Source organism: Collinsella sp. LCP19S3_B6, from assembly GCF_052121815.1.
GTDB lineage: Bacteria > Actinomycetota > Coriobacteriia > Coriobacteriales > Coriobacteriaceae > Collinsella.
The window spans coordinates 1-57,671 of sequence record NZ_JBQKDN010000001.1 but is presented as its reverse complement, the minus strand read 5'-3'; the positions used below and the strand labels follow the sequence as shown (position 1 = coordinate 57,671).

Below are 57,671 nucleotides of genomic sequence, written 5' to 3'. Positions count from 1 at the left end.
GGTCGTGACAATCGACGTTAAAAAGCGAATGCGCCCGGCCTTAAAGCCCGTCTCCTCATGCAGCTCGCGCCTGGCACAATCGAGCGGGTCCTCGCCTGGGTCGAGCTTGCCGGCGGGAATCTCAACCGTCACGCGGTCGATGGCGGTGCGGTACTGACGCACCAGTACGATCTTGCCGCTCTCGGTCAGCGCCACAACGGCCGCCGCACCCGGATGGCGAACGATATCGCGGGCACTGCGGTGACCGTTGGGCAGCTCAACCTCAAGACGGTGGACGTCGAGGATCTTGCCCTTCCAGGCGCACTCCTCCGAAAGAATCTTCTCGTGCAGCTCGGCATCGTGCGGGTCGTCGTCGCCCAGCACCAGCGCCGGCTCGTCAGCGACCTCGCCACCAGGCTCGCCCTCGGCGTGCCCATACATGCGGCTGTCCTCTTCGACGATCTGCGCGTCCACGAGCTCTTCGTTCTTCTCGTCCATCCGTCTCATTCCTCTCGGATTTTAAGCATCCCAGGCGTCGCGGCCGCGCAGCGCGCGCAGGCCAATGTCGTGACGCAGGGTCTTGCCCTCAAAATCGATCTTCTCGCAAGCCTCGTAGGCAAGGTTGCGAGCGTTCTCGAACGTGTCGCCCAGCGCGGTCACGGCGAGCACGCGGCCGCCGTTGGTCACGAGCTGGCCGTCCACCACGGCGGTGCCGGCGTGATACACGGTCACGTTCTCCATGGCCTCGGCATCCTCGATGCCGGTGATGACCTTGCCCTTCTCGTAGCTGCCGGGATAACCCGCGCTCGTCAGGACAACGGCCACCGCCCACTCGTCACGCCAATCGAGCTCAATCTGGTCGAGCTCGCAGTTAGCGCAGGCAAGCATGACCTCGACCAGGTCGTTCTTAAGGCGCGGCAGCACGACCTGCGTCTCGGGGTCGCCAAAGCGGGCGTTAAACTCCAGCACCTTGGGGCCGGCGGGGGTAAGCATAAAGCCGCCGTACAGGCAGCCACGGTAATCGATGCCCTCGGCGGCGAGCTCGGCCACGGTCTGCTCCATGACCTTCACCATGGTGGCGTGCTCCTCGTCGGTCACGATGGGCACCGGGCTGTAGACGCCCATGCCGCCCGTGTTGGGACCAAGGTCGCCCTCAAGCGCGCGCTTGTGGTCCTGCGAGGTGGCCATGGGGCGCACGGTCTTGCCGTCGGTAAAGGCCAGCAGCGAGCACTCGGGGCCAACGAGCATCTCCTCGATAACCACGGTGTTGCCGGCGTCGCCAAAGGTGCCGCCAAAGCACTCGCGCACGGCCTCTTCGGCCTGCGAAAGCTCGGTTGCCACAATAACGCCCTTGCCCGCGGCAAGACCGTCGGCCTTCACGACCAGCGGAGCGCCCTGCTCGCGCACATAGGCGAGAGCCGAGGCCTCGTCGGTAAACGAGCCGTAGGCGGCCGTCGGAATGCCCGCGCGCTCCATGAGCTGCTTGGAAAACAGCTTAGAGCCCTCCATCTGGGCGCCCTCGGCACCCGGGCCAAAGCAGGGAATACCCGCCGCGCGCACGGCGTCGGCCACGCCCGCCACGAGCGGAGCCTCGGGGCCAATTACCACGAGTCCGCATCCGTGGCTCTGCGCAAACGCCGCCACGGCAGCAGGATCGCAATCGTCGAGAACCACGTTCTCGCCGCAGCTCGCGGTGCCGCCGTTGCCCGGGGCGATGTAGAGCTTGCCGGCGCGCGGTGATGCCGCGAGCTTGGCTGCCAAAGCATGCTCGCGGCCGCCGCTGCCCAACAACAGGATGTCGATGGTTTGAGTGTCCGCCTTCAAGGGTGCCTCCTCTATGGATTAACGGCCCGTCAACCATGCGGGCCCATTACAAGCAAATATACCCCTCGGCCGCCCGTCCGGGCTGCGAAGGGGTATATCGCAATAACCAAATAACGCCGATTACTTCCAGAATCGGTTGATGATCTGCTCGCGACCGGCGCCAACACCGACAAACGTCACGCGCGTGTGCGCCAGATCCTCGACAAATGCCACGTAGTCCTGAGCCTCTTGCGGCAGCTCCTCAAAGCTGCGGCAGCCGGTGATATCGCACTTCCAGCCAGGAAGCTCCTCGTAGATGGGCTTGGCATGCTCAAAGCGCACCTGGTGCTCGGGCACGCTGGTGTAGCGCTCGCCATCGACGTCATAGGCCACGCACACCTTAATGGTGTCGAAGACCGAAAGCACGTCGAGCTTGGTCAGGGCGATGTCGGTAAGACCGTTGACGCGCGAGGCGTAGTTGGCGATGGGACCGTCAAACCAGCCGCAGCGACGACGGCGACCGGTGGTCACGCCGTACTCATAGCCCTCCTCGGTCAGCGTATGGCCGGCCTCGGACTCGTAGGAAAGCTCGGTGGGCATGGGGCCTGCACCGACGCGGGTGATGTAGGCCTTCATGACGCCCAGCACGCGGTCGACGTTTTTCATGCCAACACCAGAACCGGTGATCGCGCCGCCGGCGGTGCAGTTAGAAGATGTGACAAACGGATAGGTGCCGTGGTCGATATCGAGCAATGTTGCCTGGGCGCCCTCAAAGAGCAGGGTCTTGCCCTCATCGATCATGTTGTTGAGCAGCAGGCTCGTCTCGGTGATGTACGGGCGCAGGCGCTCGGCCATGGGCAGGTACTCTTCACAGATCTGGTCCACGGTGTAGGTGGGCAGGCCGTAAAGCAGCTCGAGCTCGGGATTCACGCGGGCAAGAGCGGTTTCCAGCTTGTCGCGGAAGAGCCCCTCATCCAGCATGTCCTGCATACGAAGGCCAATACGGGCCATCTTGTCCTGATAGCACGGGCCAATGCCGCGCTTGGTGGTACCGATACTCTTCTTGCCGAGCCTCTGCTCAAAGGCGCCGTCCAGGTCGACGTGATACGGCATGATCACGTGTGCGTTGCCGCTGATCTTGAGGTTCTTGGTGGTGATGCCATCGGCCTCGAACATGTCGATCTCCTCAAGGACAACCTTGGGGTTGACGACGCAGCCGTTGCCAATCACCGACACGTGGTCGGCGTACATGATGCCGGAGGGCACCTGGTGCAGGCCGTACTTCTTGCCGTTGACAACGATGGTGTGCCCGGCGTTGTTGCCGCCCGAATAGCGCACGACGGCATCGAAGTCGCCGGCGATCAGGTCGCAGATCTTACCCTTGCCCTCATCGCCCCACTGGGCACCGACCAAAACGGTTGACGGCATGTTTACTCCTTACATACATGGACTGTCTGCGCGCCACACGGCGGGCAGAAGCACAAAACATTCCCAGTATACCCGTGCAACGGGCGCCTGTCCTACTCCTCGGTATGCACCCCATCAAGCTCATAGAACTTGGTGGATGCCGGCAGGAACATCAGGTCGACGTCGCCGATCGGGCCCGAACGGTTCTTGGCCACGACAATACGCGTGACGCCCTCGTCGGGTCGGTCGTCGCGCGAGGCCTCAGCCTCGTCGGCGGAACGGTCCAAGAACATGACGATATCGGCGTCCTGCTCGATGGAGCCCGATTCGCGCAGGTCGGAAAGCTGCGGGCGCTTGCCGGTACGGGATTCGACCTGACGCGACAGCTGAGACAGCGCGATCAGCGGAATCTTGAGTTCCTTGGCCATAATCTTTAAGCCACGCGACATCTCGGAGACCTCGACGGTGCGGCTCTCGGAACGGCGTCCCGGCGGAGGACTCACCAGCTGCAGGTAGTCCAAGATAATGATGGCCTTCTCCTTGTTGTGGAGCATGCGGCGGCTCTTGGCGCGAATCTCGGTCACCGTGGTGCCGGGCGTATCGTCAATCAGAATATCGAGCTTGGACAAGGTCTGCGTGGCCTCGTTGATATTGGCCCACTGCTCGGGGCTAATGCGACCCATGCGAAAATCACTGATCGAAATCATGGCGTAGGCGCAAATCAGGCGCTGGGCAATTTCCTTGCCCGACATCTCCAGCGAGAAAAAGCCGACGGTGTAGCCCGCAGCGGCGGCATTGAGCGCCAGGTTTAGAGCGAACGAGGTCTTACCCACGGCGGGGCGGGCGCCGATAATGATGAGCTGGCCCTCGCGGAAGCCCATAAGCATGCGGTCGAGTGACGGGAATCCCGTGGGAACGCCCGCTGCCTGGCCACCGGCCTGGCACACTTCCTCGGCCTCGTTATAGGCCTCGACCATAAACTCGGTCAGTGTCTTGTAGCTCGACTTAACCTCACGCGCCGTAACCTTGAGCAGCTTGCTCTCGGCCAGCTCAACGACCTCTTTGGTATCGGTGGGGGCGTTGTAGGCCAGCGCGTTAATCTCGTTGGTGGCGCCAATCAGCTCACGCAGCATCGAGTCGCGACGAACGATGGCGGCATGGTGCTGCCAGTTGACGAGCGACAGGGTCTGACCCATCAGCTCCAAAATGTACGCCTCGCCGCCCACGGCATCGAGCTTGTTGATGCTTCGCAGGTAATCGATCAGCGAGATGGAGTCGATGGGGATGCGGCTGTTGTACATATCGACCATCGCGGTATAGATGGTCTTATGAATAGGCCGGTAGAAATCATCGGGCTGCAGCTCGACCTGGGCTTCTTCGACCACTTCGGGCGATAGCAGCATGGCGGCCAGTACGTTGGCCTCTGCATCTTGGTTTTGGGGGAGACCCAACTTGGAGCCGCGGTCCTCGACCGTCAGCCATGTCTCCCTATCGTCATATGCCATGAGCATCCTCATTCATATCGCTTGCGAGCATCCATAGTATCAGCCACAGCTTTAAATCGAGGCGCGCCTTAACAATCATCACCGAACCAAACGGATGAACGGTCCCTTATGTGCGTTGTGTTAGACCACTTTGGATACTGGGATTTTTCCTATAATCTTTCTTGCTTAAATAGCAGGCGAAAGCGAAGGAGCTCCTATGGTCACCAAGGATGATGCGTGTTGGATAATCGGCCTTTCCGCAGGTGCGGGCATTGGCGTATATCTTGATGGCGGCTGGGGCGTCGATGCGCTTGTCGGGCGTGAGACCAGGGCTCATAACGACATCGACCTGTTCGTTCAGCGCGGGGATTACCAAAGGTTCGTGGATCTAATTGCTGATGAGGGGTTTTCCGAGGTGGCTGCATCTTTCACCACCGAAGATCACACGGTGTGGCAAGACGAGGCGGGGCGCATCGTCGACCTGCATTGCTTCGATTTCGCCGAGAATGGCGATATTCTGTATCAGGGAGATCGTTTTCCCGGGGAGGTCTTTTCGGGGAGGGGGCGCATCGGCGAGGTGGAGGTGTCGTGCATCGACCCCGAAAGCCAGCTGTTGTTTCACTTGGGCTATCAGCATGACGAGCACGACGCCCACGATGTCATGCTCCTATGCCGTGAGTACGGTTTCGACGTTCCCGAAGAATATCGCTAGCTGTTGCTATTTGCATCGGGGCACGACTTCAGCGCTTGCCGCAGATGCGCTGCGCCAGACCGCCCTGGACATCACGCCACGCCGTATATGGCCCTCCGCGCACGCGAGTCCCATTTCGCCTGCTTGATCCAGTACTCGTAGAACGGATAGGGGGTCACCTTGTACTGGCGCCAGGTCTTCTCGTACGTGCCGCGGGCTGCCTGCCTCACTATGAGCTCGGCGAGCTCGTCCGCGCTCCTGCGGACCTTGAAGCACCATGTCCACTTGAACCAGGCGAGGTAGTTCTCGGGGCGTCTCGTGGAGACGCCCCGGAACCTGCCGATGAAGTGCCTCATCTGGGAGTGGAGGCTGTTCACCCTGTTGATGGCGTGCTCCTCCCTCTTGCTGGCGATGTGCGCGCCGACGCCGAGGGCGGGCAGGACGCGGCGGTACACGTGCGCACGGTCCGTCGAGATTATCGCGCCGACCGCGAGCTTGTCGGCGAGCAGCTCCCTGGCTGCCGCCTCGTCGAGGCCGCCCCTCCCCGCGATCTCGTAGAAGATGTCGCCGGCGTCGTTGATGCCGGTGAGCACGCATATCTTCTCGTGCCCGTCGGTTCCCTGCGACCTTGTGCGGGGCTTCCTGGGCATGCCGGACTCCGACCTGGAGCGGTTCCCCTTGAAGCTCTCCCTGAAGAAGCACTCGTCGAGCTCGGCCCCGCCGCCGGCCTCCACGCGGAAGGCGGGCATGCGCTTGGCCATGGCCTCGAGCAGCCTGTGGCGCATGAAGAACGCCGTCTTGAGGCACACGCCGCACTTTTCCGCCGACTCGCGCAGCGGGAGCATGTCCACGTGGCACACCGCGAACCTCATCCAGGCCGACCTGTCGAGCTTGGTGGTGGAGAAGATGCGCATGGTGGCGTCGGTGAAGGTCCTGGCGCACCCTCGGCAGAGGAACCGCTGACGGCCGCGCCCGTCTCGCCCCCTCTTCACGTAATGCGGGGAGCCGCACCAGGGGCAGGCTCTGTCGGGATCGTCTTCCGCCCCCTCGCTTGCCGCGAGTTCGAAAAGCTCCGCGTCTATCAGCGCCTTGAGCGATCTCAGGGCCCTGCTCTTCTCGGCAGCCGTCATCTGCGGGAGGAACTGCCTCGTCAGCTGGGTGAGCACGTCTTCCATTGCAACCTCCATCTTTCCTGATGATGGAATTGTCGCAATTGGGGGTCCTGCTGCGTGTACTGTGCATAGGACACTTATCCAAAGCGGTCTAACACAACGCTTATGTGGGACTACATCTCCATGTATGACGTGACACCCACTCAGCGCAAAAAATAAAAGGGCGCCCCGGTCTCCCAGAGCGCCCTTCTTAGAACAAGATTGTTGCGTTGCAGCAAATGCTACTCGGCAGCAGCCTCGGTCTCGGCCTCGGCGGTCTCGGCCTCGGCGACCTCAGCGGCCTCCTCGACCTCAGCCTCGGCAGCGAGCTCCTCGGCGGTAACGCCGACGAGAACGACAACCTCGGCCTTGATCTCGCGGTACAGCGAGATGGCAACGGTGTGGGCACCGGCAACCTTGATGGGCTTACCGAGCTCGACGCGCTTGCGGTCGATGTCCATACCGAGCTGATCCTTGATGGCGTCAGCGATCATAGCGGCGGTGACGGAGCCAAAGAGGATGCCCTCGTCGCCGACCTTGACGTCAACGGTGACCTGCTTGCCCTCGAGGGCAGCCTTGGTCTCGTTGGCGGTAGCCAGACGGACGGCCTCGCGCTTGGCGATGTTGTTGCGACGCTCGTCAAGTTGCTTGAGGTTGCCCTTGGTGGCGGCAACAGCGAGCTTCTTGGGGAACAGGAAGTTCTCAGCGTAACCCTGAGCGACCTCTACGACGTCACCCTCGCCGCCCTTGCCCTTGATCTCATCGAGAAGAATAACCTTCATGATGCGTCTCCCTTCTTAGCCGCGGTCGCGGTTGCCACGAGAGGAAACCACGGGGACGGTGTACGGCAGGAGAGCCATCTCGCGGGCACGCTTGATGGCGTTGGCGATGTCATGCTGATGCTGCGTGCAAGCGCCAGTGACGCGACGGGGCTTGATCTTGCCACGGTCGGTCATGTACTTACGGAGAAGCTGAGTGTCCTTATAGTCGATGAACTCAGTGTTCTCCTTGCAGAACTGGCAGTACTTACGACGCGGCTGACGTGCAGAAAAATCATTAGCCATGTCAAAATACCTTTCATTTGGCAACTTCGGCGAACCGAAGCCGCCTCTCACTCAAAAATAGGTGAACAACCCTTAAAACGGGATGTCCTCATCGTAGACGTCGACCGCGGGCGGCGTAGCCACCGGTGCGGCAGGACGCGCTGCGGGCGCGGGAGCTGCGGGGGCGTAACCGCCCTGATCGTAGCCACCCTGGCCACCACGGGAGCTCATAAACTCGATCTCATCGACGATGACCTCAAGCTTGCTCCTGCGCTGACCGTCGCGCTCCCAAGAGCTGTAGCGCAGCTTGCCCTCGATCGCGACCTTGTTTCCCTTTGCCAGGAAACGGCTCACGGCCTCGGCGCGGGTGCCGAACATAGTGCAGTCGACAAAGTTGGGATAGTCCTCCCACTCGCCAGTCTGCGCATTGCGGCGGCGATCGTTCACGGCGACGCCAAAGGACAGAACCTGGGTTCCGCCGGCAGTGGCGCGCAGCTCGGGATCGCGGGTGAGGTTACCGGTGATGTTCACTCGATTGATGCTCATTACTCACTACTTCCTCTTGGGGCACAAGCCCAGTCCAAAACGACAGTCTTACTCCTGGTCGTCGCGACGGACGATCATGTGGCGGACCACAGCGTCGGTGATGCGCAGGACGCGATCAAGCTCGGCGATCTGGGTAGGATCTGCATGGAAGTTGATGAGGGTGTAGTCACCATCGGTGAGGTCGTTGATCTCGTAGGCGAGCTTGCGCTTGCCCCACTCGTCAACGGAGTCGACCTTGCCAGCGCCCTCAGCGATCGTGGTATCGATACGCTTCATAACAGCGAGACGAGTCTCGGGGTCGAGCGACGGGTCAACAAAGAACAGCAGTTCATAAGCCTTCATATTGTCACCTCCTCTGGACAAATGTGGCTTCAGGTCGTGAAGGTGCGCCTGAAGCAGGAAAAGACTTGGTAATAGTATCTTTCAACCTCCCAGGCTGCAAGAATATGCAGCTACAACCTCATGACCTCCACATATGCCCATACTCGCACGGCCTTTCTTGCGTATTCCAACCAAATGCTGTCCAAGAGCTTGACGGATTTGAGGACAAGGGCGGGTACATACCGACTTTCTGCCAGATAACCGCAAGTCGCTCGCAGCATGGCTGCGGTCGCAAAATGCATACCAGCGGTACAACGCGACATTTTGAATTATTAAACTTGATTCCCGACCGTCCGTAACTACCTCATTTGAACAGTTCGCCTGGTCAGATTACGCAGATCATCGATTGGTTTCGGCACGGTTGGGCAAACGACGGAGCGATGCAATTTAAAAAATGCCAAGTTTTTGGTTTGCACTTTGCGATTCCTCGTGTATACTGACTTTCGCATTTAACGGAGAGTTGTCCGAGTGGCCGAAGGAGCACGATTGGAAATCGTGTAGGCGTCAAAAGCGTCTCCAGGGTTCAAATCCCTGACTCTCCGCCAGTTAATTCCAAAGCAGGCCTTTGTGCCTGCTTTGTTTTTACCCCACGCGGAGGGGTGGCAGAGTGGTTGAATGCGGCGGTCTCGAAAACCGTTTGGCCTGTATAAGGTCACGAGGGTTCGAATCCCTCCTCCTCCGCCATTTTGGTTGAGAAAGCTCCCAACAAAGGGAGCTTTTTTGTTTTGATTCCCTTACAAACAAATACGGCGACGGAGGAGGGGTTCGAACCCGCCAGGGCGTTCAACACCAACCCAGATCTCCAAACATGTACATCACCCTCCAAAGATGTCAAAAAAATGTCGTTTTTGGATGCTGATGTACATGTTTGGAACCTGTGACCGCGCCCAGTTCCGACCGTTTACCGAGCAATGGGGTCACGACCTCCCACAACCATGTACTATGTACGGGCATTTTCCAATCCAACTACCCAAAGGAACCCACCTTGCCCGTCATCGCCACTGTAATCGTTACCGCACACGCCTCGGATGCCATGGTTGCCATCCCGTTTTGGCTCGAGATGTTCGCTGTCGTCGCGGCGTCGATTTCGGGTGTACTGGTTGCGCGCGAGCACAAACTCGATCTGGTGGGCGCCGTCGCGCTCGCCGTGGTCTGCGGTCTGGGCGGCGGTCTTTTGCGCGATATGACGCTCCAGGTGGGCAACGTCTACATCCTTAACCAGCCCATGGCGCTTCCGCTGTCCATCGCCACGGCGGCCATCATCTACATCTTCCCTGCCATCGTCGACAAGCCCGACAAGCTCATCCCCCTGCTCGACATCATCTCGGTGGGTATTTATGCGGCAACCGGCGCAGATAAGGCGCTCGTGTACGGATTTGCACCGGTCGTGTGCATCATGATGGGCTTTTTTACCGCGGTAGGCGGCGGCATGCTGCGCGATGGTTTTATGGGCGTGGTGCCGGGTATTTTCCAGCGCACCAACTTCTATGCCATCGCGGCTATCGCTGGATCGGCAAGCTATGTTTGCCTTGTCATGAGCGGCTTGGTCAGCAATGTCGTCGCGCTGGTCGTTTGCGTCGCAGTGACCATGGGCCTGCGCTGGCTCTCGCTGCGCTTTGACATCAAAAGCCCCACCGAGGACGATATCGCGCGTTTCCTACATCGTAAAAAATAGATAGCACGGCCCGGCCCATCGCAAGGTGACAGCCTATCTACAACCGGCCGCAGGCCCGATATCCCACGACGCCTTACGTAGGCAATTGCCCATGCAGAATACTGCAACCGCGAGTTTCTTTTAGAGCGAAGGCGCAATGGGTACCATATTGGGCGTATGCAAATCACCAAGCAAAGGATTCACCATGCCTCACAACCAACCCGCGGCGGCACAACGTCACAACATGCGCGGACACCTCATTATGGCCTTCGCGCTTATCGCGCTGGCGTTTACCGCGCTGCCTTCCATGGCATTCGCCGGCACCGACACCGCGGGCAATGTTTTCGTGTCCGACGGGGATTCCAGTCCATCCGGCGTCGGGGGCGATCTGTACTGGGCCGGTCAAAGCCTTAGCCTGGATGACGCGTCCATCGACCGCGATATCATCGCCGCCGGCGAAAGCCTGTCGATTCGCGACTGCACCGTAGGCGGCGCCGTTCGCCTGGCGGCGCGCACCATCGATATCGCCAAGACCACCATTGATGGAAGCGTGACAGTTGCCGCTCAGCACGTCGTACTTAACTCCGGCAGTACCGCCAATTGCTTCTATGCCGCAGGTGAGACGGTTGCCCTGCGCGGCTCCGCCAAGTCGGCAGCGCTCGCGGGCAGTACGGTAACCATCGACGGCACTGTCGATGGCGATGTTGAGGTCTGGGCCGACAAGCTGGTGCTCGGCAAAAACGCCAACATCACCGGTACCGTAAACGCTCATGTCTCACAGGACCCCGAACGCGCCGACGGCGCCAAAGTGGGGGCCCTCAAGATCGACCGCACCGAGAACGAGGATACCTCCACCATCAACGACGTCATCGGCGGCATCGTTGCCGCAGCTCTTTCCACCTGCTTTGTCGCGATTCTCCTTGAGCTCGTCTTTCCGCGTGCAACAGCCAGCGCGGCCGGCATGCTTCACCAGCACCCCGCCCCGCTGTGGGTGAGCGGTCTTTTGGGCACGGTAGCCGCCGTTCCCGCCATCTTGCTGCTCATCATCTCTATTGCCGGCCTGTCGCTCGCCGGAGCCCTGATGTGCGGCGTCATCGGCATCGCCCTGGTCTCTGCGGCCTTTGCGGGCACCGCGGTCGCACGCATGGTCGGGCACAGCCAGAACCGCTACGCCATGGCCGCCGTGGGCGGCGCCATCGCCGGCGCCCTTACAGCACTTCCCCTTATGGGCAACTTTATCAGCGGCGTAGCCTTCGTCTTTATGCTGGGCTATCTCATTCAGATCATCTGGCGCAGCGCCCACGTCAAACCGCAACAGGCCCCCAACACCCCGGGCCTTCCCTCCGCCTAACCGCCAACCACCGCAAAGGTGCCCTTCCTCTTTGTGGTGGTACAAAAAGGGCGCCGGCCGCGATGGTCGACGCCCTTTCTTGTGAATGCTACAGAGCTCAGCGCTTATTTGTTGACCTGACCGGCGCGAACGGCAGCCTTCTTGCGATCGGTGGCGTTGAGCAGACGCTTGCGCAGACGGATGTTCTTGGGGGTGATCTCCACCAGTTCGTCATCGGCGATGTACTCCAGCGCCTCCTCCAGCGAGAAGGTGCGAGGCGGCACCAGCTGCACGGAGATATCGGAGGTCGAGGAACGCTGGTTGCCCAGGTTCTTGGTACGGGCGATGTTGACGACCATGTCGCCGGCCTTGCTGCGCTCGCCCACGATCATGCCCTCGTAGCACTCGACACCCGGCTCAACAAACAGCTGGCCGCGCTCCTGCAGCGTGCCCAGAGCGTAGGCAACGGCCTTCTCGGTGGTCATGGAGATCATGGCGCCGTTCTGACGGTTGCCGATCTCGCCGGCGTAAGGACCGTACTCCAGGAAGGTGTGATAGAACACGCCCTCGCCGTGAGTGACGTTCATGATGCGGTTCTTAAGGCCCATGATGCCGCGGGTCGGGATCTTAAACTCAAGGTGCGTCACGATGCCCGAGGTGTCCATGCTGGTCATAATGCCGCCAGAGGTGCCAAAGACCTCGACGACCTTGCCCGAGTACTCGTCCGGGCACTCGACGACGGCCTGCTCGACTGGCTCCATCTTGTTGCCGTTCTCATCCTTCTTAAACAGAACGCGGGGACGGCCGACCTGGAACTCAAAGCCCTCGCGACGCATGGACTCCATCAGGACGGACAGGTGCAGAATGCCGCGGCCCGAGACCTCGACGCCGCTCTTGTCCTCGAGCTCCTCAATCTTCATGGTCACATTGTTCTCGGCCTCATTGAACAGGCGTTCCTTGAGCTGACGGGCGCCCACAATATCGCCATCGCGGCCGACGAGCGGAGAGGTCGAAGCCTCGAAGACGATGGACAGGGTCGGCGGATCGATCTCGATAGGCTCGAGCTCGACGGGGTTCTCGGGATCGGTGTAGACATCGCCGATGTCGGTGCGCTCGATACCCACGACGGCGGCAATGTCGCCGGCGCCGACTTCCTGGCACTCGGTGCGGCCCAGGTAGTCGAAGGTAAAGAGCTGCTTGACGGTAGCGGTGGCGCTGGAACCGTCGTTCTTGACGACCAGGATCTGATCGCCCTGGCGAATGGTGCCGGAGTACACACGGCCAATGCCGATGCGGCCGACAAAGTTGGAGTGGTCGATGGTCACGCACTGCATAGCGAGCGGCGCGGTCTCGTCAACCTCGGGCGCGGGCATGTCGTCGATGATCATGTCGAGCAGCGGGTACATGTCCATGTTGCCGTCGTTGGGGTCAAGGCGGGCAAAGCCATTCATGGCGCTGGCATAGACCACGTGCTCCATGGCAAACTCGAGCTGGTCGTCGGTGGCGCCCAGGTCGGCCATAAGGTCCAGACAGTCGTTATAGGCCTTCTCGGGGTTGGCGCCCGGACGGTCGATCTTGTTGATGACGATCATGATCTTAAGGCCGGTGTCGATGGCGTGACGTAGGACAAAGCGGGTCTGGGGCATGGGGCCCTCAAAGGCGTCGACCAGCAGCAGGGCGCCGTCGGCCATGCGCAGCACGCGCTCGACCTCACCGCCAAAGTCGGCGTGGCCCGGGGTGTCGATGACGTTGATCTTAACGTCCTTGTACTCGATAGAGATGTTCTTGGCGAGAATCGTGATGCCGCGCTCGCGCTCCTGGTCGTTGGAGTCCAGGACGCGATCCTCGACCTGCTGGTTGGCACGGAAGGCGTCCGTGGCACGCAGGAGCTTGTCAACCATCGTCGTCTTACCGTGGTCGACGTGGGCGATAATGGCGATGTTCCTCAGATTGTCTACGCGCATGTGGTTCCCCTATCTTCTATCTATATACAAACGGCACGCGTATGCGACCCGTCCAGCAACACAACGCTCGGCGGGAATATTGAGCCTTTTACCGAAAAACTCGTTTATTTTAGCGATTCTAGATGAGAGGGGTTTCCTCACCTGCAGGTTCAGGGTCGCTCCACATAAAACCATCGCCGGCGCCCATGCCCTCGTACAGCACATATGCCGAAAAACCGCTCTCGAGCGTGGTCTCGAAGAAGCTAACGAGCAAAGCGTCGTGATATCCGCCCTCGATCTCCACACAGCCGGTGTAGCCGATGGCATAGCGGGCGATGCGGCCCAGGCCTTCGTCCTTGAGACCCATCTTGTGCTCGGAGATAAAGTTGGTGGCAGCCTCCAGGCATGCCTCCTCACCGTCCTCGTCGAGAGCCGCAAGATAGCGGTTGGAGGCGGCATCCTCGATCGCCACGACAACGCCCGGGTTTTCACCGGCGGCAAGGTCATCCAAAAACGCACCGATCAGATCGCACACCATGGCGTCGAGCTCGGCGGAGACGTTACCGGCGTCCTGCATATCCTGTGCCATCTTTTGACCTTCCCATCGCATTCGGCGTCGTTATAACTCCTGTGCCTCGGCCGCGATTCTGGCGGCAGCGTCACGGGCGCGAACCATATCCGCCGCGCGCTTGTCGAGCACCTTGATCTGGCTGGTCAGCATTACCGCATCGACCACGCCCCAGATCACCAGGCCCGTCGAAATCGAAAACCCAAGCGCACCAACTGTACCACGAAGCCGCGACAAGATTACCGCGGCAAGCGCGGAGACAACAACCATCTTGATATAGGAGTCACGGCGCTCGCGAAGGGTGCGAGCCTGCGTCACATACGCAATGCGCGCGGCCTCAAATGCCTCGGCGCGCATATGGGCCTCACGCGCGATAGCGGCTGCTTCGGTCGACACACTGGTGCCCATCAGCGCTCGCCGTACATCGTGCTCAACCGACATTTAGAAATCATCGGGCGAGAGCGTGTGGACAAACTCGTCAAACTTCTCGAACTCACTCTCGTCGTCAACCTCGTCGGCAAGCGGAGAGACGGTGCCCAAGCGATTCATGATGTCGTCCTCCACAAACATGGGGGCATTGCTGCGCACGGCAAGGGCGATAGCGTCGCTCGGTCGCGCGTCAAGCATATGCTCGCCCCTATCGGTGTGCACGATGACCGTCGCGTAGAACACCGGCGGCTCGGCGCGCACGATCTCGATACGCTCGATCTTTGCTCCCACCACTTCGATGGTATCGAGCAAAAGATCGTGGGTGATGGGGCGATCGGTGCGGCCGGTATCGATACCGCGGCTGATGGCCGCTGCCTCGTAGGAACCGGTCTGGATGGAAAGAGAGCGCAGCGGCGCGGACGAATCCGACTTACGGCAACGCTCGCGCAAGACGATCAGCGATGGCACGGGACCGGCGGCCATGACGATGGTCTCTATGTCGACACGAACCATGGAACACCTCCGGTACGTTGTGATTGGCATGCGCGGCAGCTCCGCCGCATTGAATAGCTATACTACCCAAACTTTCGCACCGCACACAAAAACTTATTGGATAGGTAAGAAAAGAGCCCCGAGGCAATAACTCGGGGCTCTTTACGTTTTAGATGGTGGACCTGACAAGATTCGAACTTGTGACCTCCCGGTTATCAGCCGGACGCTCTAACCAACTGAGCTACAGGTCCATCATGGTGGAGGTTAGGGGGATCGAACCCCTGACCTCAGGCTTGCAAAGCCCGCGCTCTCCCAGCTGAGCTAAACCCCCACGGAGACAGTAATAAACACCCCAGCGGCGACTCGGCTCTCGCTGGGGTGTTTATTGCGAAAGAAAGTGGTGGACCTGACAAGATTCGAACTTGTGACCTCCCGGTTATCAGCCGGACGCTCTAACCAACTGAGCTACAGGTCCATCGCGCAAGGGATATATTAGACGAGTCGTTACGCGCGCGTCAACAACTTTTTTGAAAATCTTTGAAGGGTGTCGGCCCCGGCTGCCCGGCGGCATGCGAAGTCGCCTGCTCGGACAGTCCTGCTCGCACGGAGAGCACATTAAGTGCTCTCCGGCTCATGCGGAACTCGCGATCGACTTCGCATGCCGCCGGGCAGCCGGGGCCGGCGTGGGGTTCAAAGATTGTCAAAAAAGCGGTCGGCGCGCAGTGCGCCGACCGCCGATATATGGGGTCTGATGATTTTTACCAGCTAGGGCCTCTTACTCGTCTAGGAGATCCTCTGGTATGTCGTTGCCGTCGCCTGGGTCGACTGGGGCCTCTTCGGTGACGTCTGCGGTCTCGGCACTTTCGCCCTCGGGCTTCTCTTCGGCGGCCGTCATGCGGGCAACGGCGCACACGCGGTCGTCATCGCTTACGGTCATCATCTTGACACCCTGCGTGGTTCGACCGGTCTGGCTGATCTCGTCGGTCTTGACGCGAATGACCGTCGCGCCCTCCGTCACGATAAACAGCTCATGCTGCGGGCCGACCGCCTTCATGGCCGCAAGGTTGCCCTTGCGCTCGGTCATTTGGATGGTGTAGACACCCTGGCCGCCGCGGTTTTGCTCCGGATAATCCGAGACCGGCGTGCGCTTGCCGTAGCCGCACTCGGTAATGACAAACAGGTCGCCCTCGCCGTTGGTGACCTCCATGCCCAGGACACTCACGCCGTCCTTCATGCCAATGCCGCGGACACCGCTGGTGTCGCGGCCGGTAGCGCGAACCTGGTCCTCGGGGAACATGATCGCCTTGCCCGCAGTGGTGGCCATGATGATCTTGTCGCCCTCGCGTACGCGGCGCACGGCGAGCAGCGCGTCGTCGTCCCTCAGGTTGATGGCGATTAGGCCATCGCGGCGGCTGCGATCATAGGCGCTCATCACGGTCTTCTTGACCATGCCGTTCTTGGTGGCAAACATCAGGTACTCATCGGCGGGGAACTTACGACAGCTAATGACGCTCGCGATCTTCTCGCCTTCCTCAAAGGGAAGCAGGTTGACGATTGCGGTGCCGCGCGCCTGGCGCGTACCAACCGGCAGCTCGTGCACCTTCAGACGGTAGACCTTGCCCTTGCTCGAGAAGAACAGCACATACTCGTGGGTGGACGCGATAAACATCTCGTCGATAACGTCGTCCTCTTTAAGGTTGACGCCCGACACGCCCTTGCCGCCGCGCTTCTGGGCGCGGTAAGCGGCCACCGGGATACGCTTCACATAGCCGGTGTGGGTGATGGTCACGACCATGTCCTCGTCGGCGATGAGGTCCTCGACGTCCAGATCCTTCTCGACCTGGCTGATCTCGGTACGGCGCTTGTCGCCAAACTTCTTGGAGATCTCGCGCATCTCTTCCTTGATGACGCCCAGAATCTTCTCCTCGTGCGTCAGCAGGTCCTCGTAGTAGGCGATAGCACGGCGCAGGCCGTCCAGCTCTTCCTGGATCTTGTCGCGCTCCAGGCCGGTCAGGCGACGCAGCTTCATCTCGAGGATGGCCGTGGTCTGCTCGGGCGTAAAGCCAAAACGCTCGATCAGGCGGCTACTGGCCTCGGAATCGGTCTGCGAGGAGCGGATGATGCTAATGACCTCGTCGATATGGTCGAGGGCCATAAGGTAGCCCTCAAGGATATGTGCACGGGCCTTGGCCTTTTTAAGGTCAAAGTGGGTGCGGCGGGTGACTACGTCAACCTGGTGGTCGATGTAGTGCTGCAGCATCTCGCGCAGGCTCAGGCATTTAGGAACGCCATTGACGAGCGCCAGATTGTTGGCACCAAAGGTGGTCTGCAGCGAGGTGTACTTATACAGGTTGTTAAGTACGACCTGCGGGATAACGCCCTTCTTGAGCTCAATGACCAGACGGATGCCCTTTTGGTTGGACTCGTCGCGCATATCCGAGATGCCCTCGATGCGCTTGTCGTTTACGAGCTGGGCGATTTTCTCCTGCAGGGTGCCCTTGTTGACCATGTAGGGAATCTCGGTAAAGACCAGGCGGCTGCGGCCGGTCTTGGTGGACTCCACATGGGCCTTGGCACGCACGGTGATGGAACCGCGGCCGGTCTCGTAGCTCTGCCTAATGCCGGCGCTACCCATGATGATGGCACCAGTGGGAAAGTCCGGGCCGGGCATAATCTGCATGAGCTCGTCGACGGTGGCGTCGGGGTTGTCGATCAGGTAGCAGGTGGCCTCGATCGCCTCGGTGAGATTATGCGGGGCGATATTGGTGGCCATGCCTACAGCGATGCCTTGGCTGCCGTTAACCAGCAGGTTGGGGAAGCGTGCGGGCAGTACCACGGGCTCGGCGAGCGACTCGTCGTAGTTGGGCTGCCAGTCGACGGTATCCTTCTGCAGGTCGCGGAGCAGTTCCATGGCGGGCTTTGCCAGACGGCTCTCGGTGTAACGCATAGCTGCGGCACCGTCGCCGTCGATGTTGCCAAAGTTGCCGTGGCCGTCGATAAGCGGCGTGCGCATGGAGAACCACTGCGCCAGACGAACCATGGTCTCATAGACCGCGGAGTCGCCGTGGGGGTGGTACTTACCGATAACTTCGCCGACCGTCCAGGCCGACTTCTTGTGCGGGCGGTTGGGGTAGATGCCGCTCTCGTTCATGGCGTACAGGATGCGGCGGTGCACCGGCTTTAAGCCGTCGCGCACGTCCGGCAGGGCGCGTGCCGTAATGACCGACATCGAGTATTCGATAAACGACTGCTTCATCTCGCGGCCAAACTCCGAAATCTGGAGCTGGCCGCCGTTGATGTCCTCGCCGGCCGAGGCACCGCGATCGACCGCGCCAAAGCTCTCCTCGAGCTCGGCGTCGTCGTCCTCTTCCTCTTCATCCTCGACATCGGGGTTGTAGGAATCCGGATCGCCATCCTCGCCCTGCTCGGCGCGGGCGAGCAGGCGCTTCAGATCATCGGGCATACCGGCGTCGCCGGCCGCGTCCATACCCTCGTTGTTGTTGATATCGTCTGCCACGTTACCTCCTCATGGTTTGCGTGGTCCATTAGTTCCCTACCACGGAGACGGCTTTTCCAGGTGCCGCAGATTCGCCCGAAAGAGGAGGGAAGCGTACTTGGATACGCAACCGACGATTGAGGGCGAAGGTGCGGTGGCTGGGAAAGCCGAACAGGTTAGGCATCTAAGAAGCGTGCATCATGCGCATGCTTTTCAATGTACTCGCGGCGATAGCCCACCTCGGAACCCATGAGCTCGCGTACGGCACGGTCCGCCACCACGGCATCCTCGATCGTCACGCGCTGCAAAATGCGGGTCTTGGGGTCCATCGTCGTCGAGGCAAGCTGCTTGGGGTCCATCTCACCCAGGCCCTTGTAGCGCTGGACGGTATAGCCCTTGCGCTTCTTGGTGATCTTGCCATCCTTGGCCTTGCCGTCCTCGTCGTTGTCGTCGGGGTTCAGGCCCAGGCTCTGAATGGTGTCGCGCAGAATCTCGTCTTCGGGCTGTCGGCCGTTGGGATACACGTAGTGGATCTTGTTGCGCACCTTAATGCCAAAGATGGGCGGGCAGGCAACATAGACATAGCCGGCATCGATCAGCGGGCGCATGTACTTGTAGAAGAACGTCAGCAGCAGGATGCGGATATGCGCACCGTCGACATCTGCATCGGTCATGATGATGATCTTGTGGTAGCGCGCCTTGGTGATATCGAAGTCGCCGCCGTCGCCGGCGCTCGTCGTGACGCCGCAACCGATCGCGGTGATCAGCGACTGGATGGTGTCGCTCGAGAACGCACGATGGTCACCCACGCGCTCGACGTTCAGAATCTTGCCGCGCAGGGGCAGAATCGCCTGGATGTCTCGGCGGCGGCCGTCCTTGGCCGAACCGCCTGCCGAGTCTCCCTCTACGATGAAGAGCTCGGTCAGCTCGGCATCGCGCACCGAGCAGTCGGCGAGTTTGCCGGGCAGCGACGCCGTCTCGAGCAGGCTCTTGCGGCGGGTCGCCTCGCGCGCCTTGCGGGCGGCGTTGCGGGCCTTGCAGGCCTGCTGCGCCTTCTTGACGATCTCGCGGGCGGGCTTGGGGTGCTCCTCGAGGTAGTCGGCAAGACCGTCGGTCACGATCTTGAGCGTAAGCGTGCGCATGTAGGAACTACCGAGCTTGGCCTTGGTCTGGCCCTCAAACTGCGGATCGGGCAGCTTGACCGAGATGACGGCCGAGAGACCCTCGCGCACGTCGTCACCGCTCAGGTTGGCCTCTTTCTCCTTAAGCAGGTTCTGTTTGCGGGCGTAATCGTTAATCACGCGGGTGAGGGCGGTGCGGAAGCCCTCGAGGTGCATGCCGCCCTCGGGGGTGTAGATGTCGTTGGCAAACGACATGACGTTCTCGCCATAACCGGCGTTCCACTGCAGGGACACCTCGACCTCGCCCATCTTGGCCACGGGCGCATCCGGGTCCGATTTGCCCTCAATGTAGATGGGCTCCTTAAAGGCCTCGGGGACGTCCTTGCCGTCGTTGAGGAACTTGACGAAGTCGATGATGCCGCCCTCGTAGCAAAACTCCTCCACGCGGGGGGCCGCCTCGCGCTCGTCAGTCAGCACGATCTTGAGGTTCTTGTTGAGAAACGCCGTCTCTTGCAGACGATTGTGCAGTGTATCGAAATCGTAGACGCAGGTCTCGAAGATCTCGTCGTCGGGCCAGAAGGAGACGGTGGTGCCCGTCGAATCCGAGGTGCCCACGACCTCCATCTTCTTGACGGTCTTGCCGCGCGAGAATTCCATCTCGTAGATATTGCCGTCGCGGCGCACCTGCACGACCACGCGCTTGGACAGGGCGTTGACAACGGAGATGCCCACGCCGTGCAGGCCGCCGGAAACCTTATAGGCCGAGTTATCGAACTTACCGCCGGCGTGAAGGATCGTCATGACGACCTCGAGCGTCGGAATCTTTTTGACAGGGTGCTCGTCGACGGGGATGCCGCGCCCGTTATCGACGACCGTAATGGAGTTGTCGGCGTGGACCGTCACCTGAATCTCGGTGCAGAAACCGGCCATGGCCTCGTCGACGGAGTTGTCAACGATCTCCCACACCAGGTGGTGCAGACCGCTGGCGCTCGTCGAGCCGATATACATGCCCGGGCGCTTACGGACGGCTTCGAGACCCTCGAGGATCTTAATTTCGCCGCCATCGTAATCGTTTTCGTTTGCCACACGTCCTCCTTCGGTTAAGAAAATCTGTATAGCCTTACTATTTTATCGTAAAAAATACCCTCGGGGACGAGGGTATTTGCCTATACAAGGCCACCAGATGCGATTTAAGACTCTTTTTTGCTTTGCACGCCCTTGGCCCACTCGGCACTGGCCCTCATGGCGTTCTGGAGGGCCTCACGCAGTTTTTGGTCTTCGATGGGCGACACCTGGCGCTCGATCTCGGCGCGCTCGGCTTCATTCAGGTCGGCATGCGGCGCGGGCGGGCGCTCGGGCGCGACCGGGCGCAGGCGCTCTTTTGCCGCGGGCGGCGTGTGGCCGGGGCGGGTCGTCTTAAATACCAGGCCATCCACATGCGCGCCGGCACGCTCCATGCGTGCGCGGATTATCTCGCGCAAAAGTGTCATCTCCTGTGTCCACGAGGGCGAATCGAGATACACCAGCAGCTCGTTGGACTCGGGAAGATAACGCAGCCCCGTCACGTGCCGGCCCTCGCGCGTGCCCGAGCACACCGCGTTCCAAGCACGGTAGACCGTACGCGATTCCTCGGCGGCCTCCATTTGCGCACGACGTTCGGGCGCAGCCGACGCCAAGATGCGCTGGCGCTCGGCACCCAAAAAGTCACTGAAGGCAGCCGTGCCGTTCTCACGCTCGTAATTAGCATGCCTCACCCATGCTCACCACCTTGGCTCGATCAAGCAACTCATCGGTAAAGTATCCCAAATTGGTGGTGGTTATGACTGTCTGGATGTCGTCGCCGATCAGCTGCAAAAAAGCGGCGCGGCGATCGCCGTCGAGCTCGCTCATCACGTCATCCAAAAGCAGCAGCGGGGCGGTACCCAGAATATCGCGGGCTACGGCCACCTCGGCCACCTTCCAAGCCAGAACCAACGTACGTTGCTGACCCTGACTGGCAAACGAGCGAGCCGAGCGGCCGGCGACCGAAAACTCAATCTCGTCGCGGTGCGGACCCACGAGTGTCACGCCGCGGCGGATTTCCTCGTCGGCGCGCTCGTCGAGCGCCGCGAGCATGTGCTCGTATGCCCAGCCCCTCAGCTCCTCGCGGTCATCGGTCTGGGGCAGCTCTCCCAACGTGGACGCATAGGCCACATCGGCCTCCTCCCCGGACGCAACCAGCCCGTAGGCATTGCGCACGTGGGCGGACAAGCGATCGAGCAGGGCCAAGCGGTGCACCAGCAGGGCCGATCCAGCGCGGGCAATCGACTCATTCCACGCACCGAGCATCTCGCGACAGCACCATGTCTCTTTGAGCAGGGCGTTGCGCTGCGTCACGCAGCGGCCATAGGCGCTTGCCAGATCGGCATAGCGGGCGCTCAGCTGCACGCCAAAGTCGTCGAGCGCGGCGCGACGCACGCTGGCACCACGCTTAACCATATCCAGATGATCGGGGCAGAACAAAACACTCGGCAGCACGCCGCGCACGCCAGAGGCGGCACATCGCTTGCCGTTGCGGCTAAACGAACGCTTACCGTCCTCCACGCATAGGCCCATGTCCAGCACGCGGCCATCGCCCTCGAGCCTAAGCTCGGCCTTGCACAAACCCGTGCCGTCGTGCACAAGCTCGACGGCAGTGGAATGCCTAAACGAGGCGCCGCTCGTTAGCAGCTGCAGCGCCTCTATGAGGTTGGTCTTTCCCGCCGCGTTGGGCCCCGCGAGCACCGTCACGCCATCGCTCAGTTCCAGGCGATAGCTATCGAAGCTGCGGTAGCGCGCGACGGAAAGATCGCGGGCGAACATGGCCATAGGGCGCCGCTAGATGCGCACCGGCATGACCAGGTACAGATAGTTGATCTTGTCGTAGGACTTAAAGATGCCGGCCTGCGAGTAGCTCTTGAGCTCCAGCGTGATCTCCTTCTCCTTGGACAGGGCGTTGAGACAGCCAAAGATGTAGTGGTAGTTAAAGGCAATGGTACCCGACTCGCCCTCGGCCTCGACATCGATCGTCTCCTGCGCCAGATCCTGGTCATTGGAGATGGAGGACAGGCCCATCTGGCCGTTCTCGACATCGATTTCAAACTTGACGGCGGGGTTGGCGCTCGCGATGACCGCCACGCGCTTGAGGGCGGCATTAAAAGCCGCCACGTCGATCTTGACGCTCGTTACGCACGAATCGGGGATGAGCTGCTTGTAGTTGGGATACACACCCTCTATGCGGCGCGACACGTAGGTGGTGTTGCCGGCTTCAAAGACAACCTGGGTGTCGGTGGCACCGATCATAATGGTCGCCTGGCTCGCCATGATGCTCAGGGCGTCGTTGAAGGCATCGGCCGGCACGTTGAGCTCAAAGGAGCCCTCGAGCGTCGAGGTCTCCACCTGCGTATCGCACACGGCCAGACGGAAGGAGTCGGTCGCCACCAGGCGCACGGTGTTGTTTTCGACTCTCATATGCACACCGCCCAGGATGGGGCGGGCCTTGTCGGTCGAGGTGACGCGCCACACGCGGCTGACCATCTCGGACAGAATGTCGGTCGGGAGCTCAACGGCGCTCTCGATGGCATAGGCCGGGAACTCGGGGAAATCGTTGGCATCGAGCGTATTCAGGCGGAAGGAACTCTTCTCGCAACCGATCAGCACCTGGCGCTCCGAAAGCTCAAAGGTAACTGGGGCATCGGGAAGGGTCTTGGTGATGTTGGAGAGCATCTTGCAGGGGATTACCATCTCACCTTCCTCTTCCACATGTGCCGCGATGCGGTGACGAATCGAGATAGTGTAGTTAGAGGTCTGGAATTCCAAGATGCCGTCTTGTGCCTTGATGAGCACGCCCGACAGAATAGGGAGGGTGGATGCCGAAGCGACACCCTTCATGACGACGCCGATTGCTTGCGTAAGCGAGCTCTGGCTGACGGTAAACTTCATCTTTTAATACCTTTCTATAGATATAAATATCTTAATAGTAGTAATAGTACTGACGAAACTGTTGATTACTCCCAAACATGCAGGTCAAACCCAAAAAGAGAATCGACAGTTCCCTGTGTGCAACAGGGGTCGTTTTCCACGTTCAAAACCTGCGCAAAACTTTTCATCGGAGCGGGCTGGGTTTTAGACACCTTATGCCCGCGGTTTCGACAAGTTTTCAACAGGTGTGCCTATTTCCCTACGAGCGCAGTGTAATTTTGTCTCGTAGCGATTTGAGGTCCTCGGTCACGGTCCGGTCTTCCTGGATCATCTTCTGGACTTTTTTGTAGCTCGTGCTGACGGTCGAGTGGTTGCGGTTGCCAAACTCCGCACCCACGGCGGTGGTTGTCATCTCGCACATCTCGATCGCTAGGTAGATGGCGATATGGCGCGCCTTGGCGATATTGGCATTGCGGCGCGGACCAATGAGCTCCTCATGCGTCACGCCGTACTGCTCCTCGATAACAGACTGAACTGTCTGCACGCTGATCTTTTTGGCCGACGTGTCGAAGTACTGGCTGGCGATGGCATCGATGTCGTCGAAGCTCAGCTCGCTACCCTCGCGCTCGCGGTCGCCCGCCTCCCCGGCGCAGCGCTCGCAGAAACTCTCGAGCTCACGGATGTTGGTGCCTGATACCTCCGCCATATGTTTAAAGTGCTCGTCGGTCAGATGTCCGCTGTCGCCACCGTAGGCCGCCAGCAGCGAGTCGTCGCCCGCCTCGGGCGCCGCCGCGATCGTGTTCTCGTAATAGCGCTGCAGAATCTTGTACTTCATCTCGTAGCTGGGCTCTGCTACCAAGCAGAGCATGCCAGCGTTAAAGCGGCTGGTCAGACGCTCGTCCATGTTCAGGTCCTTGGGCGCACGGTCTGCGGCAATCACGACCTTCTTGTTGTTGCGGATAAACTCGTCCATGAGCTGGAAAAAGTAGTCTACGCTCGCGCGCTTGCCGATGATGTTTTGGATGTCATCGATGATGAGCACGTCCACGCCGTGGTATGCCTGCATGATGGGGGCGTTACTCTTCTTTTGGCGGTCGAATTCTGTCATCAGATCATCGATGTATGCCTGTGAGTTGGCGTATTTCACTTTGATCTCGGGCGACTTCTCGGCGAGCTCGTTTTTGATAGCGAGCAGCAGGTGGGTCTTGCCTAATCCCGATTTGCCATAGATGAACAGGGATGTGCAAGTACCGCGTTCGTCTGCGAGTGCGGCGAATTTAAGCGCCGAACGATAGGCGTGGCTGTTTTCGGGGCCGTAGACAAAGTTTTCGAAGGTGAATTTTGAGTTGGCCACGAGGGGCGCGCCATCGGCGTTCTGCTCGCCCGGCGCCGCAGCCGCAGGCACGCTCACAGGCGATGTCGAGACTGGTTTTGCGCTCTTGGCGGGTGTCACGCCCTTCATCTGATTCATCATGCGGCGGAAATCGTCGGCCGACAGCGTGTTTTTGATCGCGACGCCCGGTTCTTCGCCCGGCGCCGCGTCGTGCGCGACGGGCATGTGTGAAACGCTGGGGGCGGTTGCTACCGGCGCGGCTGTTGCGTGGGGTATGGTTTCACGGGAAACATCGCCCGCATTGGTCTCCGGAGGCGCCACGGGGGCGACGGTCGTCAAAGGGGGAGTGACGGGTGCCGCCCCCGTGGCGCCTGTCGTGGGACCCTGCGGGGCCACGATGTTGAGCGCGATCGGCGCAAAGGCAATCTCTTCTAGGTAGTGCTCGATAGTCGGCTGGTGCTTTTTGAGCTGCGCAATGGCAAAGCGCGACGGTGCCTCGATGGTCAAGGTGTCCTCGGTCAGGCTCACGGCACGCGATTGCCCCAACATGTTGATGAGGCGTGCATCTTGGCCGTCGCGCTGGCAAAAGGCGATGGCATCCTCCAGGATGATGCTTGCTTCCTCGTCCACTGTCTCTCCCGTTCCTTAACTTTGGGCACGCATGCGAGCGCTGCCGAGTTCGGTCAGATGGTATTTCTGACCGTGTTTGATTACCAAGCCGGCCTGCGCCAAGTCATTGAGTGTGCGTGACCACGTGGGCGCGGAGTTTCCAAATGCTCGCGCCAGGTCGGTGGCGCCGCACTCTTGGTTTTGAGCCAGATATCCCAGCGCCGCGTTGCCGCGCTCGCTCACAAATACGTCCGGTTGCGGCTGTGCGTATTGATTCGCCGCATTAGGATACATCATTTGAGCTGCTGGTTGTTGAGAACTCTGCATGGTTGGCATCGGCTGTTGAAAACTTTGCGGCCACTGTTGGTATGGCTGCGGCGGCATCTGCTGGGCCCAGGGATTGTACGGCTGCGGCATCTGCTGATACGGCTGCTGATAGCCCTGGGGATACTGCTGCATATATTGCTGGGAGTATCCCTGCTGCGGCATATATTGTCCCGGATATGCCTGCGGGTACGGTTGGAAGCCCATCTGCCGAGCTCCTTGCATGCCCGTCACCTGCTGCATCGCGGCTGCATCCAAATCGGCCGGGACCATGGACTCTGCCGAGCCTTGAGTTGTCGTCTGTCCCGCGGGCTGGGGGTCCTGCATGGGCGGCATGCCGGGTTGATGCATCTGCTGCGAAGCCATGGGCTGTTGTAGTGGGGACGCTGCCATGGTTTGCTGCGGAGTCATCATTGCTTGCCGTGGAAATGCTCCCGGCAGTGGGTATTCCGACCCCTGGGCCTCGGGGCGCACGGCTGCCCCGCGCCCTCCCGCGCGCTCAATTTCCTGCACGCGCTTGGGGTCGAGGCTCACCGTGACGACGGTGCCGTTGCCCATGTTATCTTCGATGGAGACTGCCCCGCCGGCGTTTTCCAGGTATTCCTGCACCATGGGAAAACCTGCCCCGGTGCCGCGTATATACCGCTTCATCTTGCTGTTTGCGCTGGTGACGCCAAAGTCGAAGGCGCGCTCTTTGTCGTCGATGCCCGGACCTTGGTCGGCAAAGCGGATAGTTTCCCCGCCATCCAGGATCGAGATAATGGGCTCGGCAAAGTGGGCGTGGATAAAGTTTTCGACAATCTCGCGGATAACCATGAGTGAGATGTGTCCGCCTTGCTCTTTCATGCACTGGTAGACGGTGTTAGTCGTCTCTTCCAGATACGTGCGGATGTCTTGCGGCTCGATGACGATCACGCGCGGGGTCGAAAGCATGTCGTCATAGACGGCGATGCGCGCCGCATACATGGTTTTCGGTGTCTGTTTCGATGTCTGCCCGCCCTCTTCGCGCTCTTCGCGTACGCCGTTGATGTGCTCGTTGTCGGGTGCCGGGTCACCGGAATCGACCATGGTGTAAAAGTCGTCAGACATGCCGCTCGCAATCTTTCAAAAGGTTTCGGATAAATAGTAGCTCACCGCGCAATGTTTCTCATCTTTCGACAAGTTTTCAAAACATGTTGAAAACTTTGGAAAATTGGCGAAAAGTTCTCAACATTGCCAACATGACCTGTCGAAAACTCGGTGAAATATCGTGAAAAGTTGGAGTTATACTCAAAAACTCATCCGGCTTATGGCGGAACCGTGTGAACTGCGCAACCTTTTACCTTTGATTTCTTGACATTTGAACATTGATTTCCCTACAATCTTCAAGCTCACGTGTCTATATCTGCGTCCGCGCCCTCGCGGACACTCGAAATGCAGCAGGAGGAACTTAAGATGAAGCGTACGTATCAGCCTAATAAGCGTAAGCGTGCCAAGACCCATGGCTTCCGTGCCCGTATGGCCACCAAGGGTGGTCGTGCCGTGCTCGCCCGTCGCCGCGCCAAGGGCCGCAAGCGTCTCACTGTCTAGCAGCGATACACACATCTCGCATGAAGACTATTAAGTCTCGGCAAGATTTCGAGCATGTGTTCAGTCAGGGGCGTCGTTTCAATCATCCTCTGATTCGAATGACCATATGTGAATCGGTTGGCGAAGGCGACTCTGGAAGGGTCGCCTTCGTTGGTGCTAAACGACTCGGTTGTGCAGTTGTGCGCAACCGTTCTAAGCGTGTGATGCGCGAGGCCGCCCGCAGCTGCGGATTTCCCGTTGCGGGTTATGACATCATCTTGTTCGCGACCCCCAAGACGAGGATCTCGTCGCCGGAGGAAATGAACGAGGCATTGCGTTCGCTTGTGATACGCGCCGGCGTTGCCGGGGAGGAGCGATGAGCAATCACGTTTTGCGACGTGTTGCCATCGCTCCTATTCGCATATATCAACAGGTTATTTCGCCCTTATTGCCTGACGCCTGCATTTATTATCCAACGTGTTCTCATTACGCCGTCCAGGCTATCGAGAAATACGGTGTTTGTAGAGGCTGCTGGCTTGCCGTGAGGCGCATCGCTCGCTGCAATCCCCTGCACGTCGGCGGTTATGACCCTGTGCCCTAGCGGGCACTCGCTATCGGAGGAAAAATTACATGTGGGATTGGATCGTTAACATCCTTTTCGAGCTGCTCAAGCTCATCCAGACCTTTGCGGTCGACTGGGGCCTGTCCATCATTATCCTGGTGGTCATCGTCCGTCTGCTGCTGACGCCGCTCATGCTCAAGTCGACCAAGTCGACGGCCCGTATGCAGGTGCTGCAGCCCAAGATGCTCGAGATCCAGGAGCGCTACGCCGACGATCCCCAGCGTCAGGCCGAGGAGATGCAGAAGTTCTACAGCGAGAACAAGTTCAATCCGCTGTCCGGCTGCCTGCCGCTTCTGATTCAGATGCCTATCCTCATCGCCCTGTTTACACTTCTGCGCAACCTGCCGCAGTACTTTAACGAGGGCACCTTCTCGTTCTTCAACATTCTGCCCGATCTGACTACCACGCCGAGTGCCTCTTTTGCCGATGGCTTTATGGTCGCACTGCCTGCGCTGATTTGCCTGATTCTGTTTGCTGTCCTGACCCTGATTCCGCAGCTGTACATGTCGCGCAATCAGACCGGTCAGCAGGCCCAGAGCATGCGCATGATGGCCGTCGTCATGACCGTCATGATGCTCTGGATGGGTTGGAGCCTGCCCGTTGGTGTTCTTTTGTACTACGACGTGTCTTCTGCCTGGCAGGTTATCCAGCAGATCTTTGTGACGCAGAAGGTTATCGAGAAGGCTAAGGCCGAAGAGGAGGAGCGTCTTAAGAACGCCCCGCTGCAGGTTGAGGTCACGCGTCGCGAGAAGAAGCCGCGCCCGCACAAGAAGAAGTAGCGGTATAGTAATCTTATTTAGGTACCTAACTTTTGGAGTACGTTATGTCTGAAGAGATCGTCGAGGATATGCTTGAGGAGGTTGCCCCGCAGGCCGCGGGCGATTATCTCGAGATTGCACAGCGCTACAAGGCTGGTGAAGAGCTTACGGATGAAGAGCTCGACACCATTGCCGATGTTGCGATTTCTATTCTTCGTTCCATCCTTTCGCATTTCGACGCCGCCAACTCTCCAATCGATGAGTATGAGGGCGACGAGGGCGAACTGATTCTTGATGTAACGGCTCCCGACCTTGCCGTCCTAATCGGTCGTCATGGTCGCACCCTTGATGCCCTTCAGGTTATGTTCTCGCTGTTGGTGAGCCGCAAGCTTGGCTTTAGGTACCCGGTTGTCGTCGACGTCGAGGGATATAAGAGCCGCCGCCAGGACAAGGTTGCCTCTATGGCTCAGTCTGCTGCCGAGCGGGCAGTTCGCACTCACAAAAGCGTTTCGCTTCCTCCCATGAATGCCTATGAGCGCCGTCTGGTTCATATTGCTCTTCGCGGCAACGATGCCGTTGACACGCATTCTGAGGGTTCTGACCCCGATCGTCATGTTGTGATTGTTGCTCGATAACCTAAACGAGCTTATCTTAAGGGGGCGTGGTTTCCACGTCCCCTTTTTTTGTCAAAAGTTCTTGATACACTGATTTTTGTCAGATAGGAGTTTGTCTTGTTTGTACTAACCGATGAGCAGGCAAGCCAGATGCTTAGTCGTCTAATTTCGTATTGCGAAGACTATTCTTTGAAGGTCTCCAATGATGCCCTACGCTCCTGTATTGAGCATCTTGATCTTGTTTTGGAGGCTAATAAGACCACCAATCTTACGCGCATCCTAAATATCGAAGATGCGGCTGTTCTTCATATTCTTGATTCGCTTGTGTTGCTTCCCTATATAGACATAGCTCCAGAAGGCGCTTTGTTAGACATGGGTACTGGTGCTGGGTTTCCTGGTATCCCTTTGACAATTGCTTGCGGACGTAAGGCTACCTATATCGATTCGGTTGGCAAGAAGGTTGATGCTGTTAACTCATTTGTTGAGGCTCTCGGTATCAAGCGTGCTCACGCGGTTCATGATCGTCTTGAAGAATATGCCCGAAGCCATAAGAAACAGTTTGCTGTTGTCACTGCTCGTGCACTTGCACCGTTACCAGTTCTCGTCGAGTATGCTTCACCATTTCTAATAGATAGTGGTCTCTTTGTTATTACTAAGGGAAACCCGTCAGACGTCGAACTTCAGTCTGGTCTAACTGCCGCTAGCATATGCGGGTTCACCACACTTTTGACAGATGATTTAGATTTGCCAAATGGCTTGGGTCATCGCGAGTTTATCATTCTAAAAAAATCTCGTCCGGCAGCTATTTCGCTTCCACGTGCTAATGGCATGGCGAAGAAGAATCCGCTTGCCTAGATGTTTCACGTGAAACATAATGGATAGTAATTACTTGTTATGTTTCACGTGAAACATAACAGATGATGAATCGGAATGTTTCACGTGAAACATCCTCAGTTTAACAGCTTAAAAACACCAGGAGGGACCGTGGGATTTCGCGACGTTAAGCGTTCAAAGAGCGCAAAAGACACGCGTATCATTGCAATCATCAATCAAAAGGGTGGTGTGGGTAAGTCCACCACAGCAGTAAACCTTGCAGCAGCACTGGGTGAACAGGGTCGAAAGACGCTGATTGTCGATTTTGATCCACAGGGTAATAGCACGAGCGGCTTTGGAATCGAAAAAGAAGAACTTGATAACTGCATCTATGATGCATTGCTGAATGATGTTCCGGCAGAATCGCTTGTTCTGGATACAAATTGCAGTAAGGTATTTGTAATTCCGGCTACTATTCAGCTTGCAGGTGCCGAAATTGAGCTTGTAAGCGCGATTGCACGAGAAACGCGTTTGAAGGACCTGCTTGAGCCTGTTAAGGACGAGTTTGACTTTATATTTATCGACTGTCCGCCTTCACTTGGCTTGTTGACCATTAATGCGTTGACGGCGGCGGACAGTGTTTTGATTCCGATTCAGTGCGAGTATTACGCACTCGAAGGTGTCACGAAGCTGCTTGAGTCGATGAAGATGGTCAAAACGCGCCTAAATAAGAGTCTTGATACCTATGGCGTGCTTATGACGATGTATGATTCGCGAACATCGCTCTCAAATCAGGTTGTCGAAGAAGTGCAGTCGTACTTTGGCGATAAGGCATTTAAGACCTTGATTCCGCGTACGGTTAAAATATCAGAAGCACCGTCGTTCGGTGAGCCGGTAATTACATATGCGCCGCAAAATAAGGGTGCAAAGGCGTATATGAACCTTGCCAAAGAGGTGATCAAGCGTGCCTAGTCCTAGGAAGCGTGGCGGTTTGGGTCGCGGACTCAATGCATTGGTATCCGAAGCAGAATATGAGACCGGTGGCTCTGCGACGTCCGCATCCAATACTGCTTCGGAAACTAAACTTCCAATTGAAGATATCGTTCCGAATCCCAACCAACCCAGAATTCATTTTAATGAGACCGAGCTTCGAGAGTTGAGTGAGTCGATTCAGGAGCATGGTGTTCTTCAGCCACTTCTTGTACGCAAGCACGGTAATGGCTATGAGATTATCGCGGGTGAGCGCCGTTATCAGGCTTCTAAGCTCGCTGGACTTGAGGAACTTCCTGTCATCATAAAAGATGTTGATGATGAACAGATGCTTGCGCTTGCATTGATTGAAAATTTGCAACGCTCTGATCTCAACCCCGTCGAAGAGGCTAAGGGGTATCGACAGCTCATCGATGCGAGTGGTATGACTCAAGAGGCCTTGTCGAAGGCTGTTAGCAAGTCTCGCTCTGCAATCACCAATTCGCTGCGCCTACTTGATCTTCCAGAGGTTGTTCAGCAGATGATCTTTGAAGGTAAGCTGACTGCTGGCCATGCTCGTGCAATTCTTGCAGTTCCATATGAAGATGCACGCATTAAGTTAGCTGAGAAGGTTGTTGCGGAAGGATTGTCCGTCCGCGCGACAGAAAATCTTGCTCCGTTGTTTTCTGCCGGAGAGACACCAAAAACGCCTCGAACCCCAACGCCTCAGTCTTTTAAGAAGGCGGCACGCGTTCTGCGTCAGGTGTTTAACACGAACGTTCGCGTAAAGAGCTCGCGCGGTAAGAACAAGATCGAGATTGAATTTAAGGATGAAGAGGAACTCTCTCGCATTCTGGGCGAAATCATTCAGTTTGATCAAGGAGGTCAGGATGAGGAATAAAGTTCTGACTGCTGTCGCTTTGGCTGCTACTGTTGCAGTTGGCGCTTTTGCCGGTTATAAGATTGCGACAGATGATGAATTGCGTGGTCGTTTACTTCGCGGAGCGCAGGATATCGTTGATACCTCAAAAAAGAAAATGGATGTTATGACCGAGGACGTTGCCATGCGTTCGGCTCAGATGACAAAGAATCCCAAGATCAACCAAGATTGGGTTAATCATCAATGGGAAAATGTAGGCTTTTAGGTACCTAACAATGACTCATCTATTCTGAAGGGTTCCTTGTCTGATCACCAGTACAGGGATCCCTAATATCGTCCTAAATAATGCTGGACAATCGTATGATGCAGATAATCGATAAATATGAAACAGCCCCGGTTGCAATTAAGCAACCGGGGCTTTCTGATGTTTCACATGAAACGTTTGGGCTGGTCGCCCCTACGCATTCTTCTGAACTTTGAAACGCTGCTTGAGTTGGCCACAAGCCGCATCGATATCGTTACCACGGGAGTTGCGGATCGTGGTCTCGATACCACGGGACTCAAGACGGCGTTGAAGGTCTTCTACCTTATGGATCGGTGACGGCTTGAGCGGGCTGCCCTCAATATCGTTGAGCTGAATCAGGTTGACGTGGCACAGCGTGCCCTCGCAGAAGTCGCAGAGCGCCTGCATTTCGGGGTTGGTGTCGTTGACGCCCTCGATCATGGCATATTCGTACGTCGGACGGCGGCCGGTCTTCTCGGTGTAGAGCTGCAGTGCCTCGTGAAGGCGCAGGAGTGTGTATTTCTTGACACCGGGCATGAGCTTATTGCGTGTGGACTGGATGGCGGAGTGCAGCGAGACAGCTAGGGTGAACTGCTCGGGAATGTCGGCAAACTTACGGATGCCAGGAATAACACCGCTGGTAGACACGGTGAGATGGCGCGCTCCAATGCCGATACCGTCGGGGTCATTAAGGATGCGCAGCGCCTTAAGAACCTCATCGTAGTTGGCAAAAGGCTCGCCCTGGCCCATGAACACTACGCTTGTCGCGCGCTCGCCAAAGTCATTGGAAACGTGAAGTACCTGGTCGACGATTTCCTGGGCGGTCAGCGAGCGCCTGAGGCCGTTGAGACCGGTAGCGCAAAAAGCACAGCCCATTCCGCAGCCGGCTTGGGTGGATACGCAGACAGAAAGCTTGTTACGACGGGGCATGCCGACGGTCTCGACAGAAATGCCATCGTGGTACTCGAGTAGGTATTTACGAGAGCCGTCTTTGGACACCTGCTTGGTGAGCTCGGTCGGCGTGTCGAAGGCAAATGCCTCCTTTAACTGCTCGCGGAAAGCCTTGGGAAGGTTGGTCATATCGTCAAACGAACAAACGTTCTTCTCAAAAACCCATTCAATGAGCTGCTTCGCGCGGAAAGCGGGCTGGCCGAGTTCGGACACGAGCTCGCGAATATCGTTTTGGCTCAAGTCGCGAATGTCCTGAGATTTAGTCCTGGGATTCATGGAAGCCTTTCGATTTTGGGGAAACGTAGGGGGTATCGCTACAATATGGTATCAGCTGCAGAAATCATAGAGGAGGAGTCTGCCCATGCCGGGTAAAAGCCTAGAGAACATGCACGTAGCGGTCTTGGCGGGCGGCCATTCCGCCGAGCGCGAGATTTCGCTCAATTCAGGAAAGAACGTCGTGGTGGCCCTAAAGGAGGCTGGCTACACTTCGGTGGAGCTGCTCGATACGGCTGCCGATGATTTTATGGTGACTATGGCAACTGGCGATTTTGACGTGGCGTTTATCGCCATGCACGGCGCCGGCGGCGAGGATGGCGCCATGCAGGGAGCCATGGAGACGCTGGGTATCCCCTATACGGCGTCGGGTGTGCTCGCCAGCGCGTGTGGCGCCGATAAAGAGGTTTCAAAGCTTCTGTATGCCAAGGCAGGCATCCCCATTGCCCCCGGTTTAGCGCTTGAGGCGGGCGACGAGGTCGATATCGATCGCATCGTTGAGATTTGCGGCGAGCGTTGCTTTGTAAAGCCCGCCGTCAACGGCTCCAGCTACGGCATCTCCCTGGTACACGAGCCCTCTGAGCTGCCTGCCGCCATCGCCAAGGCCTTTGAGTACGGCGATAAGGTGCTGGTCGAAAAGTGCATCGAGGGAACCGAGATTACCGTAGGCGTCTACGGCGAGGATGACGTGCGCGCCCTGCCGATCGTCGAGATTCGCAAGCCTGAGGACTGTGAGTTCTACGACCTGGATGTGAAGTACGTCGATCCCACGGATATCCACCGTATTCCGGCGCAGATTTCGCCCGAAAACTATGCTCGTGCCCAGGAACTAGCCTGTGCGGCCCACAAAGCCCTCGGCTGTCTGGGCATTTCGCGCAGCGATTTTATCGTGAGCGAGGACGGCCCCGTCATCCTCGAGACCAATACGATTCCCGGTATGACCGATACGTCGCTGTATCCGGACGAGATTCGTCATACCAAAGACATGACCTTCCCGCAGGTCTGTGACAATCTGATTCGCATGGGTCTCCGTCGAGCGGGCATTGCATGCTAATCGAGGATGCTGTATCTCCTGGAACGCCGCAGTTTGTCATTGATTCCTATGCAACGCTTGCCGAGCGTGCCCGCACACAATCGTTTGGCCTTATCGAGGAGGATGTTATCGTCCTCGATACCGAGACCACGGGTCTTTCGGTCCAGGACAACGAGCTTATCGAGATTTCCGCGGCCCGTCTTTCGGGCCGCGAGGTCGTTGACCGCTTTGACACGTTTGTGCATCCCAAGCAGCTGATCCCTGCCGAAATCACTGAGCTCACAAGCATCACAAACGCCGATGTGGCCGATGCCCCCTCGGCTGTAGAGGCCGTGGCTGCGCTCGCCGATTTTGTGGGCGGGTGCCCGGTTATCGCGCACAATGCCACGTTTGACCGATCGTTCATCGAATCGGTCAAGGGCGGTGTCAACGTCAGCGACATCTGGATCGATTCGCTGGCGTTGTCCCGTATCGCGCTGCCGCGCCTGGCATCGCACAAGTTGTCCTTTATGGCCGATCTGTTTGGCTGCGACTCCGTGTCGCACCGTGCAAATGCCGATGTCGATGCCCTGTGTGGGGTGTGGCGCGTGCTGCTGGTTGCCCTTACGGACTTGCCGCAGGGCCTTATGGCGCGTCTGGCGGATATGCACGCGGATGTTCCTTGGTCCTATCGTCCCATTTTCTCGTTTTTGGCAGGTCAAAACCCCGGCTCGATTTTCTCGCTTGCCGCCGCCCGCGCCGACGTGCTCAAGGCCGATCGCGCCGATGATCGCGTGGATGCCGACGAGCTGCCGGTTCTTAACATGCCGAGCCGCGAAGAGATCGAGGCGGATTATGCCCCCGGTGGTCTAGTCAATCGCATGTATCCCACTTATGAGCCGCGCGACGAGCAGATTGCCATGGCGCTCGAGGTACGCGACGCGTTGGTTACGGATACGCATCGCGTGATAGAGGCCGGTACGGGCGTCGGTAAATCGATGGCGTATCTCGTGCCCTTTGCCGAGGCCGCCCGCCGAAACAACATTACCGTTGGCATTGCGACCAAATCGAATAATCTTGCCGATCAGCTTATGTACCACGAGCTGCCAAAACTCGCCGAACAGCTGGACGGAGGCTTGTCATTCTGTGCGCTCAAGGGATATGACCACTATCCGTGCCTGCGCAAACTCGAGCGCATGAGCCGAAGTCAGGCCGAGATTACCACCAAGCGCGATCCTGCCGACACGCTCACAGCGGTTGCGGTGATCATGGCGTATGTGTGCCAATCTGCCGATGGTGACCTCGATTCGCTCGGCATTCGCTGGCGCAGCGTCAACCGTCCCGACTTTACGACGGCCTCACGCGAATGCGCTCGCCGCCTGTGTCCGTTCTTCCCCGATAAATGCCTCGTCCACGGTGCCCGTCGTCGCGCGGCGCATGCCGATATCGTGGTCACAAATCATTCCCTGCTGTTTCGCAACGTTGCGGCCGAAGGGAGAATTTTGCCTCCCATCCGCCACTGGGTAATCGACGAGGCCCATTCCATCGAGCGCGAGGCGCGCCGCCAGTGGGCGCGCGTGGTCTCGGCAGACGAATCTCGCGTGCTATTTGAGCGCCTTGGCGGGTCGAGCTCCGGTGCATTGAGCCAGGTATCTCGTGATTTGGCGACATCCGAAGGCTCCACGCTTTATCTGGGGCTCACCGCGAAGGCGACGTCTACGGTCGCACGCGCGAGCATGGCACTCGCCGAGGTGTTTGACGGCGTGCGTGAGCTCGGCCGTCGCGCCCGCGGTGGCTACGACAGCGCAAATCTGTGGATTGGCCCCGAGTTGCGCGAGTCGGATGACTGGCATGACTTCTTGCAGTCTGCCAGCGCTGCTATCGATGCCCTGGAGCAGGCGGATAAAAATGTTGCCGCGCTGGTGCAGGCTGTCGCTGCCGATAAACCCGAGGTCGTCGTCGACCTGGGCGATATTTCGCGCCGTCTGCACGAGCTGGCCGAGAACCTCAAGCTCATCATTGACGGCACCGACGAGCATTATGTGTACTCGCTGCAGGTCAACCGCCGCCTACGTGCGGGCGGAGAATCCATGACCGCCGAGCGCATCGACATCGGCGAGGCCCTGGCGAACGAGTGGCTGCCCGAGGTGCATACGGCCATCTTTGCCTCGGCAACCATGACGGTGTCCAAGAGCTTTGAGCACTTTAACCATGCCGTAGGCCTCGATCGCATTGCCGCTTCGGCATCCTCGTCACTACATCTGGATTCGAGCTATGACTTCGATTCGAACATGGCCGTAGTCGTGGCGGGGGACATTCCCGACCCTCGCGACCGCGAGGGCTATCTGTCCGCGCTCGAGCGCGTACTGGTCGATGCCCATCTTGCCATGGGCGGGTCGGTGCTCACGCTGTTCACCAATCGCCGCGATATGGAAGACCTGTACGCTCGGGTTGAGCCCAAGCTGGCTCGTGCCGGCCTGGAACTCAATTGCCAGCAGCGCAATTCGTCTCCCCGTCGCTTGCGCGATCGCTTTATCAACGAGTCGACCTCGTCGCTCTTTGCTCTCAAGGCATTTTGGGAGGGCTTCGATGCCAGCGGCGAGACGCTGAGATGCGTCATTATCCCCAAGCTGCCATTCTCGAGCCCCACCGATCCTCTCTCGTGCGAGCGCAATCTGCGCGAGGACCGCGCCTGGGTACGCTACTCGCTGCCCGAGGCGGTTCTCGAGGTCAAGCAGGCGGCCGGTCGCCTGATTCGTTCATCGACCGATTGCGGCGTGTTGATTTTGGCCGACCCGCGTCTGGTGACGAAGGGTTACGGCAAGAAATTTCTGACATCGCTGCCTACGAGCTCGTATCAGCGCATCGAAACGGCGCAGATCGGCCACTATCTTCAGTTATGGCGCCAAGCGCACGAACGCCATCGCTAAGAACGGAAGGCCATTGCCTCGGCGGCATCACATAGGCGCTTTGAAAGGGAGGGGTCGTCTGCGATGCGGATGGCTCCGCCCGCTGCGATAATCTGGCTAAACAGCCAGTTTTCGGAGCTATAGGAAACAGTCACGCTTGCCGTACCCTCCCCATCGGCTTTAATTGACCTGATACCTGCCCACCTCACGCGTTCTGCCATATCGAGCGGCATCAGGAGCTTAACGCTCTGGCTTGCCTGTGCAAGGGAATCGTGCAGGGACGTGGTTTCGGTCGTGTGACGCACGACGGAGTCTTCCGTCAGCAGAAGATCCTCGATCTTGTCCATACGGTAGGAGCGCTGCCCGTCTGCCTCGACATCCCAGGCAATCAGGTACGTTTGGTCGCCATTGGTCGTGATCTTTAGGGGGTCGATCAATCGCCTGCGTGGATGCTGGTCGTCCAGGGAGCGGTAGGTGACGAGGCATCGCACACCATCCTGAATTGCACAGCAGAGTTGCTGCCAATAAGATCCGCGGGCGACGGTATCGTCAACGCGTTGGTTGTATCCGAGTTCCGCCGGAAGGAGTGCGCGCCGGATGCGCGCCGCCGCGCACTCTTCGATTCCGAGCGACTCCAATTCATGGTTGAGTACGGCGCCCTCGGCGGCACTCAGGCGAAGCGGCAGCACACGGCCCGCATCGCCGATGAGAACCACACGTTCATCGCGGCATTCGCAAATGATGCGCGCGCCCGATTCGCGGTCTGCGAGCGTCGAGATGATGCCGATGATCTCGTCGAGCGAAGCTCCGGAGATATCGAAGCGACTGCAGATTTCGTCTCGCGTCATGCCCGCCTCGCCGGCGGCATAGAGTGCCTCCATAATGTCGATGGAGCGCGAGAGCCTTTGTTCGCTGGTGAGCTTACGCACGGCCATGAGCGCTCACTGTCCTTTCGATGAGGCGGTTCCACGCCTGCTTGAGTTCGTTGGGCGCTACGGGCCTCATACCGTCAACACTGTGTTCCATGCAAAATGACGCCGCCGCATTCAGGTCGCGAACGTCAACGGTCCAGGTCCAGCCGTCTTTGGCGTGCTCGAGCCTTCCTCGCCCACGTGTGAGGCCGTGGACCATGTCGGATTGAGCCTGCGGAGCAAACGAGAAAGTTGCCGTGACGGGCTGGCAATCGGAGAAATCGAATTCAAAGAAGAGGTAATCGTTGAGATTGAAGTCTGCGGGAATGGCGTAGGCCCGCGATGGACGCCACGCACGAACGATGCGATCGCAGCGAAAGGTTCTGATTTTTCCGGTGGCGTCATCTAGGCCGCAAAAGTAGGCTGTTCCTTCGCGCTCGAACATGCCGTAGACGCAAACAGTGCGTTGTCGTTGCTCACCCCGTCCGTTTTGATACAAAAAACGCAGCGCGCATCGGTCGGCAAACGCACTCCATACCGCATCGACCGTCGGCGAGTGAAGAACGGGGGGCTCGGCCGTATTCGTCTCGCCGGTAAGATAGGCAATTTTGGAGCGTATGTCGGCGAGCGGGGTCGCAAAGGCCGAAGAGCCCGTGGTGAGGGTCTGATCGATAGCGTTTAGCAGAATGTCGGCATCGTCTGCGGTGATCAAGCCGCCCGCGGCAAACGTATGCTCACGGTCGATTGTCCAGGCGCTCTCCTCGGTCTCCTGGGCACCCGCGGCGCGAACTTCCTTGATCACAATGCCCTGCTCGAGTAGCTTGTCGCGGTCGCGGCGAAATTTTCGCTTATCCGAGTCGACGTTGCCCGATCCGTAGCCTAGGTCAGAATCCAGCACGATCTGCTCGGTAGTTAAGGGCTCGGGGGAACTGTTGAGGACAAAGAAAAGGTTGAGGATACGCTGGGCGGTTTTGTCGAAACCGGGTTCTGGCGCATTTGTTTTGTTTGTCGCGGTCATATCGCTTACCGTCATAGAATCCTCGCATGGGAAGGTTATTTGATGCCATGATTTTAATCCGATATGGAGATTAGGCTATATCCTTGTCCGCTCAGTGCGTTAAGATGCCCAGATTTCGGCCGATTGCGTTCGCTCGGGGTATACTTTCGACTATATACGGTTCTAATGTGCAAGCATTGGGCCTATTTGTCGGATTATGGATGTGGAGCGCACATGGCGAACACCCAGAACTATATCAATCATCTGCTACAGGGCACGGGCATCACGCCGGCGTGCAGCGAAGAAGAGCGTTTGGCTGCCGAGGATATCGCCCAGATCTTCCGCAATCATGGCTTTGATCCCGAAGTCCAGGAATTTAACGCTCCTGCACCCAGCAGGCTGGCATTTGCCGTCACAGGCATTCTGTCTTTTGCCGGCGCCCTGCTTATGGGTATTGGCGGCAGCATCGGCTTAATCGGTGTTCTGCTGGCCATCGCCGGTGCCGTGTTGTATGTGCTCGAGCGTACCGGTCGCCCTGTTATCTCTCGCCTGGGCAAGACGGGCGTGAGTCAAAATGTCATTGCCTATCACAAGGCCACAGGTCCGCTTGCATCTCCGCGCAACCGTCCGGTGGTTGTTGTCGCCCATTACGATTCTCCGCGTGCCGAGCTCCTCGCTCGCGAACCGTACGCGCCGTATCGCGCGCTCATCGCCAAGATGCTGCCGGTCGCCACGATTGTCCCCGCTGCCGTCGCCATTCTGCGTATACTGCCGCTCCCCGGCGCTCTGAAGGTTCTGCTTTGGATCGTTGCGATCCTCGCCTCTCTTGTGGCGCTCGCCAACGCGGCCAATATCATTGCCAACCGTTTTGTTCTTCCCTATACGTCCGGTGCGGTCTGCAATAAGTCTTCTGTAGCCGCGATGCTCGGTGTCATGGATAACGTTGCCCCTTACCAGGGCGAAAACGAGTTCCCTAACGACATTCCGTTTGATGACTATTTTGGTGAGCAAAAGCGTCGTGCCGAGGAGATGGCGCGCGCGGCGGCTGAGTATGCCGCTGCCCAGCAGCAAAACGACTACGGCAACACGATCGAGTACGAAGAACCCTCCTACAACGAGGACGAGTTTGGCCAGCCGATCGCTCCCGAATCCGAGCAGGGCGAAGTTTTTGACGAACAGATCGATGGCTTTGAGGGTGCCTCAGCTGACGAAACCCTGATTGGTGTCATTGCTCCCGAGGCTCAGGCTGAAGCCGAGGTTGCTGCCGAGCCGGTCGCGGATGAGGATGCCGTCGAGTCGATTGGGGCGCCCGCTGTCGCCGAGCCGAGCGAGCCCGAGCCTAAGCTGTATCGCAATGCTGCCGGTAATATTCGCTTTGGTTCTGATGCCATTCGTGCCCTGGGGATGCTTCCCGAGTCGTGCACGCTTGATTACGAAGAGGGCGAGGAGCCGACGATCGATCCCGAGCCTGCTTCGGTTGAACCTGTCGCCGCGCCTGCCGACGAGCCCGTCGTCGATACCGAGCCCAAGACGGAACCCGAGCCCAGCCCTGAACCCGAGCCGGACGCCGCTGCGCCCGCCCCGGTGGTTCAGGATGTGTACGACGATTCCGCCAGCGATTACGATGAGTATCCGCAGCGCGTTTCCTATGAGAGCGATACCGATTTTTCGGCCGATCTACCGGTCGCGACGCCCCATGCCGATATAGCATCTGCGTTCTCTTCGATTGGAGCCAGCGCTTCAAGCTTCTTTAAGGGCGCACTCGCTAAGGGTAAAAAACTTGTCGACGACCTTGAGGAAAAGCGTGCCGCTGCGCGCGAGGTGGCAGAGCAGGAGGCTATTGCCCACCAGCAGGCTGCCGAGGCCGAGCGTGAGCGTGCGGCGCGGGAATTTGAACAGCATGAGGCTGAGCAGCCTGCCGCGACGGAGGTCGCCGAGGCTACGACGTCCTTCGAGGCCCAGCAGCCAATCGACGCCACCGAGACGCTCGATGCCGCGAAGTTCGATGCCACGATAACGTTCGAGAAGCAGGGTACTGCCATCGCCGAGCCCCTTTCTGTTTCCGATGAGTCCCAGGATGCTGCAGATGAGATCGAGGCGCCCGAAGCCGAGCCGGCTGAGAGTGTCGATGCCGAGCAGGTTGAGAACGTTGACGCCGAGACGAACACCGCCGACGAGATTGAAGCCGACGCGACGGTCGTCGTTGAGCAAGAAGAGACCCCGGTGATTTCTAACGCCGATGAGTCCAGGCCGTACTCTACGCAGATCTTTACCATGCCTGCCCCGAGCGATCCCGGCTCCACGGTTGCCAACCCCGCATCGGCGCAGGTCGAGACGGTTGATTCGCTCATGGCACAGATTTCGTCCAAGGCCGCACCGCGTCCGCAGATGAATATCCCCGATCCCGCTTCTGCTCCGGTGCTCACACCTTCTTCTTCGCCGCTTGCCTCGGTCCCCGATCCGTTGCTGCCCTCGATGCAGCAGGCCAACGTCGCATCCCGCACATCCCTCTTCGATCTCCCCGACCCCTCGGCTCAGGCCGACGATCCTTTCGCGACAGCTCAGGGGCCCGAGCCCACGTCGGCACCGGTTGCCCCCTCCATGCCCGTTTCTTCGGGCGCTCAGCCCATCGAAACCATCTCGGCTCCCGTCGCCAAGGAGGCAAAGCCTCAGAAGCGTGGTCTGGGCGGCTTGTTCGGACGCAAAAAGAAGAATGAGCAGAACAGCATGAGCGACTGGCTGGGCGTCGAGGATGACTACGATGCCAAGAAGTCTGGCCGCGGTATCGGCTCTTGGGATAACTTTGAGGACGATGATAACGGCTGGAAGGGCGGTGCCACCTCTTCTGACGGCGCTTCTGCTGAGGACATGCTTTCGGCTGTTGCCTCCATGGGTGATGACGAGCTGCTTGGTCACGATATCTGGTTTGTGGCAACGGGTGCCTCGGATTGTGACGGCGCCGGTATGAAGGCGTTCCTCGAAGCCCATCGCGATAAGCTGCGTGGTGTGTTCTTTATCAATCTTGAGTCCATTGGAGCCGGTAGGCTTTCGGTCGTGACGGTCGAAGGCGAGCAGCAGTTGCTCAAGGGTGATCGCCGCATCATGAATCTGGTCAGCAAGGTGTGCAAGTCGTTCCACGTTGATTGTGGCGCGTTTGAGATGCCCTATGCCAAGACCGATGCCTATGCCGCGCTCGAGGCGAGCCGTCGCGCCCTCACAATTGCCGGTGTCGATGGCCCGCGTCTTGCCTGCGCGCGCACCGAAGACGATTTGCCGTACAACGTCAACCCGACGAACATCGCTACGGTGTCCGAGGTTGTCACCGAGGTCATCCGCCGTTCGTAGCGGACCTCTAAGGAGTTAGCGTGTTTTCATACATCAAACGCCATTGGCCCGTCTATGTGGTTCTGTTTTTGATCGCCATCGCTATGGGTCTGGGGGCCGCATATATCGTGGGCGCTAAGGGGTCGACGCCCAGGTCCACGATGAGCGAAGAGGTGGAGCAAGAGCAAAGTTTGGGTGCCGACGGTATTTTGGATGGCGATCTGGAACTTGTTGACGGCGGGTCTGCGTCTACGGAATAGCCTTTGGTTACATACGCCAGATAACGGGCGAGCCGGCATATCGGCTCGCCCGTTATTTCTACCTACTCCTCTTTTGATGCCGAGCTTAGCCAAGTGAGCCAAATTGCTGTGCCACCGGCGGTCAATAATGCGGTGAGAAAAGAGATGATGGGTGCATTGCCCGTATTTGGAAGATCCTGCGGAATGGCGCATTTTTGAACAACACGATCTTTATCGTGCGACTCGAGTTTTTCGCCTCCTCCGTTGCGGCAAAGGTCAACACGGGCACTGTTGGCGAGTGCGGTTTGGGGTGTATAGGATGAGGTTGCATACATCCGGATGATTGCTCCGTGTAAATCCGATTTGAGGGATGCCGCCGCGTCGTCAAGGTCGTCATGCTCGTCTTTAAGCCCATTGCGATTCCAAGAATCGTTGTCGCGCCGGGTCGTAAAGTCTGCGGAAACCGAGCCATACTCAAAGCGAATCCCCGTGATAACAGTGTCGTCCGAAAGCGTAAGGTCCTTTACTTCGAGGGTGGAAGACTCCGTGGTCGAGACATCGGCTTTCCAAAGACTCCAGCCATCGTAATCGACAATCCGCACATCCTCGCCCAGCCGCTCTTTGACCTCGGCTGTCTCGAGCCACGGGTTGGTGTGTTCATCGTTAAGTGTGGCGTTGGCCTTTTCCTTTATGCCCAACTTGTCTGCCGGTGACGTTCGATACCAAACATTGCAGAGCCCGTTTAAGTCGCCGACGGCGATCGGGGTTTTAATGGCGACAAGTTTGGTCGTGCCGTCTTTGGCACATTCGAGATCGTCGGTGACGGTGAACTCGTCGACCCAGGTGCTCGATTCGTTTTGAGCGTCGATGGTGTAGGAATAGGAGCCCTTTCTGTCGGGTTGCGTCGCCGCCCGGTTTTTACCGTCGCCGTTCGCCACTGTTCCCTTTGCGGTTGGCCGCGCGATTTCTTGTCGCTTGTCGACGCTCCCCTTAATCTCAATCGGTGCATCCTTCATGGTTACGGCCTGGATCTTCCCCGTATCCTCGACTTCAAAGGATGCGTCTTCAGCGAGGTCATAGGAGCGCGGGGACATTGTTTCGCGTAGGGTATAAGAACCGGGTTCAAGGTGCTCCACGCGATGGGGCTGCTCGGATGATATCCAAGAATCAATTTCTGTTCCATCGGCGTCGCATAAGACCAGTCGGGCGCCTTCAACTTCATGCTTGCCTGTCATATCGACCTTGGAGAAATCGACCTTGGTGTAATCATTAGGCAATTCGATCTGCGACTCGACCACGGGGACCTTCTGGTCGATATAAGTAAGCTCAACGATATGTGCTGTCCGATCAAGTAGATAGCCGTCGGGAGACTGGGTTTCAACGACTTCGTATCGTGCCGTTCCGCAACCCAGCGAAAGGTTGTCTACGCGAGCTTTACCTTGTTCATCGGTTGTGACGGAGGCAACGGCTTCACCGGCAAGGGCGGCAATGTGGCCATCGGGGCAAACGATATCGTCGGCAGCGCGAATTTCAAACCTGGCACCAGATAGGGCACTGCCGTCTACTGCGTCAGCCTTCACGATCTCGATGCTTCCGGTTGCCGCGCTGTTGAAATACGAGACGGCGGCGATAGGTGTGAGATCTGCATCGGCAGGAATCGTCACCTTCAGTTCGTCGCCCACAAGGTAGGGCGCTTTGGCTGCGACTTCTCGTACGTAATATGTGCCCGGCTTGAGCGATTCTGGCAACGTGACGGTGCCGGTCGCATTGGTGGTAAAGGTGTTCATAACGTTGTGCGTCGGATACCAGCATGTTTGAGAGATGGGTTCACGGTTGCTGTTGAGCAGCTGAAAACTAAAGCCGGCAAGGGGGACGGAAGCTCCCGTCCGGGCATCGCGTTTGATGATTTGGAGATGTGTCGAAAGGGCGTGATTGTCCACTATGTACTGAAGCTTGGCTCCGTCGGCGATTTGCTCGGGCGCGATGGTCCAATCTTCTGCCCGCTTGAAGCCTGCGGGAACAGTTTCCGGGACCTCGCGAACGGTATAGCCCGCACGATCGTAGGGGATGGCTCCGTGGACGCCGTCCGGTCGTGTGCCCGCGCCAAACCAGGCCTTGGGCTGGTCTTTGGTGGATGCGAAGCCATAGATATTTGTCGTCAATGTGCCTACGACCTGCTTAGAGCTGTTGCTGACAATTTCAAAGACGACGCCTTCCGCTGGCTGTTCTAATCCCGATTGCTCGCCGTTCCCGTAATCCTTGAACTTGGAAATCTCGAGGTCAAACGCAACATGAGTATTGGGGATGCGGCGTTCGAGCTCAACGACACCCATGTCGTTTAATTGATTGGGACCGACCGTATAGGTCCAGCTGTCATGGGGGAGCAGGTAGCCCTCTGGTGCTTTCGATTCGTAGAGGGTAAAGGTTCCCAGGGGAATGTCGCTTAAGGTCGCCTGGCCATCGCCTTCGGTCGTGAAGGTGCGCGTCCACCCAGGGGTAGATTGCGAGACACAGGTAAATTCGGCTTTGGCGAGCGAGGTTCCCGCCTGCGCTCCGGCACTCGTTGCGGCATCGGTTTTGACGACACGCAGCGTGATAGAACCTGGCTGCTCGTTGATTGTGACATGTCCGCCGCTTTTTCCGGTGGTAAAGGCAATGCGATCGCGTCGGGGCAGATAGCCTGTCGGCGCTTTGGTTTCGATTAGGTAGTATGCCGTGTTGGGCAAAAGTGTTGCCCGTGCACGACCGTTGCCGTCCATTTTGATGCTGCCGACGTGTTTGTCCGTGTTTTTCTCAAAGATGTTAAACGTCGCCCCACCTAACTGATACGTATCGTTCCCGCTGGTAATGACAGTGTTCGCAGACCTTTTCTCAAAGGATACGGTGATGGTGGGCAAAACGTAGAGCATATCCTGGTGCCGGCCTTCGTTAGAGACGGGTCCGTGATAGCGTCTGGCGCGATGCGGGTCGGCCTTAATATTTCCGGCTTTTGCGTTGTCGTAGAGCCAGCGCGCCGCCGCGACAACCTCGGCGTCTTGATCGAACTTGCCGCTTTTGGCAACGCCGGCGTTGTTTGTATACGCAAAAGAGCCATCGGGGCGCGTGGTTCCTTTGAGCATCCACACGGCAATCTGGGTCGCGGCGCGAGCGCGTTCGGCCGTTAGGTTATGGCCGCCAAATGATGTGGCGGAGGGGTATCCATGGCAGATGACGGCGGCAAACTCGTTGTCGAGCCATGTCCAACCCTGATTGTAGGTCCGCCAGGGTCCTCCCGGGCTGCTGGGGCCGGGGCAGTCTTGGTTCATGCAGTAAGAAATCGAGGCGTCTTGTGCCTCGTACTTGCCAATGCCAAACGGTCCGCACATATCGCTGATGGTGCGAAAACTAAGCGTATCGTTTCCATCGACGGCGCAGGCGGTACCAGGCGTGGCGCAGGCTAGAAACAACAAGAGGAATAGGAGCAGCGGTGCTGTTGCGATTGCGCTGTGGACAGAGTGCGTGGGTGCATTGGACATGGCTGCTCCTTATCCTTTGTGCGCCGCGCTGGGAGATTGCGGCGCGTGGGATGAGATTAGCGCCGGGGGTCATACGGGTAAGTACCGCGAGCTGACCAAGAACTTGCCAAGTTCCCAACAAATGGAGACCGGTTTTAGATAATCAAACAAAAGAGCAGGTAGAAGACGGTGTAAAACAGGTTACTCGAGTCCCTGTTTTCGCAATTCGAGCAACAAGAAGATGTTTTTCCATGCGTAAAACATGGGTTGGCGCCCTTGTATCAAACAAGACAACCGCGTTATACTATCCCCCACATATGCGGGCATCGCCAAGTGGTAAGGCATCAGCTTCCCAAGCTGACACTCGCGGGTTCGAGTCCCGTTGCCCGCTCCAGTTAAAAGTACAAGCACGGCACCATCACGGTGTCGTGCTTTTTTCAATAAAGTGCCGGGACTCGAACCCGACAGGGTGTGAACGTTAGGCAAATGGCAAAATGTTAGGTTAATACCTGCTGCCTATACTTGCACCTGCGCACGGTACAATGGTTGAGTTACGACCAACGTGCCAATAACCAAAAAGGAGCCGCTATGATCGATCGCTATACCCGCCCGGAGATGGGACACATCTTCTCCCTCGAGAACAAGTACGCCATTTGGCAGGAGATTGAGGTTCTGGCCTGCGAGGCCCAGGCGGAGCTCGGCAAGATCGGTATTTCTAAAGAAGAAGCTCAGTGGATCCGCGACCACGCCAACTTTGAGAAGGCGAAGGTCGACGAGATCGAAGAAGTCACGCGCCATGACGTCATTGCCTTCCTGACCAATATGAAGGAGTATATCGACGCCGATGTTCCCGAGGGCGAGCCTAAGCCCAGCCGTTGGGTTCACTATGGCATGACCAGCTCTGACTTGGGCGATACGGCCCTGTGCTATCAGCTCACCCAGGCCTGCGACCTAATTATCGAGGACGTCAAGAAACTCGGCGAGATCTGCAAACGTCGCGCTTTCGAGGAGCGTAACACGCTCTGCGCCGGTCGCACTCACGGCATCCACGCCGAGCCTATGACCTTTGGTATGAAGTTTGGCTCTTGGGCCTGGGAGCTCAAGCGCGATCTGGATCGCCTTGAGGACGCTCGCAAGAACGTCGCCTTCGGTGCCATCTCGGGTGCCGTTGGCACCTACAGCTCCATCGAGCCGTTTGTCGAGGAGTATGTCTGCGAGCACCTGGGTTTGGTTCACGACCCGCTGTCCACGCAGGTTATCAGCCGCGACCATCATGCCTACCTCGCTGGCGTCCTCGCCACCACGGCGGCCACCTGCGAGCGTATCGCTACCGAGGTTCGCAATCTGCAGAAGACCGATACGCTCGAGGCCGAGGAGCCGTTCCGCAAGGGTCAAAAGGGCAGCTCCGCCATGCCGCACAAGCGTAACCCGATCACCATGGAGAAGGTCTGCGGCCTGTCGCGCGTCGTGAAGTCCAACGCCCAGGTCGCCTTCGACAACGTCGCCCTGTGGCATGAGCGTGACATTTCGCACTCTTCTGCCGAGCGCGTCGCCCAGGCCGATAGCTTTATCGCGCTTGACCACATGTTCCAGTGCCTTATCCGCGTTATCGATGGCCTCCAGCTGTATCCGGCTCGCATGATGGCCAACCTCAACAAGACCCGCGGTCTCATCTTCTCCTCCAAGGTTCTGTTGGCCCTCGTCGATACGGGCATTACCCGTGAGGACGCCTACGCAATCGTGCAGGAAAACGCCATGGCGACCTGGCATGAGGTGCAGGACTGCGTTTCCGGCCCCACCTTCAAGGAGCGCCTCGAGGCCGATCCGCGCTGCACCGTCAGCCAGGAGAAGCTCGACGAGATCTTTGATCCGTGGGACTTCCTCACCCGCATCGATACGGTCTTCGATCGTCTGGAGCAGCTGAGCTTCGAGTAGGTTCGGGCATAACGTTAGCTATTTAGGGCGCTTTGCTGGTAATGTGTGTTGCCGGTAAAGCGCCTCGTTGCATTTATGGAAAGACGGGGATAATAGTCGTCTCGAATGACATTCTGAGAAGGAGATCGCATGATTTCGTTTGATTACAAGCCCCAGGGCGTGTGTACTCGCAATATTCACCTCAATCTTTCCGATGACGGCAGCAAAGTGCTGGGCGTTGAGTTTACCGGCGGCTGCAACGGCAACCTCAAGGCCATCTCTAAATTGGTCGAAGGTGCTTCTTCCGATCGTGTGATTGAGGTGTTGGCCGGCAATACGTGCGGCACGAAAAAGACCTCCTGTGCCGACCAACTTACGCGTGCCATCGAGGCCGCGCGTGCCGAGATTGCCTAATGAGTATTTTTGATCGCGTTAAGAATGGGGTAACGCGCCGAGGATTTGTGTTGGGTGGTGCTGCCGCGAGTGCTGCCACGCTGCTTGCGGGGTGCTCGAAAAAAACGGGCACCAGCGATGATGCTGCCGGTGAGCCGCAGGTTATCAAAGATGATTCCAAGATCGTCTCGATTACCGAAGAGTATGAGGCCGTCGACATTGATCTTAAGCCGACGGCGTCGTGGACGTTGCCATTGGGGACGCTGCTGTACTACTGCGATGGCGGTTACGCTGCGGCGATGATGGCGCCCGCATCTGCGCTGCATGCCAACACGCTTGGCGTGTTCAACATGGGGGACGGCTCACTCACCACGTTGATTGACGATCCTGTCGAGGGTTCCGGTTATGCGTTTTACGACGTTCGCGCCACCGATAGTGTGTTTGCGTGGGTTGAGATGAACTACGCGAATTCGTCGTGGAAGCTCTATGCGCAAACCCTGTCGGGCGCGGCGCTTACTGGTAATGCCGTTGAGCTTGATCGCGGCGGTGAGGATTACGACCCTCCGCTGTTTACCGCCTTTGACTCGTCGGTCATCTGGTACAAGATGCCTTCGACCGGTGGCAATAAGACCGGCAGCGATTCATATTGCTACCGCCGTTCGCTCGATGAATCTAAAGCGGAGGCAATCTGGAAGTCGACAGGCCGCTTTGCGTCTGCACCGCGCGTGAGCGATGGCATCCTGACTATCTCACCCCGCGTGCGCAATGACGAGGGCGTCTACTACGGCATGACGGCGATCGACCTGACGGATGGCAACAATACCAAGAGGGCTCAGCTGGTCCTTCCTTCGTCGGTGTCACCTTTCGAGGCCGTATATATGGGCGATACGTTTGTGTTCTCCATTGAGGCGACCTATGCCGGCGTGGGCGGCCTGGGCAATATGGGTACCTACATTGGTAACGAGGGCGGACCGTATCAATTTCTATCGCGCGAACCGCTTGCGTGCGCCGCCGGCAGGAAGGGCAAATATCTGGTTAAGGTTCAGGCATCGCATTTTCTGATCGATACCTCCGCTAAAACCTATGGTTCGCTGCTGTCGCCCGACCGCGCTCTCGAATATGGCGATTATCCAGCTACGGCGGGAAAATCGAATACGTTTTTAACCTATGCCACGGTGCGTAATAGCCAAGGAATTCCCGAGACGGTTACCGCTCGCCTGTTCTCTCTTTAGCGCCGAGGGGTTAAAAAGGCGCCAACGGGGGAATAAGCCCATTGTAACCGTGAGTACCGCCCGCCGAGCTGTCGCGCCCATGCGATGCCCGGTGGGCTCAGGTGCGTTAAAATGGGCTTGTTCTTAGCTAATTGAGACAGGGGGGCCGTGTTATGGCTTCAGATGCAAAAAAGATTCTGCTGGTCGAGGACGAGAAGGCGATCCGTGACGCTGTCGCTGCCTATCTCGAGCGCGAGGGCTACTGGGTTGTTGGCGTTGGCGATGGCCAGTCTGCGATCGAGGAGTTCGAGAAGCACCAGTTCGACCTGGTTGTGCTCGACCTTATGCTCCCCAAGATCCCCGGCGAGCGCGTTTGCCGCACTATCCGCGATACCTCGGATGTGCCCATCATCATGCTTACCGCCAAGGGCGAGATCGAGGATCGCATCATCGGCCTCGAGCTTGGTGCCGACGACTACCTGATCAAGCCGTTCTCGCCGCGCGAGCTCGTCGCCCGCGTTCGCGCCCTGTTCCGTCGTGCTCACCAGGCAGACGAGCCCGCCGTTGAGGTACTCGACTTTGGCGATCTGGTCATCGATATCTCGGGCCACAAGATCTTGGTCGAGGGCAAGGAAGTTGATTTGACCGCTTCCGAGTTTAAGCTGCTTACCACGCTTGCTCGCCATCCCGGTCGCGTCTATAACCGTATGGAGCTGGTCGAGAAGGTGCTCGGCTACGACTTTGAGGGCTACGAGCGCACCATCGACAGCCACGTGAAGAACCTTCGCGCCAAGCTGGGCGACGACCCCAAGAAGCCTAAGTGGCTCTATACCGTTCACGGCGTCGGTTATCGCTTCGAGGCTCCGGCCAAGACCGATAAGTCGGACGAGAAATAGGTAAATCACATATGACACCTGCGCGCTTTGAAATCGGACAAAAGCACAAGCAGGAGAACGAGGCGGGTTCCAAGGCAAGTTGGAACACGCCTCGTTCCGATTCACGGCCGGCGATGAGCTATCCCTCGCGTATGGCTTTGGCTTTTGCCCTGACATCGCTCATGACGGTATTGGTGCTGGTGGGCGTTGTCTCCGTTGTGTGGGGTACCGTCTTTTCGGATTACACGCGCTCCAATATCGTCGAGATCGCCAATTCTGCTGCCGAAAAGCTTGCGACGTCGTATGAGGAAAACGGCAATTGGACTGCGGGCGAGCTGCGCACGGTCGCGACATCGAGCTTGGTGTCCGACGACCTGGGTATGCAGGTCGTCAACAAAAAGGGCGTTGTCGTTTATGACGACTCATGGCCTTCGGCAAGTGCGACCGCCGATGTGCGCGAGAGCGAATTGCCGTCGAGCAGCTCGAGCGGTAAAAAGGCCTCGCATAGCCCGGTCTCGTCAGCGCCCACCGACTCCGATAGCGTTGCCAACGTCGAAATCGTTACGTCCTCTGGCGAGCATGTCGGACAGGTAAAGCTATGGGCTATCGGCTCCGACGCTCTGCTCACTAAGGCAGATTCTGCGTTTAGGGAGAAGACCTTTAACGCCATGGCTCTTGCCGCGGTTGTTGCAATCTGCATCTCGGTCGTTATCGGATCGCTCGTGTCGCGCATGCTTACCAAGCCGATTCATCGTATTACGAGCACAGCCAAGCAAATTCGCGACGGCGATCTGTCTGCTCGTACGGGCTTGCGCGGCGATGACGAAATCGACCAGCTGGGTGAGACCTTTGACGAGATGGCCACCTCGCTCGAGAAAGATATGAAGCACGAAAAGCGCCTGACCTCGGATGTCGCACACGAGCTTCGTACACCGCTCATGGCCATGCTTGCAACGGTCGAGGCCATGCAAGACGGCGTGTACCCCACCGACGACGAGCATCTGGAGACGGTCGCTTCCGAGACGCGTCGCCTCGCTCGTTTGGTGCAGCAGATGCTCGACCTATCGCGTATGGAAAACAGCACGGCTCCGCTCAATCTCGAACCGGTGGACATGGTTCCGTTCGTGCGATCGATTGTGAACGGCCAGGAGCGTCTGTTTGCCGACCGTGACCTTCGCCTTCGCTTTGCAGATGAAACCCAGGGGCACGACGATGTCGTCGAGGCCGATCCCGACATGATCACGCAATGCGTCATCAACCTCATGAGCAACGCCATGCGCTACACCCCCGAGGGCGGTTGGGTCGTAGTGTCGGTGCTCAGTGACCGCAAGCATGTCAGTATTGCCGTTTCGGATACCGGTATCGGTATTGCCAAGGACGATCTGTCGCGTATCTTCGGACGATTTTGGCGCGCCGATGCCAGCCGCGCCCGCGAAGCTGGCGGCCTGGGCGTCGGCCTCGCCGTAACTAAACAGATCGTCGAGCGTCACCATGGCTACATATCCGTGGAGTCGGAGCTTGGAAAGGGTACGACTTTTACGATTCATCTGCCCCGCGAGCACACGGCGGACGCGGCATCTACTACAATGGAGCACTAGCTTTTCGCTATTCGGTGAAGGAGGGACCGCGTCCCTGCCGCTCCGAGTTTGCGAAAACGTGCGGTAAAGAACCCGCATTTCTGTCGTATTTAGGTAAGGAGTGACTCACGTGACAACGATGGAGCGTCGTCCGGATTCCCGTGGCAAGGTTCGTGATATCTACGATGCCGGCGAAAACCTGTTGATGGTCGCCACCGATCGCATTTCTGCGTTCGACTTTATTCTTCCCGACGAAATTCCGTTTAAGGGAGAGGTGCTCAACCGTATCTCGGCGTTCTGGTTCGACAAGTTTGCCGATATCGTCCCCAATCACCTCGTCTCCATCGATCCGGCGGATTTCCCCAAGGAGTTTGCCGAGTATCGTGACTATCTCGCAGGCCGCGCCATGCTGGTTAAGAAGGCCCAGACGATTCCTATCGAGTGCATCGTCCGCGGCTATCTGACCGGTTCGGGCAAGAAGACCTACGACGAGAACGGCACCGTCTGCGGCATCCAGCTGCCTGAGGGCCTGACCGAGGCCTCCAAGCTCCCCGAGCCGCTGTTCACCCCGTCCACGAAGGCCGAGATCGGTGATCACGACGAGAATATCTCGTTTGAGCGTTGCTGCGAGATCGTTGGCGAGGACATCGCCACGCAGATCCGCGATCTATCTCTTAAGATCTACAAGGCTGCCGCCGAGTATGCAGCGACCCGTGGCATCATCATTGCCGACACCAAGTTTGAGTTTGGTGTCATCGATGGCAAGGTCACGCTGATCGACGAGTGCCTCACGCCCGACTCCAGCCGTTTCTGGCCTGCCGCCAGCTACGAGGAGGGTAAGATTCAGCCTAGCTACGACAAGCAATTCGTCCGCAATTGGCTCAAGGCCAACTGGGATATGACGGGGGAGACCCCGCATCTGCCCGCCGAGGTCATCGATGGCACGTCCGAGCGCTATCGCGAGGCCTTCCAGATCATCACGGGCTCCCAGTTTACAAGCATGAAGGAGAACGCGTAAGTGAGTACCCGCAGCGCCACGAACAAGCGCACGCAATCCCACGAGGTTACCGGGGTTGCGCGCAAGTCCGCCGCATCCGCCAAGCCAGCTCGTCAGGCAGCGAGTTCTGTTCGCGTCGTGCCGGCATCATCCAAGGCACGCCGCAAGGAGCTCGAGAAGGGCGAGAGCCTTGAGGGCCTCTCTAAAGAGGAGAAGCGCGCCCGCAAGGCTAAGCGGCGCGCCAAGGAGGACCGCATCTACACGGTGTCGAGCATCCTTCTCAAGCAGGATGAGGACTACACCAAGCGCCGTCGCATCTGGTGGGCCGTGCTTACTATCGGCATGGTGCTCGTCGTGGCCATTTGGTCTTCGCTGTACTTCGCTCCCGCTGGCATGGTGTCCAGCCCCGTCCAGATGGCCGGCATTGTTTTGTCCTACATCGTCATTCTGGGTGACTTCATCTACGACTTCGTGCGCATCCGTCCCTTGCGTAATATGTATCGCGCGCAGGCCGAGGGCATGTCCGATAACAAGCTCAACGCTATTATCGAGCGCTCGGCTGCCAAAGAGGACAAGAAGGCCTCCAAGAAGAAGTAGTAGCGTTACAACCTACAGATATCGCTAAGATATAAGGCGCGTCGTTTTTTGCGGCGCGCCTTTTTACTGTCCTGTAGATAGATGGAGTGGCACATGATTCGAGCTGCCCTGACGGTCGAAGAGGCTCTGGAGGGTATGAAGTCCCTGGAGCCCAAGATTAAAAATTATGCGCGTCTCGTTGTCCGCAAGGGCGTCAACGTTAAGCCCGGTCAGGAGGTCGTCGTTCAGTCTCCCGTCGAGTGCGCGTCATTTGCGCGCGTGGTGGTTGCGGAGGCTTATGACGCCGGCGCCGGTCACGTGACGGTCATCTGGGCTGACGATGCCGTGACGAGGCTTACCTACGAGCATGTCGAGAAAAGCTATTTTGAGCAGACTCCCGAGTGGAAGCGCATACAGCTGGATTCGTTTGCCCAGGACGGTGCCTGCTTTATCTTTATTGAGGGCACGGACCCTGCTGCCCTCAAGGGTATCGATCCCGCTAAGCCTGCCGCAGCTTCTAAGGCGAGGAACATGCAGTGTAAGGTCTTCCGCCGTGGACTGGACTACAACATTAACCCGTGGTGCATCGCCGGCGCTCCGGTCGCTGCTTGGGCGCGCGAGGTATTCCCGGGAGACGCCGATGAGGTTGCAGTCTATAAGCTGTGGAATGCGATTCTGCACACCGCTCGTGCTGATGGCCAGGACCCGGAGAGCGACTGGGAGCTCCATGACGCCACATTCGAAAAGAACCTGCGCTTCCTAAACGATAATCAATTTGATTGCCTGCACTACACCGCTTCGAACGGAACTGATCTGACGATTGGAATGACGAAAGGCCATGAGTGGGCCGGCGGCAAGGGAAAAACTCCCGACGGTCACCCTTTCTTCCCCAACATTCCCACCGAGGAGGTCTTCACCTCGCCCGATCGTATGCGCGCCGACGGCATCGTGTACTCGGCTATGCCGCTCATTCACCACGGCAATAAGGTTGACAATTTTTGGATTAAGTTCGAGAACGGCCGCGTAGTGGACTATGACGCTCGCGTGGGTAAGGCAACGCTTGCGAGCATTATTGAAACCGATGAAGGTGCTGCTCATCTGGGCGAGGTCGCGCTTATTTCCAAGAACACACCAATTCGTGAAAGCGGCATTCTGTTCTACGACACACTCTATGACGAGAACGCCAGCTGTCACCTTGCGTTGGGTGTCGGTTTTCCCGAGTGCATCGAAAGCGGGTATGACATGTCCAAAGAGGAGCTTCTGGAGCACGGAGTCAACGTTTCGAGCACGCACGTTGACTTTATGATTGGCACGGACGACATCGATATTACGGGCATTACACCTGATGGACGTGAAATTGTGATTTTCCAGAACGGCCAATGGAGTTGGGAATAGTCTCAGACCGTGGTACAATGCCATCCGCGGGCCGTTAGCTCAGCTGGCAGAGCAGGGGACTTTTAATCCCAAGGTCCAGGGTTCGAACCCCTGACGGCCCACCATAGAATAGAAAAGCGACTGGCGGATGCCGGCCGCTTTTTTTGTTGCCGGTGCACGGGTTCGAACCCGAAAGGGCGCGGAGCTGAGGAAACGCGTCAGCGTTTGCCAGCGCAGCGCGCGAGGCGCGGAGGCGCCGAAGCGGCCGCCCGCGCAGCGGGCCCGAACCCCTGACGGCCCACCATAGAATAGAAAAGCGACTGGCGGATGCCGGCCGCTTTTTTTGTTGCCGGTGCACGGGTTCGAACCCGATCTTCTCTATATATAAGGACGCCTGGCGGCCAAAACCAGCCTTTTACCGACAGGAAACCAAAACCAGATGCCGTTAGAGTAAAGTAGCGCACCAGAGATGACCGATACCTCAACACCTATAAACCAGCTGGTCATCGCCAATACCGGAAGCCAATGCTTCAGATATGACTTCAGTGGAACAGCTGAAGGATTGGTTCATTTGTGAACAAAATATGGAGTGCTGGATTCCCGCCCCCGGGGCCCCTCCGGTCTGGCAATATATCTCCTTGCCGCGCGGCCCGGTCGGACCGGGAACCGGCGCAGGCGTGCACCTTGAGAACCGGATACTGCGAGGATGGACACACCAGATGTGTCGCATCCGGGCAGACATCGAACCATTTGAAATGGTCTGACTTGGATTCGTTTTTCGCAAGGCCGCCGAGAGGCGGCCCCGAGAAATTCCTTTTCCTATCAAACAGAACCATATGAATCGAACGGAACCGATCAGCGAATGACTGAGAGGACCGGACGGGCTCGAGGCCCATTTACTTTGGACGGAGAGTTCGATCCTGGCTCAGGATGAACGCTGGCGGCGCGCCTAACACATGCAAGTCGAACGGCACCCACCTCCGGGTGGAAGCGAGTGGCGAACGGCTGAGTAACACGTGGAGAACCTGCCCCCTCCCCCGGGATAGCCGCCCGAAAGGACGGGTAATACCGGATACCCCCGGGAGCCGCATGGCGCCCGGGCTAAAGCCCCGACGGGAGGGGATGGCTCCGCGGCCCATCAGGTAGACGGCGGGGTGACGGCCCACCGTGCCGACAACGGGTAGCCGGGTTGAGAGACCGACCGGCCAGATTGGGACTGAGACACGGCCCAGACTCCTACGGGAGGCAGCAGTGGGGAATCTTGCGCAATGGGGGCAACCCTGACGCAGCGACGCCGCGTGCGGGACGGAGGCCTTCGGGTCGTAAACCGCTTTCAGCAGGGAAGAGACGAGACTGTACCTGCAGAAGAAGCCCCGGCTAACTACGTGCCAGCAGCCGCGGTAATACGTAGGGGGCGAGCGTTATCCGGATTCATTGGGCGTAAAGCGCGCGTAGGCGGCCCGGCAGGCCGGGGGTCGAAGCGGGGGGCTCAACCCCCCGAAGCCCCCGGAACCTCCGCGGCTTGGGTCCGGTAGGGGAGGGTGGAACACCCGGTGTAGCGGTGGAATGCGCAGATATCGGGTGGAACACCGGTGGCGAAGGCGGCCCTCTGGGCCGAGACCGACGCTGAGGCGCGAAAGCTGGGGGAGCGAACAGGATTAGATACCCTGGTAGTCCCAGCCGTAAACGATGGACGCTAGGTGTGGGGGGACGATCCCCCCGTGCCGCAGCCAACGCATTAAGCGTCCCGCCTGGGGAGTACGGCCGCAAGGCTAAAACTCAAAGGAATTGACGGGGGCCCGCACAAGCAGCGGAGCATGTGGCTTAATTCGAAGCAACGCGAAGAACCTTACCAGGGCTTGACATATGGGTGAAGCGGGGGAGACCCCGTGGCCGAGAGGAGCCCATACAGGTGGTGCATGGCTGTCGTCAGCTCGTGTCGTGAGATGTTGGGTTAAGTCCCGCAACGAGCGCAACCCCCGCCGCGTGTTGCCATCGGGTGATGCCGGGAACCCACGCGGGACCGCCGCCGTCAAGGCGGAGGAGGGCGGGGACGACGTCAAGTCATCATGCCCCTTATGCCCTGGGCTGCACACGTGCTACAATGGCCGGTACAGAGGGATGCCACCCCGCGAGGGGGAGCGGATCCCGGAAAGCCGGCCCCAGTTCGGATTGGGGGCTGCAACCCGCCCCCATGAAGTCGGAGTTGCTAGTAATCGCGGATCAGCATGCCGCGGTGAATGCGTTCCCGGGCCTTGTACACACCGCCCGTCACACCACCCGAGTCGTCTGCACCCGAAGTCGCCGGCCCAACCGCCAAGGGGGGAGGCGCCGAAGGTGTGGAGGGTGAGGGGGGTGAAGTCGTAACAAGGTAGCCGTACCGGAAGGTGCGGCTGGATCACCTCCTTTCTAGGGAGATACATTCTTAGAGAGA

At 58.4% G+C, this 57,671-nt stretch carries 48 protein-coding genes, 7 tRNA genes and 1 rRNA gene (1 of these 56 running past the window's edge); 29 read left to right on the top strand and 27 right to left on the bottom strand.

Annotated elements, in window-relative coordinates:
* The 4 genes from ACTQWD_RS00280 to dnaB all read right to left on the bottom strand — a co-directional run.
* Positions 1–477, bottom strand: partial view of an NUDIX domain-containing protein gene (locus ACTQWD_RS00280; RefSeq protein WP_195838565.1) — the 5' portion only. Its footprint begins 219 nt before the window's first position; the window shows 477 of its 696 coding nt (coding positions 1–477); its start codon is at positions 475–477; its stop codon lies beyond the left edge, outside the window.
* 21 nt (positions 478–498) lie between these two features.
* Entirely contained in the window at positions 499–1,803 is a 1,305-nt protein-coding gene (gene purD, locus ACTQWD_RS00275) for a phosphoribosylamine--glycine ligase (protein ID WP_154516747.1), read from the bottom strand.
* A 120-nt stretch (positions 1,804–1,923) separates the two neighbouring features.
* On the bottom strand, positions 1,924–3,210 hold the full coding sequence (locus ACTQWD_RS00270; RefSeq protein WP_441054656.1) for an adenylosuccinate synthase: 1,287 nt from the start codon (positions 3,208–3,210) through the stop codon (positions 1,924–1,926).
* A 92-nt stretch (positions 3,211–3,302) separates the two neighbouring features.
* Positions 3,303–4,700 (bottom strand): replicative DNA helicase, encoded by a 1,398-nt coding sequence (dnaB, locus tag ACTQWD_RS00265; RefSeq protein ID WP_427718155.1) that lies wholly within the window; start codon positions 4,698–4,700, stop codon positions 3,303–3,305.
* Positions 4,701–4,890: 190 nt separating this feature from the next.
* Between dnaB and ACTQWD_RS00260 the strand changes: the two genes are divergently transcribed.
* A complete protein-coding gene (locus tag ACTQWD_RS00260; RefSeq protein ID WP_117635919.1) occupies positions 4,891–5,385 on the top strand; it encodes a nucleotidyltransferase domain-containing protein in 495 nt (164 codons plus the stop codon).
* A 71-nt stretch (positions 5,386–5,456) separates the two neighbouring features.
* On the opposite strand, the gene ACTQWD_RS00255 is transcribed toward ACTQWD_RS00260, so the two are convergent.
* The 5 genes from ACTQWD_RS00255 to rpsF all read right to left on the bottom strand — a co-directional run bounded on the left by ACTQWD_RS00255 (position 5,457) and on the right by rpsF (position 8,446).
* On the bottom strand, positions 5,457–6,539 hold the full coding sequence (locus tag ACTQWD_RS00255) for an IS1595 family transposase (protein ID WP_441054658.1): 1,083 nt from the start codon (positions 6,537–6,539) through the stop codon (positions 5,457–5,459).
* 218 nt (positions 6,540–6,757) lie between these two features.
* The gene (gene rplI, locus ACTQWD_RS00250; RefSeq protein WP_441054660.1) at positions 6,758–7,297 is read right to left on the bottom strand and encodes a 50S ribosomal protein L9; all 540 of its coding nucleotides are present in this window, start codon (positions 7,295–7,297) and stop codon (positions 6,758–6,760) included.
* Between the two features lie 15 nt (positions 7,298–7,312).
* A complete protein-coding gene (gene rpsR, locus ACTQWD_RS00245; protein WP_006235829.1) occupies positions 7,313–7,579 on the bottom strand; it encodes a 30S ribosomal protein S18 in 267 nt (88 codons plus the stop codon).
* Between the two features lie 72 nt (positions 7,580–7,651).
* Positions 7,652–8,104 carry a single-stranded DNA-binding protein gene (locus ACTQWD_RS00240; protein WP_006235830.1) on the bottom strand — a complete coding sequence of 151 codons (453 nt, stop codon included), beginning with the start codon at positions 8,102–8,104 and terminating at the stop codon, positions 7,652–7,654.
* A 48-nt stretch (positions 8,105–8,152) separates the two neighbouring features.
* A complete protein-coding gene (rpsF, locus tag ACTQWD_RS00235) occupies positions 8,153–8,446 on the bottom strand; it encodes a 30S ribosomal protein S6 (RefSeq protein ID WP_006235831.1) in 294 nt (97 codons plus the stop codon).
* A 493-nt stretch (positions 8,447–8,939) separates the two neighbouring features.
* Here rpsF and ACTQWD_RS00230 point away from each other — a divergent pair.
* From ACTQWD_RS00230 to ACTQWD_RS00215, 4 genes are all read left to right on the top strand, one after another.
* Positions 8,940–9,030, top strand: a tRNA-Ser gene (locus ACTQWD_RS00230).
* Between the two features lie 48 nt (positions 9,031–9,078).
* Positions 9,079–9,169: transfer RNA gene (locus tag ACTQWD_RS00225), tRNA-Ser, on the top strand.
* Between the two features lie 301 nt (positions 9,170–9,470).
* Complete coding sequence (locus ACTQWD_RS00220) at positions 9,471–10,160, top strand: trimeric intracellular cation channel family protein (RefSeq protein ID WP_229770653.1); 690 nt, start codon at positions 9,471–9,473, stop codon at positions 10,158–10,160.
* Between the two features lie 184 nt (positions 10,161–10,344).
* Positions 10,345–11,490 (top strand): polymer-forming cytoskeletal protein, encoded by a 1,146-nt coding sequence (locus tag ACTQWD_RS00215; protein ID WP_441558996.1) that lies wholly within the window; start codon positions 10,345–10,347, stop codon positions 11,488–11,490.
* Between the two features lie 104 nt (positions 11,491–11,594).
* On the opposite strand, the gene typA is transcribed toward ACTQWD_RS00215, so the two are convergent.
* The 14 genes from typA to ACTQWD_RS00145 form a co-directional block, all read right to left on the bottom strand.
* Positions 11,595–13,433 (bottom strand): translational GTPase TypA, encoded by a 1,839-nt coding sequence (typA, locus tag ACTQWD_RS00210; RefSeq protein ID WP_154516764.1) that lies wholly within the window; start codon positions 13,431–13,433, stop codon positions 11,595–11,597.
* A gap of 118 nt (positions 13,434–13,551) precedes the next feature.
* Positions 13,552–14,001 carry a hypothetical protein gene (locus ACTQWD_RS00205; RefSeq protein ID WP_154516767.1) on the bottom strand — a complete coding sequence of 150 codons (450 nt, stop codon included), beginning with the start codon at positions 13,999–14,001 and terminating at the stop codon, positions 13,552–13,554.
* 30 nt (positions 14,002–14,031) lie between these two features.
* Entirely contained in the window at positions 14,032–14,376 is a 345-nt protein-coding gene (locus ACTQWD_RS00200; RefSeq protein WP_441558995.1) for a hypothetical protein, read from the bottom strand.
* Between the two features lie 45 nt (positions 14,377–14,421).
* Entirely contained in the window at positions 14,422–14,922 is a 501-nt protein-coding gene (locus ACTQWD_RS00195; RefSeq protein ID WP_441558994.1) for a bifunctional nuclease family protein, read from the bottom strand.
* Positions 14,923–15,075: 153 nt separating this feature from the next.
* Positions 15,076–15,152, bottom strand: a tRNA-Ile gene (locus ACTQWD_RS00190).
* Between the two features lie 4 nt (positions 15,153–15,156).
* Positions 15,157–15,232: transfer RNA gene (locus ACTQWD_RS00185), tRNA-Ala, on the bottom strand.
* A gap of 67 nt (positions 15,233–15,299) precedes the next feature.
* Positions 15,300–15,376 (bottom strand) — tRNA-Ile (locus ACTQWD_RS00180).
* A 300-nt stretch (positions 15,377–15,676) separates the two neighbouring features.
* Positions 15,677–18,388, bottom strand: a complete 2,712-nt coding sequence (gene gyrA / locus ACTQWD_RS00175) for a DNA gyrase subunit A (RefSeq protein WP_441559057.1) — start codon at positions 18,386–18,388, stop codon at positions 15,677–15,679.
* A gap of 185 nt (positions 18,389–18,573) precedes the next feature.
* Complete coding sequence (gene gyrB / locus ACTQWD_RS00170; RefSeq protein WP_427748157.1) at positions 18,574–20,604, bottom strand: DNA topoisomerase (ATP-hydrolyzing) subunit B; 2,031 nt, start codon at positions 20,602–20,604, stop codon at positions 18,574–18,576.
* Positions 20,605–20,708: 104 nt separating this feature from the next.
* Complete coding sequence (locus tag ACTQWD_RS00165) at positions 20,709–21,272, bottom strand: DciA family protein (protein WP_441558993.1); 564 nt, start codon at positions 21,270–21,272, stop codon at positions 20,709–20,711.
* Complete coding sequence (gene recF, locus ACTQWD_RS00160) at positions 21,259–22,365, bottom strand: DNA replication/repair protein RecF (RefSeq protein WP_441558992.1); 1,107 nt, start codon at positions 22,363–22,365, stop codon at positions 21,259–21,261. The genes ACTQWD_RS00165 and recF overlap by 14 nt, the downstream gene beginning before the upstream one ends.
* Before the next feature lie 9 nt (positions 22,366–22,374).
* Positions 22,375–23,478, bottom strand: a complete 1,104-nt coding sequence (gene dnaN, locus ACTQWD_RS00155; RefSeq protein WP_427748154.1) for a DNA polymerase III subunit beta — start codon at positions 23,476–23,478, stop codon at positions 22,375–22,377.
* A gap of 238 nt (positions 23,479–23,716) precedes the next feature.
* Complete coding sequence (locus ACTQWD_RS00150; protein ID WP_441558991.1) at positions 23,717–25,420, bottom strand: DnaA ATPase domain-containing protein; 1,704 nt, start codon at positions 25,418–25,420, stop codon at positions 23,717–23,719.
* Positions 25,421–25,435: 15 nt separating this feature from the next.
* Complete coding sequence (locus ACTQWD_RS00145; protein ID WP_441558990.1) at positions 25,436–26,791, bottom strand: ATP-binding protein; 1,356 nt, start codon at positions 26,789–26,791, stop codon at positions 25,436–25,438.
* Positions 26,792–27,157: 366 nt separating this feature from the next.
* On the opposite strand from ACTQWD_RS00145, the gene rpmH reads away from it, so the two are divergent.
* The 9 genes from rpmH (at position 27,158) to ACTQWD_RS00100 (ending at position 32,192) form a co-directional block, all read left to right on the top strand.
* Positions 27,158–27,292 (top strand): 50S ribosomal protein L34, encoded by a 135-nt coding sequence (gene rpmH / locus ACTQWD_RS00140; RefSeq protein ID WP_019127408.1) that lies wholly within the window; start codon positions 27,158–27,160, stop codon positions 27,290–27,292.
* 20 nt (positions 27,293–27,312) lie between these two features.
* Positions 27,313–27,651 carry a ribonuclease P protein component gene (gene rnpA, locus ACTQWD_RS00135; protein WP_154516785.1) on the top strand — a complete coding sequence of 113 codons (339 nt, stop codon included), beginning with the start codon at positions 27,313–27,315 and terminating at the stop codon, positions 27,649–27,651.
* Positions 27,648–27,872 (top strand): membrane protein insertion efficiency factor YidD, encoded by a 225-nt coding sequence (gene yidD, locus ACTQWD_RS00130; RefSeq protein WP_154516787.1) that lies wholly within the window; start codon positions 27,648–27,650, stop codon positions 27,870–27,872. Before rnpA ends, yidD begins: the two co-directional genes overlap by 4 nt.
* 29 nt (positions 27,873–27,901) lie before the next feature.
* Positions 27,902–28,672, top strand: a complete 771-nt coding sequence (locus ACTQWD_RS00125; protein ID WP_441042215.1) for a YidC/Oxa1 family membrane protein insertase — start codon at positions 27,902–27,904, stop codon at positions 28,670–28,672.
* A 44-nt stretch (positions 28,673–28,716) separates the two neighbouring features.
* Complete coding sequence (locus tag ACTQWD_RS00120; protein ID WP_154516793.1) at positions 28,717–29,286, top strand: Jag family protein; 570 nt, start codon at positions 28,717–28,719, stop codon at positions 29,284–29,286.
* Positions 29,287–29,382: 96 nt separating this feature from the next.
* The gene (rsmG, locus tag ACTQWD_RS00115; RefSeq protein WP_441558989.1) at positions 29,383–30,120 is read left to right on the top strand and encodes a 16S rRNA (guanine(527)-N(7))-methyltransferase RsmG; all 738 of its coding nucleotides are present in this window, start codon (positions 29,383–29,385) and stop codon (positions 30,118–30,120) included.
* 129 nt (positions 30,121–30,249) lie between these two features.
* On the top strand, positions 30,250–31,050 hold the full coding sequence (locus tag ACTQWD_RS00110; RefSeq protein WP_427729019.1) for a ParA family protein: 801 nt from the start codon (positions 30,250–30,252) through the stop codon (positions 31,048–31,050).
* A gap of 19 nt (positions 31,051–31,069) precedes the next feature.
* Positions 31,070–31,948 carry a ParB/RepB/Spo0J family partition protein gene (locus ACTQWD_RS00105; protein ID WP_441558988.1) on the top strand — a complete coding sequence of 293 codons (879 nt, stop codon included), beginning with the start codon at positions 31,070–31,072 and terminating at the stop codon, positions 31,946–31,948.
* Positions 31,938–32,192 (top strand): hypothetical protein, encoded by a 255-nt coding sequence (locus ACTQWD_RS00100; protein WP_441558987.1) that lies wholly within the window; start codon positions 31,938–31,940, stop codon positions 32,190–32,192. Before ACTQWD_RS00105 ends, ACTQWD_RS00100 begins: the two co-directional genes overlap by 11 nt.
* Before the next feature lie 192 nt (positions 32,193–32,384).
* On the opposite strand, the gene rlmN is transcribed toward ACTQWD_RS00100, so the two are convergent.
* Positions 32,385–33,437 (bottom strand): 23S rRNA (adenine(2503)-C(2))-methyltransferase RlmN, encoded by a 1,053-nt coding sequence (gene rlmN / locus ACTQWD_RS00095; RefSeq protein WP_441558986.1) that lies wholly within the window; start codon positions 33,435–33,437, stop codon positions 32,385–32,387.
* 85 nt (positions 33,438–33,522) lie between these two features.
* On the opposite strand from rlmN, the gene ACTQWD_RS00090 reads away from it, so the two are divergent.
* Both ACTQWD_RS00090 and ACTQWD_RS00085 read left to right on the top strand, forming a co-directional pair.
* Complete coding sequence (locus tag ACTQWD_RS00090; RefSeq protein WP_441048781.1) at positions 33,523–34,488, top strand: D-alanine--D-alanine ligase family protein; 966 nt, start codon at positions 33,523–33,525, stop codon at positions 34,486–34,488.
* A complete protein-coding gene (locus tag ACTQWD_RS00085) occupies positions 34,482–37,376 on the top strand; it encodes a helicase C-terminal domain-containing protein (protein WP_441558985.1) in 2,895 nt (964 codons plus the stop codon). The genes ACTQWD_RS00090 and ACTQWD_RS00085 overlap by 7 nt, the downstream gene beginning before the upstream one ends.
* Here ACTQWD_RS00085 and ACTQWD_RS00080 read toward each other — a convergent pair.
* Both ACTQWD_RS00080 and ACTQWD_RS00075 read right to left on the bottom strand, forming a co-directional pair.
* Entirely contained in the window at positions 37,373–38,290 is a 918-nt protein-coding gene (locus ACTQWD_RS00080; protein WP_441558984.1) for a helix-turn-helix transcriptional regulator, read from the bottom strand. The two genes, ACTQWD_RS00085 and ACTQWD_RS00080, sit on opposite strands and share 4 nt — an antisense overlap.
* On the bottom strand, positions 38,277–39,299 hold the full coding sequence (locus ACTQWD_RS00075; protein ID WP_441558983.1) for a helix-turn-helix transcriptional regulator: 1,023 nt from the start codon (positions 39,297–39,299) through the stop codon (positions 38,277–38,279). Before ACTQWD_RS00075 ends, ACTQWD_RS00080 begins: the two co-directional genes overlap by 14 nt.
* Positions 39,300–39,497: 198 nt before the next feature.
* Between ACTQWD_RS00075 and ACTQWD_RS00070 the strand changes: the two genes are divergently transcribed.
* Together ACTQWD_RS00070 and ACTQWD_RS00065 are read left to right on the top strand one after the other, a co-directional pair.
* Positions 39,498–42,608 carry a hypothetical protein gene (locus tag ACTQWD_RS00070; protein ID WP_441558982.1) on the top strand — a complete coding sequence of 1,037 codons (3,111 nt, stop codon included), beginning with the start codon at positions 39,498–39,500 and terminating at the stop codon, positions 42,606–42,608.
* Between the two features lie 20 nt (positions 42,609–42,628).
* Positions 42,629–42,847, top strand: a complete 219-nt coding sequence (locus tag ACTQWD_RS00065) for a hypothetical protein (protein ID WP_427717880.1) — start codon at positions 42,629–42,631, stop codon at positions 42,845–42,847.
* Positions 42,848–42,909: 62 nt separating this feature from the next.
* Here the strand turns inward: ACTQWD_RS00065 and ACTQWD_RS00060 are convergent, their stop codons facing one another.
* Complete coding sequence (locus tag ACTQWD_RS00060) at positions 42,910–46,341, bottom strand: SpaA isopeptide-forming pilin-related protein (protein ID WP_441558981.1); 3,432 nt, start codon at positions 46,339–46,341, stop codon at positions 42,910–42,912.
* 298 nt (positions 46,342–46,639) lie between these two features.
* Here ACTQWD_RS00060 and ACTQWD_RS00055 point away from each other — a divergent pair.
* The 11 genes from ACTQWD_RS00055 (at position 46,640) to ACTQWD_RS00005 (ending at position 57,646) form a co-directional block, all read left to right on the top strand.
* Positions 46,640–46,714 (top strand) — tRNA-Gly (locus ACTQWD_RS00055).
* Positions 46,715–46,908: 194 nt separating this feature from the next.
* On the top strand, positions 46,909–48,255 hold the full coding sequence (gene purB / locus ACTQWD_RS00050; RefSeq protein ID WP_154516820.1) for an adenylosuccinate lyase: 1,347 nt from the start codon (positions 46,909–46,911) through the stop codon (positions 48,253–48,255).
* A gap of 129 nt (positions 48,256–48,384) precedes the next feature.
* Positions 48,385–48,648 (top strand): TIGR03905 family TSCPD domain-containing protein, encoded by a 264-nt coding sequence (locus ACTQWD_RS00045; RefSeq protein WP_427794045.1) that lies wholly within the window; start codon positions 48,385–48,387, stop codon positions 48,646–48,648.
* The gene (locus ACTQWD_RS00040; protein ID WP_427748135.1) at positions 48,648–49,859 is read left to right on the top strand and encodes a hypothetical protein; all 1,212 of its coding nucleotides are present in this window, start codon (positions 48,648–48,650) and stop codon (positions 49,857–49,859) included. The genes ACTQWD_RS00045 and ACTQWD_RS00040 overlap by 1 nt, the downstream gene beginning before the upstream one ends.
* A gap of 152 nt (positions 49,860–50,011) precedes the next feature.
* Entirely contained in the window at positions 50,012–50,734 is a 723-nt protein-coding gene (locus tag ACTQWD_RS00035; protein ID WP_006236208.1) for a response regulator transcription factor, read from the top strand.
* Between the two features lie 11 nt (positions 50,735–50,745).
* The gene (locus ACTQWD_RS00030; RefSeq protein WP_154516828.1) at positions 50,746–52,311 is read left to right on the top strand and encodes a sensor histidine kinase; all 1,566 of its coding nucleotides are present in this window, start codon (positions 50,746–50,748) and stop codon (positions 52,309–52,311) included.
* A 118-nt stretch (positions 52,312–52,429) separates the two neighbouring features.
* Entirely contained in the window at positions 52,430–53,308 is an 879-nt protein-coding gene (locus ACTQWD_RS00025) for a phosphoribosylaminoimidazolesuccinocarboxamide synthase (protein WP_154516897.1), read from the top strand.
* Entirely contained in the window at positions 53,309–53,884 is a 576-nt protein-coding gene (locus ACTQWD_RS00020; protein ID WP_427717870.1) for a hypothetical protein, read from the top strand. It begins immediately after the preceding gene.
* 93 nt (positions 53,885–53,977) lie between these two features.
* The gene (locus ACTQWD_RS00015; RefSeq protein WP_441558980.1) at positions 53,978–55,258 is read left to right on the top strand and encodes an aminopeptidase; all 1,281 of its coding nucleotides are present in this window, start codon (positions 53,978–53,980) and stop codon (positions 55,256–55,258) included.
* 28 nt (positions 55,259–55,286) lie between these two features.
* Positions 55,287–55,362, top strand: a tRNA-Lys gene (locus ACTQWD_RS00010).
* 777 nt (positions 55,363–56,139) lie between these two features.
* Positions 56,140–57,646: ribosomal RNA gene (locus ACTQWD_RS00005) — 16S ribosomal RNA — on the top strand.
* Positions 57,647–57,671 lie beyond the last annotated feature (25 nt).

Bases quoted from the DNA above. Each gene is read 5' to 3' on its own strand.
- ACTQWD_RS00270 (WP_441054656.1), bottom strand. From the start codon at position 3,210: ATGCCGTCAACCGTTTTGGTCGGTGCCCAGTGGGGCGATGAGGGCAAG.
- dnaB (WP_427718155.1), bottom strand. From the start codon at position 4,700: ATGCTCATGGCATATGACGATAGGGAGACATGGCTGACGGTCGAGGAC.
- ACTQWD_RS00260 (WP_117635919.1), top strand. From the start codon at position 4,891: ATGGTCACCAAGGATGATGCGTGTTGGATAATCGGCCTTTCCGCAGGT.
- ACTQWD_RS00255 (WP_441054658.1), bottom strand. From the start codon at position 6,539: ATGGAAGACGTGCTCACCCAGCTGACGAGGCAGTTCCTCCCGCAGATG.
- rplI (WP_441054660.1), bottom strand. From the start codon at position 7,297: ATGAAGGTTATTCTTCTCGATGAGATCAAGGGCAAGGGCGGCGAGGGT.
- rpsR (WP_006235829.1), bottom strand. From the start codon at position 7,579: ATGGCTAATGATTTTTCTGCACGTCAGCCGCGTCGTAAGTACTGCCAG.
- ACTQWD_RS00240 (WP_006235830.1), bottom strand. From the start codon at position 8,104: ATGAGCATCAATCGAGTGAACATCACCGGTAACCTCACCCGCGATCCC.
- rpsF (WP_006235831.1), bottom strand. From the start codon at position 8,446: ATGAAGGCTTATGAACTGCTGTTCTTTGTTGACCCGTCGCTCGACCCC.
- ACTQWD_RS00215 (WP_441558996.1), top strand. From the start codon at position 10,345: ATGCCTCACAACCAACCCGCGGCGGCACAACGTCACAACATGCGCGGA.
- typA (WP_154516764.1), bottom strand. From the start codon at position 13,433: ATGCGCGTAGACAATCTGAGGAACATCGCCATTATCGCCCACGTCGAC.
- ACTQWD_RS00205 (WP_154516767.1), bottom strand. From the start codon at position 14,001: ATGGCACAGGATATGCAGGACGCCGGTAACGTCTCCGCCGAGCTCGAC.
- ACTQWD_RS00195 (WP_441558994.1), bottom strand. From the start codon at position 14,922: ATGGTTCGTGTCGACATAGAGACCATCGTCATGGCCGCCGGTCCCGTG.
- gyrA (WP_441559057.1), bottom strand. From the start codon at position 18,388: ATGGACGCGGCCGGCGACGCCGGTATGCCCGATGATCTGAAGCGCCTG.
- recF (WP_441558992.1), bottom strand. From the start codon at position 22,365: ATGGCCATGTTCGCCCGCGATCTTTCCGTCGCGCGCTACCGCAGCTTC.
- dnaN (WP_427748154.1), bottom strand. From the start codon at position 23,478: ATGAAGTTTACCGTCAGCCAGAGCTCGCTTACGCAAGCAATCGGCGTC.
- ACTQWD_RS00145 (WP_441558990.1), bottom strand. From the start codon at position 26,791: ATGGTCGATTCCGGTGACCCGGCACCCGACAACGAGCACATCAACGGC.
- rpmH (WP_019127408.1), top strand. From the start codon at position 27,158: ATGAAGCGTACGTATCAGCCTAATAAGCGTAAGCGTGCCAAGACCCAT.
- rnpA (WP_154516785.1), top strand. From the start codon at position 27,313: ATGAAGACTATTAAGTCTCGGCAAGATTTCGAGCATGTGTTCAGTCAG.
- yidD (WP_154516787.1), top strand. From the start codon at position 27,648: ATGAGCAATCACGTTTTGCGACGTGTTGCCATCGCTCCTATTCGCATA.
- ACTQWD_RS00125 (WP_441042215.1), top strand. From the start codon at position 27,902: ATGTGGGATTGGATCGTTAACATCCTTTTCGAGCTGCTCAAGCTCATC.
- ACTQWD_RS00120 (WP_154516793.1), top strand. From the start codon at position 28,717: ATGTCTGAAGAGATCGTCGAGGATATGCTTGAGGAGGTTGCCCCGCAG.
- ACTQWD_RS00100 (WP_441558987.1), top strand. From the start codon at position 31,938: ATGAGGAATAAAGTTCTGACTGCTGTCGCTTTGGCTGCTACTGTTGCA.
- rlmN (WP_441558986.1), bottom strand. From the start codon at position 33,437: ATGAATCCCAGGACTAAATCTCAGGACATTCGCGACTTGAGCCAAAAC.
- ACTQWD_RS00090 (WP_441048781.1), top strand. From the start codon at position 33,523: ATGCCGGGTAAAAGCCTAGAGAACATGCACGTAGCGGTCTTGGCGGGC.
- ACTQWD_RS00085 (WP_441558985.1), top strand. From the start codon at position 34,482: ATGCTAATCGAGGATGCTGTATCTCCTGGAACGCCGCAGTTTGTCATT.
- ACTQWD_RS00080 (WP_441558984.1), bottom strand. From the start codon at position 38,290: ATGGCCGTGCGTAAGCTCACCAGCGAACAAAGGCTCTCGCGCTCCATC.
- ACTQWD_RS00075 (WP_441558983.1), bottom strand. From the start codon at position 39,299: ATGACGGTAAGCGATATGACCGCGACAAACAAAACAAATGCGCCAGAA.
- ACTQWD_RS00070 (WP_441558982.1), top strand. From the start codon at position 39,498: ATGGCGAACACCCAGAACTATATCAATCATCTGCTACAGGGCACGGGC.
- ACTQWD_RS00060 (WP_441558981.1), bottom strand. From the start codon at position 46,341: ATGTCCAATGCACCCACGCACTCTGTCCACAGCGCAATCGCAACAGCA.
- purB (WP_154516820.1), top strand. From the start codon at position 46,909: ATGATCGATCGCTATACCCGCCCGGAGATGGGACACATCTTCTCCCTC.
- ACTQWD_RS00045 (WP_427794045.1), top strand. From the start codon at position 48,385: ATGATTTCGTTTGATTACAAGCCCCAGGGCGTGTGTACTCGCAATATT.
- ACTQWD_RS00040 (WP_427748135.1), top strand. From the start codon at position 48,648: ATGAGTATTTTTGATCGCGTTAAGAATGGGGTAACGCGCCGAGGATTT.
- ACTQWD_RS00035 (WP_006236208.1), top strand. From the start codon at position 50,012: ATGGCTTCAGATGCAAAAAAGATTCTGCTGGTCGAGGACGAGAAGGCG.
- ACTQWD_RS00030 (WP_154516828.1), top strand. From the start codon at position 50,746: ATGACACCTGCGCGCTTTGAAATCGGACAAAAGCACAAGCAGGAGAAC.
- ACTQWD_RS00025 (WP_154516897.1), top strand. From the start codon at position 52,430: ATGGAGCGTCGTCCGGATTCCCGTGGCAAGGTTCGTGATATCTACGAT.
- ACTQWD_RS00015 (WP_441558980.1), top strand. From the start codon at position 53,978: ATGATTCGAGCTGCCCTGACGGTCGAAGAGGCTCTGGAGGGTATGAAG.